The organism is Chryseobacterium formosum (assembly GCF_026460885.1).
In the GTDB taxonomy this organism is placed as follows: domain Bacteria; phylum Bacteroidota; class Bacteroidia; order Flavobacteriales; family Weeksellaceae; genus Chryseobacterium; species Chryseobacterium formosus.
In genome coordinates this window covers 288357-346027 of the sequence record NZ_JAOVZW010000013.1, presented here as the reverse complement: position 1 = coordinate 346027, position 57671 = coordinate 288357, and the positions used below count along the sequence as shown (strand labels likewise).

General features: G+C 34.6%; 65 protein-coding genes (2 of these 65 cut by a window edge). 41 read left to right on the top strand and 24 right to left on the bottom strand.

Annotated elements, in window-relative coordinates; genetic code table 11:
• Positions 1–30, top strand: the final stretch of a protein-coding gene (locus OF897_RS12190) for an HNH endonuclease (RefSeq protein WP_267265956.1). 843 nt of this gene lie to the left of the window's left edge; only the last 30 of its 873 coding nucleotides appear in the window; its start codon lies beyond the left edge, outside the window; its stop codon occupies positions 28–30.
• 349 nt (positions 31–379) lie between these two features.
• Here OF897_RS12190 and OF897_RS12185 read toward each other — a convergent pair whose 3' ends face one another.
• From OF897_RS12185 to OF897_RS12175, 3 genes are all read right to left on the bottom strand, one after another.
• The gene (locus tag OF897_RS12185) at positions 380–988 is read right to left on the bottom strand and encodes a DUF2971 domain-containing protein (RefSeq protein ID WP_267265955.1); all 609 of its coding nucleotides are present in this window, start codon (positions 986–988) and stop codon (positions 380–382) included.
• 132 nt (positions 989–1120) lie between these two features.
• The gene (locus OF897_RS12180) at positions 1121–2965 is read right to left on the bottom strand and encodes a DUF262 domain-containing protein (protein WP_267265954.1); all 1845 of its coding nucleotides are present in this window, start codon (positions 2963–2965) and stop codon (positions 1121–1123) included.
• 47 nt (positions 2966–3012) lie between these two features.
• Positions 3013–3639, bottom strand: coding sequence for a hypothetical protein (locus OF897_RS12175; RefSeq protein WP_267265953.1), 627 nt, complete (start codon positions 3637–3639; stop codon positions 3013–3015).
• A 204-nt stretch (positions 3640–3843) separates the two neighbouring features.
• Here OF897_RS12175 and OF897_RS12170 point away from each other — a divergent pair, with 204 nt between their 5' ends.
• Positions 3844–4989 (top strand): hypothetical protein, encoded by a 1146-nt coding sequence (locus tag OF897_RS12170; RefSeq protein ID WP_267265952.1) that lies wholly within the window; start codon positions 3844–3846, stop codon positions 4987–4989.
• Between the two features lie 216 nt (positions 4990–5205).
• On the opposite strand, the gene OF897_RS12165 is transcribed toward OF897_RS12170, so the two are convergent.
• The 5 genes from OF897_RS12165 to OF897_RS12145 all read right to left on the bottom strand — a co-directional run bounded on the left by OF897_RS12165 (position 5206) and on the right by OF897_RS12145 (position 16069).
• On the bottom strand, positions 5206–6663 hold the full coding sequence (locus OF897_RS12165; RefSeq protein WP_267265951.1) for a DUF3945 domain-containing protein: 1458 nt from the start codon (positions 6661–6663) through the stop codon (positions 5206–5208).
• Positions 6664–7446: 783 nt separating this feature from the next.
• On the bottom strand, positions 7447–8022 hold the full coding sequence (locus OF897_RS12160; RefSeq protein ID WP_267265950.1) for a hypothetical protein: 576 nt from the start codon (positions 8020–8022) through the stop codon (positions 7447–7449).
• Between the two features lie 79 nt (positions 8023–8101).
• Positions 8102–11056, bottom strand: coding sequence for a lectin-like domain-containing protein (locus OF897_RS12155; protein ID WP_267265949.1), 2955 nt, complete (start codon positions 11054–11056; stop codon positions 8102–8104).
• A 706-nt stretch (positions 11057–11762) separates the two neighbouring features.
• Positions 11763–13145, bottom strand: a complete 1383-nt coding sequence (locus OF897_RS12150) for a tetratricopeptide repeat protein (RefSeq protein WP_267265948.1) — start codon at positions 13143–13145, stop codon at positions 11763–11765.
• Between the two features lie 2663 nt (positions 13146–15808).
• Complete coding sequence (locus OF897_RS12145) at positions 15809–16069, bottom strand: deoxyribodipyrimidine photo-lyase (RefSeq protein WP_267265947.1); 261 nt, start codon at positions 16067–16069, stop codon at positions 15809–15811.
• Positions 16070–16186: 117 nt separating this feature from the next.
• On the opposite strand from OF897_RS12145, the gene OF897_RS12140 reads away from it, so the two are divergent.
• The 23 genes from OF897_RS12140 to OF897_RS12030 all read left to right on the top strand — a co-directional run bounded on the left by OF897_RS12140 (position 16187) and on the right by OF897_RS12030 (position 34486).
• Positions 16187–16558 (top strand): hypothetical protein, encoded by a 372-nt coding sequence (locus OF897_RS12140; RefSeq protein WP_267265946.1) that lies wholly within the window; start codon positions 16187–16189, stop codon positions 16556–16558.
• A 22-nt stretch (positions 16559–16580) separates the two neighbouring features.
• Complete coding sequence (locus OF897_RS12135) at positions 16581–17243, top strand: hypothetical protein (protein ID WP_267265945.1); 663 nt, start codon at positions 16581–16583, stop codon at positions 17241–17243.
• A gap of 420 nt (positions 17244–17663) precedes the next feature.
• Complete coding sequence (locus tag OF897_RS12130) at positions 17664–18437, top strand: SDR family NAD(P)-dependent oxidoreductase (RefSeq protein WP_267265944.1); 774 nt, start codon at positions 17664–17666, stop codon at positions 18435–18437.
• Between the two features lie 66 nt (positions 18438–18503).
• Positions 18504–19421: a helix-turn-helix domain-containing protein gene (locus OF897_RS12125; protein WP_267265943.1), complete on the top strand. Its 918-nt coding sequence runs from the start codon at positions 18504–18506 to the stop codon at positions 19419–19421.
• A 288-nt stretch (positions 19422–19709) separates the two neighbouring features.
• Positions 19710–20273, top strand: a complete 564-nt coding sequence (locus OF897_RS12120) for a Crp/Fnr family transcriptional regulator (protein WP_267265942.1) — start codon at positions 19710–19712, stop codon at positions 20271–20273.
• Between the two features lie 70 nt (positions 20274–20343).
• Entirely contained in the window at positions 20344–21273 is a 930-nt protein-coding gene (locus OF897_RS12115; protein ID WP_267265941.1) for an alpha/beta fold hydrolase, read from the top strand.
• A gap of 14 nt (positions 21274–21287) precedes the next feature.
• A complete protein-coding gene (locus tag OF897_RS12110) occupies positions 21288–22184 on the top strand; it encodes an NmrA family NAD(P)-binding protein (RefSeq protein ID WP_267265940.1) in 897 nt (298 codons plus the stop codon).
• Positions 22185–22488: 304 nt separating this feature from the next.
• Entirely contained in the window at positions 22489–23526 is a 1038-nt protein-coding gene (locus OF897_RS12105; RefSeq protein ID WP_267265939.1) for a hypothetical protein, read from the top strand.
• A 74-nt stretch (positions 23527–23600) separates the two neighbouring features.
• On the top strand, positions 23601–23861 hold the full coding sequence (locus OF897_RS12100; protein ID WP_267265938.1) for a hypothetical protein: 261 nt from the start codon (positions 23601–23603) through the stop codon (positions 23859–23861).
• 869 nt (positions 23862–24730) lie between these two features.
• Complete coding sequence (locus OF897_RS12095; protein ID WP_267265937.1) at positions 24731–25414, top strand: hypothetical protein; 684 nt, start codon at positions 24731–24733, stop codon at positions 25412–25414.
• Between the two features lie 191 nt (positions 25415–25605).
• The gene (locus OF897_RS12090) at positions 25606–26238 is read left to right on the top strand and encodes a hypothetical protein (RefSeq protein WP_267265936.1); all 633 of its coding nucleotides are present in this window, start codon (positions 25606–25608) and stop codon (positions 26236–26238) included.
• Positions 26239–26428: 190 nt separating this feature from the next.
• The gene (locus OF897_RS12085) at positions 26429–26983 is read left to right on the top strand and encodes a hypothetical protein (RefSeq protein ID WP_267265935.1); all 555 of its coding nucleotides are present in this window, start codon (positions 26429–26431) and stop codon (positions 26981–26983) included.
• Between the two features lie 154 nt (positions 26984–27137).
• Positions 27138–28139, top strand: a complete 1002-nt coding sequence (locus OF897_RS12080; RefSeq protein WP_267265934.1) for an SPFH domain-containing protein — start codon at positions 27138–27140, stop codon at positions 28137–28139.
• A gap of 10 nt (positions 28140–28149) precedes the next feature.
• On the top strand, positions 28150–28389 hold the full coding sequence (locus tag OF897_RS12075) for a hypothetical protein (protein WP_267265933.1): 240 nt from the start codon (positions 28150–28152) through the stop codon (positions 28387–28389).
• Between the two features lie 13 nt (positions 28390–28402).
• Entirely contained in the window at positions 28403–29590 is a 1188-nt protein-coding gene (locus tag OF897_RS12070) for a hypothetical protein (protein ID WP_267265932.1), read from the top strand.
• Between the two features lie 51 nt (positions 29591–29641).
• The gene (locus OF897_RS12065; RefSeq protein WP_267265931.1) at positions 29642–30007 is read left to right on the top strand and encodes a hypothetical protein; all 366 of its coding nucleotides are present in this window, start codon (positions 29642–29644) and stop codon (positions 30005–30007) included.
• 43 nt (positions 30008–30050) lie between these two features.
• Positions 30051–30605: an SMI1/KNR4 family protein gene (locus tag OF897_RS12060; RefSeq protein ID WP_267265930.1), complete on the top strand. Its 555-nt coding sequence runs from the start codon at positions 30051–30053 to the stop codon at positions 30603–30605.
• A gap of 50 nt (positions 30606–30655) precedes the next feature.
• Entirely contained in the window at positions 30656–31294 is a 639-nt protein-coding gene (locus OF897_RS12055; RefSeq protein ID WP_267265929.1) for an ankyrin repeat domain-containing protein, read from the top strand.
• Positions 31295–31325: 31 nt separating this feature from the next.
• Positions 31326–31850 carry a hypothetical protein gene (locus OF897_RS12050; RefSeq protein ID WP_267265928.1) on the top strand — a complete coding sequence of 175 codons (525 nt, stop codon included), beginning with the start codon at positions 31326–31328 and terminating at the stop codon, positions 31848–31850.
• Positions 31851–32632: 782 nt separating this feature from the next.
• The gene (locus OF897_RS12045; RefSeq protein WP_267265927.1) at positions 32633–33397 is read left to right on the top strand and encodes an SDR family NAD(P)-dependent oxidoreductase; all 765 of its coding nucleotides are present in this window, start codon (positions 32633–32635) and stop codon (positions 33395–33397) included.
• Between the two features lie 67 nt (positions 33398–33464).
• Positions 33465–33794, top strand: a complete 330-nt coding sequence (locus OF897_RS12040) for a hypothetical protein (RefSeq protein ID WP_267265926.1) — start codon at positions 33465–33467, stop codon at positions 33792–33794.
• Entirely contained in the window at positions 33757–34107 is a 351-nt protein-coding gene (locus OF897_RS12035) for an RNA polymerase sigma factor (RefSeq protein ID WP_267265925.1), read from the top strand. The genes OF897_RS12040 and OF897_RS12035 overlap by 38 nt, the downstream gene beginning before the upstream one ends.
• Positions 34094–34486, top strand: coding sequence for a hypothetical protein (locus OF897_RS12030; protein WP_267265924.1), 393 nt, complete (start codon positions 34094–34096; stop codon positions 34484–34486). The genes OF897_RS12035 and OF897_RS12030 overlap by 14 nt, the downstream gene beginning before the upstream one ends.
• Before the next feature lie 31 nt (positions 34487–34517).
• On the opposite strand, the gene OF897_RS12025 is transcribed toward OF897_RS12030, so the two are convergent.
• Complete coding sequence (locus tag OF897_RS12025) at positions 34518–34880, bottom strand: response regulator transcription factor (protein WP_267265923.1); 363 nt, start codon at positions 34878–34880, stop codon at positions 34518–34520.
• Positions 34881–35357: 477 nt separating this feature from the next.
• Here OF897_RS12025 and OF897_RS12015 point away from each other — a divergent pair, with 477 nt between their 5' ends.
• Positions 35358–37382 carry an ATP-binding protein gene (locus tag OF897_RS12015; RefSeq protein ID WP_323809054.1) on the top strand — a complete coding sequence of 675 codons (2025 nt, stop codon included), beginning with the start codon at positions 35358–35360 and terminating at the stop codon, positions 37380–37382.
• Between the two features lie 134 nt (positions 37383–37516).
• Here OF897_RS12015 and OF897_RS12010 read toward each other — a convergent pair whose 3' ends face one another.
• Positions 37517–37918, bottom strand: coding sequence for an FAD-binding domain-containing protein (locus tag OF897_RS12010; RefSeq protein ID WP_407648320.1), 402 nt, complete (start codon positions 37916–37918; stop codon positions 37517–37519).
• Between the two features lie 286 nt (positions 37919–38204).
• On the opposite strand from OF897_RS12010, the gene OF897_RS12005 reads away from it, so the two are divergent.
• From OF897_RS12005 to OF897_RS11990, 4 genes are all read left to right on the top strand, one after another.
• Entirely contained in the window at positions 38205–38702 is a 498-nt protein-coding gene (locus OF897_RS12005; protein ID WP_267265922.1) for a hypothetical protein, read from the top strand.
• Positions 38703–38775: 73 nt separating this feature from the next.
• A complete protein-coding gene (locus OF897_RS12000) occupies positions 38776–39510 on the top strand; it encodes a hypothetical protein (protein ID WP_267265921.1) in 735 nt (244 codons plus the stop codon).
• Positions 39511–39581: 71 nt separating this feature from the next.
• Positions 39582–39785, top strand: a complete 204-nt coding sequence (locus OF897_RS11995; protein ID WP_076561605.1) for a hypothetical protein — start codon at positions 39582–39584, stop codon at positions 39783–39785.
• Positions 39786–39831: 46 nt separating this feature from the next.
• Positions 39832–40131, top strand: coding sequence for a hypothetical protein (locus OF897_RS11990; RefSeq protein ID WP_267265920.1), 300 nt, complete (start codon positions 39832–39834; stop codon positions 40129–40131).
• A 478-nt stretch (positions 40132–40609) separates the two neighbouring features.
• On the opposite strand, the gene OF897_RS11985 is transcribed toward OF897_RS11990, so the two are convergent.
• The 4 genes from OF897_RS11985 to OF897_RS11970 form a co-directional block, all read right to left on the bottom strand.
• Positions 40610–41281: a hypothetical protein gene (locus tag OF897_RS11985; protein WP_267265919.1), complete on the bottom strand. Its 672-nt coding sequence runs from the start codon at positions 41279–41281 to the stop codon at positions 40610–40612.
• 166 nt (positions 41282–41447) lie between these two features.
• Positions 41448–42065: a DUF4142 domain-containing protein gene (locus OF897_RS11980; protein WP_267265918.1), complete on the bottom strand. Its 618-nt coding sequence runs from the start codon at positions 42063–42065 to the stop codon at positions 41448–41450.
• A gap of 108 nt (positions 42066–42173) precedes the next feature.
• Positions 42174–42770 (bottom strand): DUF421 domain-containing protein, encoded by a 597-nt coding sequence (locus OF897_RS11975; protein WP_267265917.1) that lies wholly within the window; start codon positions 42768–42770, stop codon positions 42174–42176.
• 125 nt (positions 42771–42895) lie between these two features.
• Positions 42896–43162: a hypothetical protein gene (locus OF897_RS11970; protein ID WP_267265916.1), complete on the bottom strand. Its 267-nt coding sequence runs from the start codon at positions 43160–43162 to the stop codon at positions 42896–42898.
• A gap of 250 nt (positions 43163–43412) precedes the next feature.
• Here OF897_RS11970 and OF897_RS11965 point away from each other — a divergent pair, with 250 nt between their 5' ends.
• Complete coding sequence (locus tag OF897_RS11965; protein WP_323809053.1) at positions 43413–43787, top strand: LLM class flavin-dependent oxidoreductase; 375 nt, start codon at positions 43413–43415, stop codon at positions 43785–43787.
• A gap of 88 nt (positions 43788–43875) precedes the next feature.
• On the opposite strand, the gene OF897_RS11960 is transcribed toward OF897_RS11965, so the two are convergent.
• The gene (locus OF897_RS11960) at positions 43876–44505 is read right to left on the bottom strand and encodes a nitroreductase family protein (RefSeq protein WP_267265915.1); all 630 of its coding nucleotides are present in this window, start codon (positions 44503–44505) and stop codon (positions 43876–43878) included.
• Between the two features lie 170 nt (positions 44506–44675).
• Here OF897_RS11960 and OF897_RS11955 point away from each other — a divergent pair, with 170 nt between their 5' ends.
• The 5 genes from OF897_RS11955 to OF897_RS11935 all read left to right on the top strand — a co-directional run bounded on the left by OF897_RS11955 (position 44676) and on the right by OF897_RS11935 (position 47936).
• Positions 44676–44978 (top strand): winged helix-turn-helix transcriptional regulator, encoded by a 303-nt coding sequence (locus OF897_RS11955; protein WP_267265914.1) that lies wholly within the window; start codon positions 44676–44678, stop codon positions 44976–44978.
• Between the two features lie 70 nt (positions 44979–45048).
• The gene (locus tag OF897_RS11950; RefSeq protein ID WP_267265913.1) at positions 45049–45942 is read left to right on the top strand and encodes a cation diffusion facilitator family transporter; all 894 of its coding nucleotides are present in this window, start codon (positions 45049–45051) and stop codon (positions 45940–45942) included.
• Positions 45943–46074: 132 nt separating this feature from the next.
• Positions 46075–46917 carry an aspartyl protease family protein gene (locus OF897_RS11945; RefSeq protein ID WP_267265912.1) on the top strand — a complete coding sequence of 281 codons (843 nt, stop codon included), beginning with the start codon at positions 46075–46077 and terminating at the stop codon, positions 46915–46917.
• 74 nt (positions 46918–46991) lie between these two features.
• Positions 46992–47534: a Crp/Fnr family transcriptional regulator gene (locus OF897_RS11940; protein WP_267265911.1), complete on the top strand. Its 543-nt coding sequence runs from the start codon at positions 46992–46994 to the stop codon at positions 47532–47534.
• A gap of 81 nt (positions 47535–47615) precedes the next feature.
• Positions 47616–47936, top strand: a complete 321-nt coding sequence (locus tag OF897_RS11935; protein ID WP_267265910.1) for a VOC family protein — start codon at positions 47616–47618, stop codon at positions 47934–47936.
• Positions 47937–47992: 56 nt separating this feature from the next.
• On the opposite strand, the gene OF897_RS11930 is transcribed toward OF897_RS11935, so the two are convergent.
• Positions 47993–48217, bottom strand: coding sequence for a winged helix-turn-helix transcriptional regulator (locus tag OF897_RS11930; protein WP_267265909.1), 225 nt, complete (start codon positions 48215–48217; stop codon positions 47993–47995).
• Between the two features lie 352 nt (positions 48218–48569).
• Here OF897_RS11930 and OF897_RS11925 point away from each other — a divergent pair, with 352 nt between their 5' ends.
• Entirely contained in the window at positions 48570–49115 is a 546-nt protein-coding gene (locus OF897_RS11925) for a peptidoglycan-binding protein LysM (RefSeq protein ID WP_267265908.1), read from the top strand.
• A 266-nt stretch (positions 49116–49381) separates the two neighbouring features.
• Here the strand turns inward: OF897_RS11925 and OF897_RS11920 are convergent, their stop codons facing one another.
• On the bottom strand, positions 49382–49954 hold the full coding sequence (locus OF897_RS11920; protein WP_267265907.1) for a transporter: 573 nt from the start codon (positions 49952–49954) through the stop codon (positions 49382–49384).
• A 128-nt stretch (positions 49955–50082) separates the two neighbouring features.
• Between OF897_RS11920 and OF897_RS11915 the strand changes: the two genes are divergently transcribed.
• From OF897_RS11915 to OF897_RS11905, 3 genes are all read left to right on the top strand, one after another.
• Positions 50083–50424 carry a hypothetical protein gene (locus OF897_RS11915; protein ID WP_267265906.1) on the top strand — a complete coding sequence of 114 codons (342 nt, stop codon included), beginning with the start codon at positions 50083–50085 and terminating at the stop codon, positions 50422–50424.
• 210 nt (positions 50425–50634) lie between these two features.
• On the top strand, positions 50635–51057 hold the full coding sequence (locus OF897_RS11910) for a hypothetical protein (protein WP_267265905.1): 423 nt from the start codon (positions 50635–50637) through the stop codon (positions 51055–51057).
• Positions 51058–51183: 126 nt separating this feature from the next.
• Positions 51184–51561, top strand: a complete 378-nt coding sequence (locus tag OF897_RS11905) for an RNA polymerase sigma factor (protein ID WP_267265904.1) — start codon at positions 51184–51186, stop codon at positions 51559–51561.
• A gap of 266 nt (positions 51562–51827) precedes the next feature.
• Here OF897_RS11905 and OF897_RS11900 read toward each other — a convergent pair whose 3' ends face one another.
• Entirely contained in the window at positions 51828–52208 is a 381-nt protein-coding gene (locus OF897_RS11900) for a winged helix-turn-helix transcriptional regulator (RefSeq protein ID WP_267265903.1), read from the bottom strand.
• Between the two features lie 118 nt (positions 52209–52326).
• Here OF897_RS11900 and OF897_RS11895 point away from each other — a divergent pair, with 118 nt between their 5' ends.
• A complete protein-coding gene (locus OF897_RS11895) occupies positions 52327–52992 on the top strand; it encodes an NAD(P)H-dependent oxidoreductase (RefSeq protein ID WP_267265902.1) in 666 nt (221 codons plus the stop codon).
• Between the two features lie 166 nt (positions 52993–53158).
• Here OF897_RS11895 and OF897_RS11890 read toward each other — a convergent pair whose 3' ends face one another.
• The 6 genes from OF897_RS11890 to OF897_RS11865 all read right to left on the bottom strand — a co-directional run.
• The gene (locus tag OF897_RS11890) at positions 53159–53335 is read right to left on the bottom strand and encodes a histone H1 (protein WP_201134300.1); all 177 of its coding nucleotides are present in this window, start codon (positions 53333–53335) and stop codon (positions 53159–53161) included.
• 62 nt (positions 53336–53397) lie between these two features.
• Positions 53398–54741 (bottom strand): exodeoxyribonuclease VII large subunit, encoded by a 1344-nt coding sequence (locus OF897_RS11885; protein WP_267265901.1) that lies wholly within the window; start codon positions 54739–54741, stop codon positions 53398–53400.
• A gap of 415 nt (positions 54742–55156) precedes the next feature.
• Positions 55157–55834 carry a type 1 glutamine amidotransferase domain-containing protein gene (locus tag OF897_RS11880; protein ID WP_267265900.1) on the bottom strand — a complete coding sequence of 226 codons (678 nt, stop codon included), beginning with the start codon at positions 55832–55834 and terminating at the stop codon, positions 55157–55159.
• 135 nt (positions 55835–55969) lie between these two features.
• Complete coding sequence (locus OF897_RS11875) at positions 55970–56182, bottom strand: hypothetical protein (protein ID WP_267265899.1); 213 nt, start codon at positions 56180–56182, stop codon at positions 55970–55972.
• A 27-nt stretch (positions 56183–56209) separates the two neighbouring features.
• Positions 56210–56821, bottom strand: a complete 612-nt coding sequence (locus OF897_RS11870) for an alpha-ketoglutarate-dependent dioxygenase AlkB family protein (protein WP_267265898.1) — start codon at positions 56819–56821, stop codon at positions 56210–56212.
• Positions 56822–56941: 120 nt separating this feature from the next.
• Positions 56942–57671: the 3' portion of an XRE family transcriptional regulator gene (locus tag OF897_RS11865; protein ID WP_267265897.1), read on the bottom strand. It continues 35 nt past the right edge of the window; the window shows 730 of its 765 coding nt (coding positions 36–765); its start codon lies off the right edge, out of view; its stop codon occupies positions 56942–56944.

Here is a 57671-nt window from a genome sequence, read left to right as displayed (position 1 = left end):
ACAGATTTGAAAAAATGGTCGAGATATTAGATATAACTAAGTCTCACACAACGATACTTTGTAATCAATAAATAGGTTTTATATTTTGTTTCAATACGTCATAAACATCAAAAAAACATCTACTGTTTGTACAAAACTCAGAACAAATCATAAAGCTTATTTAAAGATAAGTCTTTTACTATCATTTTTACTTGCAATGATAATTACCATAAATAACTTTATTTACTGTCTCTTTCCACTCCTCTCAAAAACATTTTTAACACCCTACAATTTTTCTTCGGATTATTAAACGAAAACTCTAACACCTTGTTTTCAAATAAAAACAGTATGGCTTCTAACTTTAAAATTTTATAGAATAAGAAAAGTCAGGAACAAAGATTTAAAATTTTAAATACTCAAAATCCTCGTAAGGAATTTCACTAACAATAATATTGCGATCAATTTTCAGCACCAATTTTTGTATTAGGATTTTATGTAATTCACTGATCCTTCTCCCTAAAATTATTCTTTTAATTTCTACATTGATATATTTATTTTGATCATTTTTTTGAAAAATTCTAACTTCTTTCTCATATTCCCAATGTATAAGCTTGGATGAAAGAATAGTTTTTGCAGATACATCAGCATTGTATGTTGATAAATTATTTTCATACTTGACATTAACAATATCATAATTTAAGTCTGAAACCTCCACTTCCAAAATAACACCTTTATGACTATTTGAATAATGAGACCACATTAACATGCTATCCTCATTCTCTGATAAACAGCAAATTTTAAGATCATTCTTTTCATTGTAAATCTTTTTTCTGACTGCACTTTGAATCGTACCATTTTCGAACAAAAATAAACCTTCCATAGGATCATTCATCAAGGAATATTTTGTTGCATAAAGTCTTTTATTTATTAAAATATCCAAAAATAAATCAAAATTATCTAGTGATCTGTATTTGTATAAAATCTTTCTAATACTAGTATTGTTAACCATATTTTAAAGTCTTAAATTGCATTTAGTATAATCTAATTAGGTTTTAATATTTAAGTTGTTAAGTAGATTGCTTAAAAAGTTCTAAGAAAACTCGAGACATTTTTTAAGCTTAATATTATCTTTCTCAAATCTTTAATTACGCTGAATCTCTAAAAATGTATCAAGTGAATTCCCTTGATAATATTTCATTATCAATTTCACGATTCTATCTTGATTTTCAATAATTGCGTCCTGATTCCATTCATTATTTTGCATTAAAACATAGTTCGTATTAGCTCTTGCTTCTATAGCACCTTTATACTTTGTTTTTTTTATTTCGTAGTTTTTATTGCTTAAAGAAGAATTCTTATTTCTGTCTATTAAAACTAAATTTCCTATTTTATGCAACCATTCTTTATGAAAGTCTAAATCAATAGACCATAGTGTATTTTCAATCTTTTGAGGCATTAAATGTTCAATACTTGAAGAGTTTTTATTGTACTGAATTTGATTATTTTTACTTCCCATTAAAAGATCAAGTTTTAATAACAAATACCTTGTTTTATTAACTTTTGTACCACTGAAACCTCCCCACCTATCATTTCTAAGACTATTCTCGAGATCATCTATATTAAGAGGCTTCTCAGAACTTATATTTTCATCAAAATAATCATATTTCAGACATTCATCATTGATCATCAATCTACTAGCTTCTTCTTTAGACAGCTCTTTTTTAACAACTTTATCATTGTAATATTCAATTCGTTTGATGATTGTAAATGTTCTAGTCATAGACTGTCTACGACCTAACAACCAACCTAAAGAAAATAAATTATCTATCTTCACTATAAATTCAACAATATTGTGTTCGTCAAAAGACTCTTTAAAATGCATTAAGGGTGTTAAATATTGCGAGCCATAAACACTCGATAAAATAAAATTTATATTTGAGAATAAATATGCCGAATCCTTTGTAGCAATACTTCCATTATTAACTGCTAGAAAATGGTTAATATATTTTTCAACAATATCTAAAGTTTCCGATCCTTTAACCATTAAACCTTTTTTGAACATAAAATCAAAAGCTTTTGTCAAAGTTTGATTGTCGTCACTTCGATACTTCATTTTAATAAAAACCACAGCCCATAAAAATTCATCAAATGATTTGTAAGGCAGATTTATCTTATTCTCAAAGTCTGACCATTTATTTGCGTATTCACGCCTTATCTTATCATCAAGTATCACTCGAAGATTCTGAGCTCTTAAAATATCACTGACTTGCAGTTGTAATCCTCTACTGTTAAGTACAGTAAATAGATTATAGGCATCGTCAAGATTATTGGGTGTAGCGAGATATAGTGCTAACACTTTGTTTGATAAATACGTGTAAAACTTTACTAAAAATTCTTGAAAATTTTCTGCGTCTTCTCTTTCCTTTGCATTAAACCAATTGAGAATGATACTCATACCATTTGCTAAATTTCTTACCGATGAGCTATTATCATAATTTTTTGCCAGTTGTTCAAGTATTTCTGAATTTAATTCAATTTCGTTAATTATATATCTGTCAATGAAATTTTTGTCATCTCTAATATCAAACTCAATTCTATTTCTTGCTGGCACATTATTAAATTCATCAGCTTCCTGAATTAATCGATTTTGCACATTTGTTTTTAGCTTTTCACTAGATGATAAATTTCGTAGAACGGCATGTAAGAGAAATAAAGTTAAAAATCTTTGTTGCCCATCTAAAATATCTTGAAACTTATATTTGATGCCATTAGATTCCGTTTCTCTTGTATTCCATATCATACATCCCACGAAATACTCTTTTTCTTTATTACTTTCTAGTGCATTTGTTATATCATCCAAGAAGTTTTCAATTTGATCAACTCCCCAAACATAGGGTCGTTGATATTCAGGTATATTGTAAAATTGTTCTTGATTGAAAATATCTTTAATATACTTTTTTCCAGTTAGTAAATTGTTATTATCCATTTTAATTGGTTATTGTTTAGCAAGTATTGAGTGAAAATTCTGTGCAGTTAATTATTTTTTTTTGAGGAAGCCTTAGTTAAAAAATCAATTTCAAAATTCTGCTCCTGAATTACTTCTTTATAAATATTCATAATTGTAAGATTGGAATCATAATAATCAGAAATCAATCTATTCTTAAAATGTAGTTTTCTTGTCAGTCTTGCGATATACCAAAATAATAGCACAGCCAATAGAAAAATTATTCTAACGGTCATGAGTGAATAGTCATAAACCTTAGAACTTATATTCATCTGAATATCTGCTCTGACGGGTTTTGAAATAATAGCTTCTGCCTTATGCGAATCTACCGCACTTGTTTCTAAAACAGTTACAGAACGATGAGTGCCAAAAGTATCATTAAGACCAGCGGATATAATACCTTCAAAATGTTGAGAGAATTTTTTTTTAAAAGAATTTTGATGTGTAAAAGTGCTGCTCAATAACAAAAGCGACAGTATTGCTAAAATGATGAATACCGCCCTTTTAACAATGTAGTAAAAGTTATTGTACCACTTTATAGGTTTTTCTGCTCTTAAATTATACGTAAGCGTATTAACATAGCGAAGTTCCTCTTCTATATGAGCTTTACGCTTTTTCTTAGCTTCAATAAAGGAGCTAATCTCAAGATAATTCATGGATATTTCAGGTTGTTAGTTTTTATGCTGAGAATATATCACAACACGATCTTCCAAATATATTAAAAATAATTGTTTCACAATTACGAGAACACTTAATTGACCTGCATTTTATTTTTTATATTAAAAATACCACAAAAGGGTGATATCAAAATATTAATTGATTTGTTACATTTATTATTTAAAACTACAAAACTAATTCTCATGAAAAAACTAATTACATTGATTTCTATCATCAGCTGTTGCAATTGCTACTGTCAAACAATTCCGTTTAGATTTAAAAATGAAAACATAGAAAAGTCTCGAAACCTTCTGCCTGTAGATTTTGACAGTAATCAACTTCTCAATCAATACAGTGATAGTATAGGAATATTTAAAGCTCGAGCCGAAGCTGCAAAATCTAAGAATTATTACCATAAGTTTGAAAAGGCATTATTGGATATTCACAAAGAACGAGAAGAGAAAATTACAAACTTGTTTATTATCAAAAATGAGAAGCTGTTGAATGATTTAAACAATGCTACGTCCCTAAGTGATATCGAAAAATTAAGAAATGAAATTGAGGATGCTGAAAAAGAAAAAAGGAAGGCATATAAAGACAACAATATCTTTCTTAGGTATGCACAAGAAATGAATTACAAAGCTCTAAACTTTAACAATTTTCAGCTTTTTCCAGTGAGAAATGCAGTAGGAGCACAGATGTATTATGATAATTATTTAACTGATAAAAAAAGTAAATTCTTAAAAAACACATTGGTTTCGTTAAGTTCTGAAGGAAGCAAGGCATCAATTTTCAATGAGCTGTACGCAGACTATTTTGGTCCTCTAAGAGTTGGCGTAGGTGTTTTGCTATCAAATACAAATAATGATCCTACTGATAGTGATTCTATTTCATCTCAAAAGGATGCTGTACAAAGACTATTGGGAGGCGGGGGTAACACAACATTTAGTCTTTCCTATCCTCTTTTAGGTTACACAGATTCACAAAATGCATTTTCATTTAAATTGATAACTGCACCCAAATTTGCAGTCGACATTCCAAAAATAGGTACATCTAGTGATAAGTCTTCCACTAATCTGGATTTGGGCTTTGAAGGAAGCATTTACTATTCTGGATTACTTGATATTTTAACTATATACTCAAATTTCAGGATTGGGTACGTTACAGGAAATAAATATTTTTATGAAAATTTAATAAAAACAGATAGCAAATCGTTTTTTTTCAATCAAGCTTCAATCGGCATCGCTATAAATTCTACTTTTAGAATAGGATATAATTACTTCTGGGGCAATCAATTTGTAAAAGATAATTTTCCCGCAACATTTTCTTTAACAATAGTTCCTAATTGAAACCAACATTTCTGTTAAACTTTATTTTAAAATAAAAATTTGGAAAAAACAACGATGCTCATCTAATATTTTTATTTTAGAGCTCGTTAGAAATTTTAATATAACTTCTAATATCAGAGTAGATATGAACTGTCTAAACAATTAAACGCCCAAAACATTGAATTTCGGATCAATTATAAAATATCTCAAAAAGATCATAATCTATTTTACTAATTATTATAATTTTCTACCTTTCTGCCTTATCGATGGTTTGTTTAATCCTATTTGTTTCTTCGGGTTCTTAAATGAAAACTCAAACTTTCCGATGTTTTTATCGAAACTGATGTAGCCTTGATATTTCTTTCCTTTGCTGTCGGTGAGTCCGTTAATATATGCGGTCTCCCCCGCTTTGAGTTTTTCGATCTGCCATTGGTAGATGGGTTTGCCTCTGAAGGTGTTGGGTACTTCTGCTTTGATTATGGTTTGAAGGGTTTTGTGTTGTAAGTGGTTTTGTAAATTATTGATGTTTCTGTTGAATAGGAATTCTACATATCTTTTGTCGGCATTGAACTGGACGGTGGAATTGAATAGGGTTCCTCTTTTGGAGATCATGTTTTCAATGAATAAAGGTTTGCCTTCTTTGAGGGTTTTCTTTTGTTCTTCGTTGAGGGTAACTCCGCAAATGACTAACGGGATTCTGATATGTTCTGCTCTTAAGGCGATAAGTTCATTGGTCAGTCGGTCTCTGCTGATGACGGAAGGGGTTAGTTCGTCGGTCATTGGATTAATCAGATTGACTACCCTGCCCATGTTTCCGGTATCCATCAAATTTTTCTTGTCTTCAGCGGTAAACTCATGACCAAAGAGTTTGCTGTTGAAATCGGGTTCTTTTCTGATGGCATGAATACGGATTTCCAGATATCCTACATCGTTGAGTCGTAAAGAAAGTCTGACATCCATCTTGGTTTCGATGGTTCCCTGATTAAAAGTAATGGGAATCAAGGTGGGTGTTTTATATCCTTTGAGTAATGGTTCTAAAGCGTCGAGCTGTTCCAGTTTCTCTTGATTGAGATTGAGTTTGCTCATAATATTCCAGTCAATCTGTTCGGGAAGATAACGGTATTGCTGTTCTTTAATGTGAGGATGGATACTTTTACTTTGTTGGTACTGGGTGAATTTATTTCGACGATCCAGTTGTGCTTCTACCGCATCGATAGACACCGCATAATCTTTGAGTTGGTCGATTTCTTTAACGCTTGCCTGATCGATGTAGTTTTGAAGGTCTTTGGCTGCTTCTTTGGCTTCGTATTCAGTGACTTTGAAAAAGGTGAATTCTTCCGGGTTTTTTAATTGGTGGTAGAAATCTGAATAGAATTGGATAAAACTGTCTTCTTTTGAGTCAATTTTTAAGTTGGGTTTTGAATATCCCTGGTTTGGTTCGGTATGATTGATCGTTCCGTCTGGATTGATATTTTGGACGATACCGATGGTGTTGCTGTGGTTATGGAGAACCAATAAGGTGTCGGAGGATGTTATATTTGCGTTTTGTTCTTGATCTTTACTTTTCTTTGCTTCCATAATGAGATAGATTATTTTACAGTAAAATATCAAATCCATATTTTGATAAAAACAAATATTGCGTGAAAGACACTTTTTGGCATTGACTGTCCAATTAAGATTTACGATGAGTTTCAAGTTTTGCAGCTATAACCTGAAGTTAGTCTTTTAGGTGTGTTTAACTATTTTAAAAGCTACACTAACAATAAAGAAAAATAATCGTTTGAAATTTACCTCACCCGAAAGCAACTTGCTCCGATCACAGGGTTAAGAATTGTAACCTTTATCAAAACCATTAAAAAAAAGGACGATGACGAAATTTTAAAAGTGATTGACAGTAAAATATTTTATTAAATTTGGCCGTAAATATAGATATATTCGAATTCCAAAGATTAAAAAAAGACTCCCTAAGCTTTTTGCAAAAAGACAAGCTAGATGAATTTATTTTACTGAACTTTAGAGGCACTAACTAATAAGTTTGAATTTCTTTACTCTGTAGCCCAATGACAGTAAATGTGAAATCCTGGTCATGATGATAAAAAATACTTGTAAAAGGAACACTACATATATATTCAGTGATATAAATCTCATATATCCTTTCATTTTTCAACAAAAATATAATTTCATCACCTAAAAAAAATCTCAATTTTTCTTGATGGTATACAATAATGTTTTCGCTCTCAAAATATAATATATTCAACTCTGCTACTATCTGGCTTTTGGGCATATTTAAATATTTTCTGAGATAGAAATTGATCTTTTTTAACTTTTTTGTCATTTTTAATTTGATCTCGTGTTGTACTTACTCAATTCATAAAAAGTATTAAGTCATCATAAAAACTAAAAGAGACACGAATAATCATTAGATTATTCGTGCCGAAATATTATGAAACCTGAATTATCCTGCAATATTGATCATCCTTATGGTTTCCAATAAGTCCATCCCCCACCGTTGTATACAGCCAGTCTTTTGGCTCCAGTTTTATTGATGAAAACCATCATCCCGGGCGCTGGATCCGGAATATTATTTGTATCAACGACTGTAGGAAGTATCATTGCTTTTGTTATTGATTCAAGTACTAGAATACCATCGGCAGATGAAGTATTTGCTCCGATGATTACTTTAGATCCTGCATCCTCCGTAACGGTCGACGGACTAGGTTGAAGTGTCATAGAATTTGTTATATTTGCGTCGTGACCAAAACTTAAATCTACCCATCCTGTAGCTCCTCCGGTAGTAACACCATTAAAGTATTTTACTCTTGCAGCAGCCTGATTGGTAGCATCTAAAATGATGGTTCCTTCAGCTAAACCAGTTCCTCCAGGTATAGTGCGAACATATGGTAAAATAATCCCCTTATTTTGACCCGCAGCAAATTCCAATAAAACCGATTCTTTTTGCCCTGCCGGCGCCGTTCCTATTGCATCACCCATAATCACCTGAGAACTGAAAAGTACAGAAAATAAAACTGCTGCAACTAATAATATGTTTTTCATTTTTATTTTGATTTTTATTTTATTTAATTGGTAAGTATCGATCCTATGAAAAATTTACTTTTTAGATTATTAAAATCTTTTATGGACACGCAGGAGTATTAAAACAACTCCACGAACCATCGCTGTAAATTTTAAGACATTTTGCTGTTGTATCATAAACCATCATCCCTTCCTGCGGACTTGCTATTGATGCTAACCCTGCGGTTGATATGCGTGTGATCACAAATCCTTTTGAGTTAGATTCCATTACTAAATGCCCGGATTTTCTTCCCATCGGCCAATTGTCAACTACGGACGCCCTTTTTAACAATGTTATTCCTAATTTTGTCTCTGGACCTGTTCCCGGCGTGAAAGCAGGATTGTAACAAGCACAACTAGAATATCCAGCATCTGTAGGAAGATAGTATGAAACAGTCATTTGAGTTGGACAGTTAACGATCAAAGGATCATAGAATGCATAATAAATCCCTGGCGTAACAGCAGTTACATTGACAACTTGGGTTCCAGGATCTCTTGTAATTGTTGTCCACCATTGAATACTTGTTGCACCTGGGGGAAGTGAGGAGGGTTGGGCGTTAAGTAAATTGGCAAATGTGCCTTCACAAATTTTTAAATTCTGAACGGCTGGTCCTGCTAAAGCACCACATATAGAAAGTGCTGATGTATCAGAAAAATTGTATTCGGTTGCTGTTCCATCTGTTTCTGTTCCATTTGCCATACTTCCTCGGATACTATGCCCCACATAACCAAATTTTGTGCTACATTGTTTAATAGTGAGAGTGGTATGTCCACCTGTTTCAACAGCAATCAAAGTGTCCGTAAGATTCAACTTTCCTGCGTTGTAGGAACCCGTAGTACTTCCCGGCATATAGGTTGGGTCAATGGTAGTAGCTGATCCCCCTCCTAGCATACGATTATTATTATTTCCCCATCCCCACAATTTTCCGTCTGTCGTAAGCACGTTAATAGCAGCATAGTCCCCGCCTTCATGTTCCTGTGGGCTTATCCATACAACATTTGTAAGAAAATCACCTGCTGCGGCTGATTTTTTTACTTGTACCCACTCGTTGCTGTCCGTTGTAGAAAAAATCCCTAATTGTCTGGAAACATTTTCGCCCATACTGTAAAGATTACCATTTGTTGCAAGCAAATAATAAGATTGGTATATAACATTTGTGTCAGTGGCAGACGTCATCCCAATCATTTTAGGTGTTATACCAGCTGGTTTTGACATCAATGTAGCATAGCTCCTGTTTGTAGGAGTGTCTGAAGCACCTCCCAAACGGGAACCTGTACCCCAAGTATATAATTCTCCATCAGCAGTCAATGCCATCATTGCAAGGTGAGTTCCTCTCATTGCAACAACGTTGCTTAAATTTGTATTGGCGTTGATTTTAACCCTGTGCCAAACTGCGTCGGTTGTAGTTGTGCCATCGCCGTTCTTAGCTCCCCCGTTACTTAAAACGTAAGCAGCACCTGAACAAGTTACAATTGCTAATGTATTTCTTGTTCCGAACATCATTTTAACATCTGTTGGCGAAATATTTGCAGGTAAACCATCCGCTTTGGTACCAGTTATACCAAATGTTCCAATTGAAACAGATCCAAAAGTAGTTGAATTTTTTATCGCTGTATTAATCATTGATCCTGCTGCTCCTCCCCAGATAAATAACCCAGTCGTTGTCAAAACTGCAAACTGTTGATTATTCACATTACTTCCGGCAGTAAATTTCAGAATCGTTCCTGTAAGTCCCGGGTATGTTGTACTGTTAATTTCAGTCGGTACTACGATATTCCCTATCGTTGCACCTGTTGTATTATACGCAGCACCCTGGCCCCATATCTTAATTTTACCATCTGCTTCCTTAGCCATTGAAGAATGAAATATACTTACCATATTATCATACTCTATAGTATTGGGATCATTACTGTTAACGTATGTATTACCATTACATCCTGTTGTACAAAGCCCCGTATTTAAACAGCTGTTAATAACAGAATTATAGGCACTTCCCGCTCCTTGGCCACCAGAAGCAGCAGTAGGAATACCATTTGCATCTACTGTTCCGGCAATACTCCAATCAGCATTCAACATACTTTGTGTGATATTCTTATCACCTTCAATTGCATCAGGGCATCCATCTCCATCCGAATCAACGTCTAGATAATCTTCAATACCATCACCATCCGTATCCACAAATTGAGGATAATCCGAACAGAAATCGTTGATTCTTACACTTTGAAGGTTTGTTGAACCTCCTGTTGATGCTGTATAACCATATGTTACAAGTTTATTAACTTGAGAAACAGGTATATTAAAATATGTTAAACAAAAGTTATCCAGTGTGCCACTATGAGTATAGCTACCCGCATTAATGTTGTCTACAGTATATGATAGAGTTCGCGTTGCCGCATTCCATGTTACAACAACATTATGCCAAGCATTATCTTCCAATTCGCCGACAGCAACAGCATTAGTCAGCGAAGCAATTGCCGGAACGAAAGAATCGCCACCACTCAAAACTGCTCCATCAGTATCCCAAATCATTCCATGGTCAGCAGAAATATCACCGGATGATGTATTATTTAAATAAGTATCTAATTCAAGTGCTATACCGTTTACAATTCCGGCAGCTCCAATTCCAAATCCTGATGCACCAACGGCTGAATTACCGGCTGGATCATTATGGAATACTGTTGCTATACCATCTGCACCATCAGAAGCTCCCAAATATGCTTGGTATCTGATTGTAAATGATTTAGCAAAATTAATTTTGTTCAGCGACCACATGCTTCCGCTTTGGGTTGCAATATTTTCCGTAAGCCTTACTGTATTCGCAGGAATGCCGGAACTGCCGCCGCTTACCGCAGTTCCGTTTAATTGAAACAACGTTGACATTGTTGCACCCTGCACTCGCTTTTCGATGCAATCAATAATTCCATCATTATCAGCATCTAAGTCCTGAGCCTTGATCGTGAAGGTTAATCCTATAGAAAAAAGAAGGATTAAGAGTAATTTGTTAATTTTTTTCATCTAATAATTATTTATGGTTCCTTTTTAGCGGGTTTTTTATTTAAATACGGAATTTCATAAGCATTAATGCATATTCCCTACTTGTGTCATGCCAGTTAGTATTCCAAAGGACTTTATGCTTGTGATGTATTTAACATATAACTTTAATGATTCATTATAAAAAGTTTGGCAAGCCTATTCTTACAAGCCTTGATCAAAGTATGTACTAATTGAAAATATTAAGTACCGCACATGGGTGATCATAATAATACTAGCATCCTTTGTTGAAACAGAGACTACTTTTTATACGGTATTTAATATGTTTTTTATCAGGAATTTGAAATTCACCACCCCTCAAATAGATATATTTTAAAGTATTAACAGATTTCAAACATTCCCTGTATACTACAGTGAATGAATAATTAATAGTGTAAGTTGGACGTATACATCTACATGCTATGATGATGTCATAGAAGATGCCATAAAGTGTGAAGTAAAGATGAGAAGTATGATGTAAGACCTTTTCCATTTGTGAAATAATGCTGCTCTATATAGTTGGCAATATTACGTCTGTCAGGATATTTTAACAAGAGGAAACAGGTTCATATTCCTGAAAAAGGAGTTCACAAACATCAATTTAAAACATTGATTACTATAATATTACACCATTATCTAATCAGGTTGGATTTACTAACCCTTCACAATGCCTCGATTCACAATTTAGATGTTATAATTGACTTTCTCTTAAATTATGAAGATACTGAGACGGTGAAATATGTGTAACTTTCTTAAATGCACCTGCAAATTTACTTTGTGACGAAAAACCAGCCTCCTCGGCCAAACTTGCAATTTTATATTTTTGATATTTTGGTTCGGTCTGTAGTTTTTCTAAAATGAAATTAATGCGGAGTTCATTGATGTAATTATTAAAATCCTTTCTTTTAAAATGATTAATCACATAAGAGAGGTATTTGGTATTTGTTTCACAATAGGATGCTAAAAAGGGAAGTGATATTGAATTTCGTGTATAAAGGGTCGTTTTTTCAAACTTTTCAAGTTTTGCAAGAAGTTTTTGTTCAGTTGCAGCAGTCATCATTGGTGGTTGCTCCGAATCGACTGATATAGTTTTTGTCGGTTCAGGATGATCTGATTCTTTTGGCTTTTGGTTTTGAATCTCTAGTTCTGAATGCCTCCGTTGCATTTCAACAAGCTGCTCGTTCGCAAGTTTGAGCTTTACGTGTTGTCGTTTTCTTCTTAAAGCCAGGAAGATCAACACAATTCCAAATAAAGCTGCTATACCTACTAAATAATAGTTTTTTTTTACTGCATTTTTTTCTGAAGCCCTATTTTTTTTCTCAAGCTCAGAAAATTCTTTATTGATAAAAGAAGTAGTTTTCCTATCAATTTTTTCAAGCGTTGAATCTTTTTTATGCGTTACCTCTTCAAATTTTTTAATGTTTTTAGTTTCCAGATAATACTGTTGAGACGTCGTGTAAATCTCTTTCTTCAGGTGGAGATAGTTAGACTTTTCAGAAATTTCTTCTGCTGTTTTCAAATATTGTTTTGCTTTTTCGAAATTTTGAGTAGCAATGTATACTTGTGCGATTCCATTATACACCAAACCTTTTAAAAAGTTATCTGGCATTGGGTCAAGAATAACTTTCGCCTTATCATATAGCACCGTTGCTTTTTCATAGTTGCCTAATTTAAAATAGCATTGACCTTCTAATTGAAGGTTGGTTGCTGTAAGAAAAAACTCTTTGTTATTAGCCAAATCAAAATAATTCTGTGATTTTTTTATCAGATCAATCGCCTTAGAATATTTTTTAAACTCAATTTCATGGTAAGCCTTTTCTTGCATTAACAATCCTTTCATATTGTTAATCACTTGTTGATTATCCAGTTTTCCAATAGCTTTTTCTGCTTTTTCAACATACTTTTTTGATTGGTCAAATAAACCAAGATTTCTGTATTGTGACGACAGAAAACCGTAAACCTTAGCCTGCCATAAATGCTCTTCCGAGGTAACGACAATGTCTTCTGCTTTCAAAGCATATTCAATAGACTTTTTGACTTCTCCAGACTGTTGTAGAAGAGTTGCAGATAGCATGAGACTTTTTGCCCTAAACTTTGGAGTCTCTGAAATCTGATAAAGTGAATCAGCAATTTGCAATGCCTTTTTAAAATCTTTTTGAGAAGTCTCTAAATAAGTCTTTGTGTAGATTCGGTTATAGATATCTTGATTCTGTGAATGAAAAATGTTGCTAATTAAAAAAAATATAAGGATGTATAACAATTGTACTTTCATAAGATTTTTTTAATGTATACTTTTATTCGACTCGCACGTCCATACACTGCAAATATCCGAGGTTATAAATACTAATAGTTATTTAAACATTCTTTTGATTAACAACATTCAAAAAAAACAGTTTTCAGTTCAAAAACAATTTAAAATTATCACATGATGTAGCCGTTGTATTCTTAAGTTCAAAGATAAATATTTTATTTAAAAATGCCTTCTCACTAACGAGAAGGCAAAAAACACAAATGATGAAAAAAAATAGCCTTTCAGCTAAATGATTTTATAATACTATTACTATGTTATCTTTATAAGTATCAAATATACTTTCGATTAATAAAAATAATTTTTGCAAAAGTAATGTTTTGAATAGATAGCTAAAAATTATGTTGTACCAAATTCCTGAAAACGGATCATTAAATACGATTAGACACCTACTTAAACACATTGATAATAAATGATTTATAGTTTTTTTTCAAAAAATCAAGCTTTTTTTGTTTTTAATAATTGACATGCTTGTAGTTGTTATTCTACCAAAATTTTTTTAGTAGTTTTTTTTAATGCATAATTAGTCTTCTCTGTTTTCCTGAAAATGACTGATGCTTAAATTGGATTGTATACCCTCTTGTCTTAATTTTGCCTTGGATTCACAATCTAACACAAACTCAATATATCGAAGGGTCATCAGTTTATATAAAAACTGTTGACCTTTTTAAATAACACCAGATAAGCAATTATGAAAATTACGAACAAAAAAAATGTACGGAATCTTAGATTTCTAACTCTTACATTGTCCGTCGTACTCATTACTACATCATTCTTAGTCACCCTTTTTTATTTAAAAGTTTTTTTAGTAAGTATTATTATTGGTCTTTCTTTATATTCTTTAACTGTTAATTTTCACGTCTATGAATATTCAGGCGAGTGCGTTTCCTTTATAAAATACTCATTATTTAAAAATGGTTATGTACGCCCGTATGTTGAAATACCTGTATCCTATATCCGTGATTTTAAGATTCGTAAATTTCTCCATACCTATTATTTCATCATCTTAATTAACAATGGAACTTCGGAACCTAGAAAAATTATTTTACCATTACACTGGTTTAAAGAGTTGCAGATCATGGGTATAATCAAATCATTGGAGAATATTAAAAAAAATAATACCGATCATATCAAAGATGAAATAGAAAAACTTTTCCATGCCACCTCATAAGTTTTCAGATACACCTTTTTATGATCAATTATACACCTTCAATGGACAGCACTCCTACCCTTTTCAACCAATTTGTGCAGTATATATAAATTGGCACCCGTTTTATAGCTTTTAAAATAATTATAAATAAAAAGTTTTCAAAAGATTAATAAACTACCTCGGGGCAAGCCCACGAGGTATTAGAATAACTTGAGTTGTCCAGTATAAAATTTTGTGTACTGTTTTTCCTTACCTTGATTTTCAATATATTTCTGAATAACCTCTTTATTTTCATACTGCACCACTGTATTTCCATACTGCACCACTGTATTAGCATAAAATTGCAAAAGGACTGGCCTGCCGATTTTGAGTTTACGCTTACCGAAAATCCAAAATCAAACTATAATGTCCAACAGATCAGCTGGCAGCTCGGTATTCCTGACCAGCAGCCTGTTGCAAGCGGTATGGATATCGCAATAGTTGAGAACGGAAGGATAAAAGTACTACATTTATTGTTGGCATAGCAATTTTGGACATTATAGATCAGCCATGTGATGATTCATTAAAATCCGAAATTTCAGATGTAAGGAATAGAAAGCAGGAACAACAATATTTTCCGATAAGGCACTTTAATTAAAATACAGTCATTGAGAATAGAAGATCCCAATGAAAAATTAATACTACCTCACTTGATACCTGCTTGTTTTGTATAAAAATCAGCCTGCATAGCAATTAAAAATTTAAACCCTGCGGATGCAGGGTTTAAATTTTCAACAGTGCCTGTTTCTTTGATTCTTCAACGGAAACTTTTACTGGTAATTTTGCTATAAGTCAGTTTTTGGAGTAGCTTTCGGAGTGTATCCAAATTCTTTTTTTACGCATGCGTAAAGTGCGATCAACTTTCAAAACCTAATTCTAAATAGATTAAAGAAGGATTTGTATTATTATACCTATTTGAAAATGGGGTCTCAGCAAGCCGCTTATGCTGTAACCATGTTCTAGGTGGGGAACTAAATATTTTACTGAAATCGCATTTGAAGCTTGCAAGGCTTTCCCAGTCAGTCTGACAATACTATCTAATGTTACATTGAATTTATAATTGCCGTGCATAAATTTTTCCAAATCAATTTTATGTGGTTCAGAAAAATCAAAAAGAAAAATTGAAGTTCAGATCTAAATATAGCAGAAGCTCAATTGCTTGCCTTACCTTTAGTTCGCTTAAGTATGTTATTGGTTTTAGGATTTTGGATATAAGGAATCAAAAAAGCCATTTAGATAGTCACTTTTTGGCATTTAAATAGCCTATCAACAAATGAGCGACCAATTTTTCCAAATGGTTCTGTAGATCCATAACAGGCTGTTTAAGAAATTTAAAGCGATTGATATCGCATTTTTTAAATCCCAGATCCAGTTTTCTAAAATTGTTTTTTTCTATTGCATAGCAGAATATAAGTTCATCACATTCCTCGATTGCTTCTGTCAACGCTTCATTATCGTGAAGCCTGACATCATTTTTAAACCAAACCAATCCTGTTTTCATAGGAGCTTTTTTTAATGCTAACAAATTCAAAGCCTTTTAATTTTAATTGATTCAATCATTTTGATTTTAGGTCTCATGCGGCGTAATTTTTGACAGCAGATCAGGAAATATCTTACTATGAACATCAAATCTCTATTTTACACGTCCTCCATTTTTTTGCTTGCAGGAATTACTTCAATACAATGTAGCAACAGCGATGACATTGACAACACTGCAAATCCTTCCGAATCTACAGTCTATGCCGCAGGCCGTGAGGGATACAAAGCCAAGTACTGGAAGAACGGAAACGCAGTATTATTAGGTACAGGATCTGGAAGCTCCGACGTTAAAGGGATGGCAATGGTTGGTGATGATGTACACCATGTAGGATTCGAAATAAACTCCGCCGGTAAATACGTTGCGAAGTACTGGAAAAACGGTTTAGCTACAGACCTGACAGACGGGATCCAGGGATGCTTACGCAAACGACATTTTCATCAACGGGAATGATGTCTATATTGCAGGGCAGGAAATGAAGCCGGCAGAAAACACATATGCAGCAAAATACTGGAAAAACGGGATAGCAGTTAATCTTACCGATGAAGCGCAGAATGTTATTGCCACAGGCATTGCGGTGGTTGGAAACGACGTCTATGTTATCGGGGAACGTAGAATGCAGAATTGGATTACGCCCGTTACCTGCTATTGGAAAAACGGTCAGAGAAGTGATCTGTCAGACCAGACCACAACACCCGATGACCAGGACATTACCGTGTCGGGCACCGATGTGTATATGATGTGGTCTGTTGCTTATAACAGTTCGGGACAATTGCAAACGCGGTACTCTAAAAATCTGGCAACTCCTACCCTAATTCAGGACGGAACTTCTTATGCAGGTGGAACAGCCATCGCAGTGAAAGGAAATGATGTCTACATTGCGGAAACAGGCATCTTGCCTAATAGCCAGTCTTTGGTGTCAAAATACTGGAAAAACGGTTCACCCGTTACGTTGGGTTCAGACGATTCTGCTGCATTAAGCCTCGACGTTTCCGGTAATGATATTTATATTGCAGGATATCAATCCGTTTCTGGCGGAGGTTCTGAAGCTGTTTATTGGAAAAATGGAAAAGCACAGCAGATCACAAGCGGTACAGGAAGTGGAATGATCAGGCAGATCTTTGTGAAGCAAAAATAATCTAGGCCTTTTCATAATATAGAGGTCAAAAAACGTTTGGCTGTTGATAGATGATTCAAACCTCTTGTTGTTAAGGCATTTCCGTTTAAAGAAGCTACGAAAGCACCGGTTTTGGAAGAATCTCGTGAAGAACATATCCATTCGAGACAACATTTCCATCGATTAAATCCATTTTACGTAGATAAAGGATTTAATTTACAAGACTTGTGTGTTTTTATATTCAGTAGTCATTTTTCGTCCATCAATTGATTCTATAATTCTCAATTCAATCCGAAAATAATTGGTCAGTAGTTCCTGTTTTTCCACTATACAAACAAATTGTTTTTCGGATACTCAATATGGCTTTAAATATTCTCGATTTGGATACAATCCAAACTTTTACAATGCTCAACTTTGCTACAATAAAAAACAATTACAATTATGCAAAACAACGAAAATAAAGTAGCACTGGTTTCCGGTGCCAATACAGGTGTAGGTTTTCAGATCGCAAAAGCTTTATCGAATAACGGTTATACTGTCTATGTAGGATCCCGTGATCTTCAGAAAGGAGAAGTTGCAGCCAGGGAGATTGGTGGTCAGGCAAAAGCTGTTCAGCTTGATATTACAGATGATGATTCTGTAAAATCTGCGGTAGAACTTATCGAAGGTGAATTTGGACATCTAACATTATTGGTCAATAACGCGGCCATCTCACACGCAGGAAAACCTGGACGCACAATGGAAGAAGTTTTGGGAGCGCAACGTGCCACCATCATCCCGATCAATGACTTAAAGGCTGTTTGGGAAACGAACGTCTTTGCCACACTTTCCATTACTCAGGCATTTTTACCACTGTTGCAAAAAGCGTCTGCTGCAAGAATAGTGACCGTTTCCAGCGCATTGGGATCTTTGACAATCAATGCAAACCCTGAAAATCCCTACCGCTCAGCCTTTGATGCTGCTTACGGCGCATCGAAAACGGCGCTCAATGGAATCTTCCTGTCTTTGGCGATAGATCTGGAAAACACGAATGTAAAAGTTCATTTGGTAAGTCCTGGTTTTACCGCAACTGCTCTTAATAATTTCCAGGGAACCGATACAGTAGAAGAAGGCTCTAAGGAACCCATAAGAGTGGCATTGGCAGAAGATCTTCCCAATGGAAGTTTTACCGGACCAGCTAATTTCAGCGGACCGGATAACATTCTACCCTGGTAAGATTTGACCAACTTAAAAAAACCTATGATGATCTTATTATCGTAGGTTTTTTTATAAATTTATAATATGAAAAGAAAAGACGATAAACTGATACGGTTTATTTCCATTTCGGAAAGCCATCAGGCTTTTGGACTGCCCTCACCGCAACATCCGCTGATCAGTCTGGTTCATTTTAATGAAACCAATCCTTTCGATACGGAGATGGCGCCGATCTATGATGTACTGAGTTTCTATAAAATAACTTTTATCACAAAGAACAGTGGAAAGCTGAAATATGGTCAGGATTACTATGACTACAATGAAGGTAGTATGCTGTTCTTTGCGCCCAACCAATTGGTAGGAACCACAGAATATAACAGCGAAACTTATTGTTACCTGTTGCTGATTCATCCCGATTTTCTATTAGGTCATCCTCTGGCGAAAAAGATCAGGCAGTACGGCTACTTCTCCTACTCGTCCAGTGAAGCCTTGCATCTGTCTGATAAAGAAAAAGCAATTATGCTTTCCGTTTACCAGATCATGGAACAGGAGCTGAATAATGGTGTGGATGAATTCAGTCAAGAGGTAGTCATTGCCCAGATCGAATTGATGCTTAGTTATGTGAATCGGTTTTATAAGCGCCAATTCATTACCCGAAAAGCTGTCAGTAGTGACATTCTTGAGAAAACAGAAAGTATCCTGGATGATTACCTTAATCAGAAAACGCTACATTTGGGTGTCCCCACCGTACAATATCTGTCTGATCAATTGCATATTTCGCCAGGTTATCTCAGTGATATGCTGCGCTCGCTCATTGGTAAAAACACAAAACAATACATCCACGAAAAGCTCATTGAAAAAGCCAAAGAAAAATTATCGACGACAGATCTTTCCGTTTCGGAAATTGCTTACGAGTTGGGCTTTGAACATCCGCAATCTTTCAGCAAGCTTTTCAAAATAAAGACCGATATGTCTCCTGTCGAGTTTAGAAATTCCTTTCATTAAAAAGGTTTAACATCGCTAATATGCAGATATGAAATGGGGAGATGACATATGGTTTTTCCCGCAACTACAATTAAAAATCTGTGATTGCATATTGGAGGAAACTTCGACTTTTTCTATCTTCTACCTGATTGTATCATCTGATCTTGATATATAAAAAATCTCAACTTCTTTTTTTGGTGGCATATTGTATCTTAGCTAAGCTTTTAATTGAGTCAGATTCATTGTTTAGATTGCTTTGAAATATGTTAAAAGCAAAGTTTTGAAAAGAATAAAATTTGTAACTTTTTAATGGAAAACTTCGAAAGATTTATAAAAAAAACCATTAGTATTGACGAAACCGAATTGAAAATTGTACTATCGAGATGCAGAAAAAAGTCGGTTCCGAAAGGGAAATTGGTTCTGAAAAAAGGGCAGATTGCCAATCAGTATTTTTTTATTATTTCCGGGGGTCTGCGTTTCTTTTATGAAGGCCTGACCAGTGAAAATACAACCTGGGTCGTTTTTAAAAATGAGTTTTTCACAGAAATCTCAAGCCTTAATCCGCAAAAACCAACCAGGTTCAACATCATCGCTGTAGAAGATTCAGAATTGGTTGTCATCGATAAGAAAGATATGGACTTCCTTTATGGTCACGTCCCTGTGTGGCACGAGTTCGGCAGGAAAATATGGGAAGAAACGACGGTGAGGATGATCGATCAGATTCTGAAGTTTCAAACGCTTACCGCTGAAGAAAGGTATCTGGAATTCGTCAATACACCGGAGATTCTGCAAAAAATTCCTGTCAAACAATTGGCAAGCGTCTTAGGCATCACGCCCAATGCTTTGAGCCGAATCCGAAAAAATATCAAATAAATCATTTACTACCAGATGGTAGTTTTGCCGGCAAAAAGACCATTTATCTTTGTATCAAATTAAAATTGATATGAACAAAAATTCAAATGTTATCTCTGATCAATATTCTGATAGTGAATTGATCAAGAATCTACCCGGCTTTGAAAATAAATATACAACCGTCAACGGTATCAAACTGCATTATGTTGAAGGTGGAGCTGGTAAACCATTGATCTGTCTTCCAGGATGGCCACAAACCTGGTATTCATTTCAATCCGTTGCGATGCAATTGGCAAAAGAATACCGCGTCATTATCATTGATCTGAGAGGAATGGGAACTTCGGAAAAACCCGAATCCGGATATGATAAAAAAACAATGGCTGCAGATATTCATCAGCTAGTTTTGCAGTTAGGCTTTGACAAAGTTAGTTTGATAGGACACGATATTGGTGGAATGGTTGCGATGAGTTTTGCTTTTAACTTCCCGGAATTCACTGAAAAACTGATTGTTCTGGATGGCTCACATCCAAGTGAAGGAATGTACCAAATGCCACTCATACCGTCTCCCGGAACTTTCAATGAAAAAATGGACGGCGAAATGCCTTATGCGTGGTGGATGGGATTCAATCAGGTAAAAGGTTTGCCCGAGCAATTGTTGGAAGGCAGGTTTCATTTGCTGCAAGACTGGCTTTTTAATTACGTGATGATAGACGAAAACAAAATGACAGAATTTGAAAGAGCGGTTTATGCAGCAGCTTATAATGACAAAGAAAGCATCCAATCATCCAATGCGTGGTATCAGACTTTTCATCAGGACATTGAGGATTCCAAACATTATCCACAATTGACGATGCCGGTTTTAGGAATTGGAAGCTACATCAGCTACAATTATATGAATTACGGATTGCCTTTTGTGGCTACTGACCTTAAGGTCGTTGGGATCATGGACAGCGGACATTATTTATTTGAAGAAAAACCACAGGAAGTGCTTGATGTCGTACTACCATTTTTAGCATCGTAAAAAAATAAATATTTATGGAAAAAACAATTTTAGTTGCAGGCGCAACAGGCAATTTAGGAAACAGAATTTGCAGAGAATTAGTAAAACGTGGCGCTACAGTCAAAGCTATTGTCCGTGAATCAACTGATACAGATAAAATAGAAATACTTAAAGAATTGGGTGCTGAAGTTTCGATCATTGATTTGAATGATGTGAATGCCATAGCTGCAGAATGCGCCGATGCCGACTGCGTAGTTTCTGCACTTGCAGGATTAGGAGATGTTATTATTGATCTTCAGAAAAAGATTTTAGATGGCGCTATAAAAGCAGGTATCCCAAGATTTATCCCTTCCGATTTCTGTACTGATTACAATGATTTGAAAGAAGGTGAAAACAGAAATTTTGATCTGAGAAGAACCTTTAAAAAATATATAGACCAATCACCTATTCGGGCTACATCTATTTTTAATGGATGTTTCGCGGATATTTTAAAATATAACACACCCATTCTCAACCTAAAAGATAAAAGTATTGGATATTGGGGAGACAAAGCAGATTGGATATTGGATTTCACAACAATGGATAATGCGGCATCCTTCACGGCAGAAGTTGCTTTGGACGATTCCGCACCAAGAGATCTTCAGATTGCCAGTTTTCAGGTGAGTCCGAATATGATCCTTGAGGATGTGAAACAGATTAACGGACAGGAATTCCAAATACATCAACTTGCAACATTAGAAAATTTCGCTGAATACATAAAAAAACAAAGAGCGGAAAATCCGGCTGGAGAAAATGAATTGTACGCGAAATTTCAACAAGGTCAGTATATGTACTCAATGTTTACCACACAGCACAATGATCTGGCAAATGATCGCTATGAAAGTATTGTATGGACAACAAGTATCGATTATTTAAAAACAATTTTACAGTAATAATTTCTCATAAATGATCCTTTGCCATCTGTCCGAAGATCAACGACCTGGGACAGATGGTCAAATGTTTTCATCTATTCACTAAGATAACAATGATTTACCTTTTATATTCACAACGGATCATTCACCACTATGCTGACCATTACTAATAAAGCTATTCAACATCAGAGTGCAATATGAATAAAATATGATATCATTGATGCCATATTATTTATAATCTGCAGGCTTAAAAGAGGTTGAGCTAATTCTAAGTGTTTTGTATATTTGTGAAATAACAAAATACTGAAATTAAAATAGTTATCTAATGACTAATAAACTTTTAACCACTATCCTCCTTTTTTTAACATCATTTTTATGGGGACAGAAAATCAATTTCGACATTAAATATTCTGAATCATTGGCGGTTTTTGTCTTTATGCAAAACCTTTCTGAAAATTATCCTGAAAACATTTTTAAATCAGAATTTGAAAAATCAAAATATAACAATGACGCTTACAGAAAACTGATCTCTCAATTTGACAAACTCGCCATTGATTACAGCTATCAATTTGAAGAGTTTCCCTATGCTTCAAAGACCCCGATGCAAACGAGAGACATCTTAAAAAAGAACCTCATTGAAACCAATAATCTTAATGATTTCAAGCTTCGATCCATAGGAATTTTACCAAACAATGTTTTGAATGATCTGACAACATATATTGCAGAGTTTACTCCGGTATACAATGAGCTCATCTATCAACCCAATAAAGACAAATTTGAAAAACAGTTAGCTGAAATTACAGACTATGCCAATAACCACCAATTGGAAAATTACTTTGAGACAGGATTAATATTTTATAATTCGAGCTGGGATCGATCAATTCCGTTCGAGATCGCTTTTTATCCCTTTCCTGATTCAGATTATTTTACAGCTCAGGCATTTTACAACAACTTCATCAGTGCCATTCAAACCAATTTAACAGATTACAAAGATCTATTCAGTGTAATGCTCCACGAAACCTATCATATCATTTACAACGAAGAATCACTTGAGATTAAAGTCCAAATTGATCAAGCTTTTAAGAAAAACCCGTCAAAATACAGTAACTATGCCTATCTTCTTATGAATGAAGTCTTGGCTACAGCTCTAGGTAACGGCTATGTTTATGAAACTCTGAATGGGAAATCTGATGCTAACGATTGGTATTTTCATAAACATATCCACTTGATGGCAAGGAAAATATATCCTTTGGTAAAAGAATATATTATAAAAAAAGGTCGATCGATAAGAATTTTATCGATCAGTACATTCATCTGTATGAAAGTAATTTCCCCAGTTGGATCGATGAACCTGAAAACATAATGAGTTACAGGTATGTCATTTCTGAAAATACAAATGATTTTACTACCATACGCCGAAATTTTCGCTATCGGTCTATGGAAGAAAATGAAACAGAAGTATCTCATAGCAGTATCGAAAAGATGAAAAAAACGCCGTTGACCAAACTCATCATCGTCTCAAAAAACAATCCACAAAAATTGAGTCTGATAAAAAATGAGTTTACAAAACTGAAAAATTGGAAATACGTTTCAGACAAAGAGTTTGTCCACAAAATCCTCTTAGAGGACAAAAGCCAACTGATTATTATTAACCAAAAGAAATCAACTCTTGATCAACTTTTGGCAACCATTGAATAGAATTAGTATCTATAGTTTCCTGCACTTGTTGAACAACCTACAGATTGCAGTGTGAAAGAAAACTTGACCTTCTCTATTCTTTTATTTCAATGAACTGCATTTGCATCTTGTGAGGTTTCTGACTTTTTCTATGCGGATCACCATTCAGGCAGGCACAAGGAAAACTGTAATCAATACCTTGAAAACAATAAGAAAGAACATTGATGAAAGCCTGAAATATTTTTGCGGAGGGTTTGTAATCTCCGATTACGGATACCCAAAAAGATTTTTTTCCGCAGTGACCACGGAATATATTTGCTATAGAAAATCAGGGAGCCTCATAAGGAATCATTGTCGTTGAAATAAGATCTGTTTATGAAAAGTCAATAAAAAGAATGTTGCGGAGGTTTTAAAAGTAAAGAAATTGGTTCAAGAGCTATAACTGTCAGAGAATAATAGTTGAATTCAGTACTTCATTTCAAACAATGATAAACATCTACAATGATGACGTATGTCCATTTGATTATGGTCTGAGTTAGAATGTAAATTGAATATGTAACGGGAATTAGTATTGTCGAACAAAAGTTTTTGATAAGATTAGTGAATATTTTTCCTCAGATCCATAAAATATGATCCAGACGGTAAACCTACTATCCACATAATTTAAAAAGCAGAGAGAAAAGCCTGGAAGAAATTTTTGACCCTATCATTCAACTTCACAAAAAAGTACGATGATCCAATTAAAATCATCAAACATCAGTTTTATACTGACTGTTTTTATAAGCAAAGTAACGCAAAGCCACCTAATTTAGGATCAATATGCGCTATATTATAGCGTATATAAATAGGTTATGCGCAAGCATTTCCAAGCATAATCAATAGACTGAACAATGAAAAAATTATTTAGTGTAATTAGGAAAAAAGAAATTAGCGAAGTGTCTAAAATTCTCGACAAAAGTCCAGAATTAGTAAATTGTATCGCAAAAGGAATATCCAAACGAGATGATGGAGAAATTCCTTTACAAACAGCAATTAAAACTGGAAACTATGACATAGCTAAACTATTAATTGATTGTGGAGCTAATGTAAAATTTATGGAAACAGAAATTGAAGATGAAGAATGGAGAAAACCAGTTTTACATTTTGCAGTTGAAGCAGTTATCGCCAATTCAAGAGACGAAATTTACATTCCTAAATATAGTCCCCAAAATAAATCTGGATTTTTAGGATTATTAAAAAAAGACCAATGGACAGTAAAGAGTGAACCGACAAAAAATTATCAAGAAGCATTTAAAATTATGAAATTGCTCATAGAAGAAGGTGCTGAAATTCATTCAACTAACACAACTAATAATTATAAAATCAGTGCTATCGAATTTATTTGTAATCGAATTGAATATTATAAATTTGACCATAAAAGACCATTTGTTAAAGAAACTTTAGATGATTTGTTGCCAATGTTTGAATTATTTAAGATAACGAAAATTACTGACTTTGATTTGCCTAGCATTAGTCCAAAGGGAAATACTGTTTATCAGAGCTACGAAAATATAATTGACCAAATTTTTAGCTAAAAATATGCCATCAGGTAACATAGGCTTTGCAATAGTGAGGCGAAACTCCAAAGTTCAACAGTATTTCTTCGATTGAGCTTTTGTGGAAAATTAAAGATTTGTCCTTCGATTGCCCCACCATCGCAAAGCCCCAAAACGCTACCGGTAAGCGTATCGCAACACAGAACGAAACAAAGAACATAAACTGAAAAATGATTTCAACCAAAGAACTAAATTTACCCGACAGACAAAAATTACAGACAATCTGCAAAGCAATTTCTGTTTTAGACGCAATTCTCTCACAAGAATGGGAATATCGTTATTATTCATACAACAATAAATGGGCAGACGATGAAGAATTTAGCGAAATGCGAAACGGTTCTGGCGACCAAATGCTGATTTTATTTAAACAAGGCGGTTGTGTAATAAATGGATTTGCTCACGAATATCAACAACAAGAAAAGCATAAACTAACAAAAGATTTACCTTCAATTTTTGACGAGTTTATTTTTGGCGAACCTGTAAAAACTATTGGAACAACTTTTTGTATCTGGACAACCGAAAACAAAAATTGGCAAACCGGACAAATAGAAAATCACGAAGACAATTCAAAAGAAATGTTGAATATTTTTGACGGGGATCCGCAAACTTATGTTGATTGGGCGACAGAATATTTTGACGAAAGTTTTATAGAAAATGGAATACCATTGCAAACGGTGACAGAAGTTTATAATGGAAAAACTCTGACAAAAGAAATGGTTTTGACAATCGTTGAAGAGCTTGAAGACTGGGAACAACTTGAAGACGACTTAAATGAAATTGGCTATCCGTATAATTTTAACTAAACGAAAAAAACGCTGCTGGTAACAAGGGTTTGCCAAAAGCGGAGCTGAAGTGCTTAGATTGAGCATTTGTGCAAGGTTTTTTTTTAAAAATACGCTAGAACCAGTTTGAACTATTTCAGTTTCTCACTATCTGAAAACGAGAATAAATAATGGTGAGTATAAAATCATTTGTAAATCAAATACAACAAATATGAAAAGTAAGATAATTTTAGTCCTCGTTCTTTTTTTTACCCTTATTCTAAATTCATGCGAAAAAAAGATAAAAAATGACCCAATAGCAGTTAAGGATAATTCTTTACTGCAGACCAAACTTTTAAATGAAACCAAAAAATTTAATGCACTGGCAAAAATAGACAGCAGTAATTCAAAAAAGCTTGAGGAAATCAAGCTCAGGTATAAAAAAATGGTAGATTCCATAGGATTCTGTCAAAATTGGAAAGGAAAGTTGACCTTACTTGACCTGGATGAAGTGGATACTTACTCAAGCGATACGGTTGTGATGAGAGTGGGAGTGGAGAATTTTTATGACAAAGGTTATCAGGATTATTTTTCCTTTATGCAGGTGAAGGCTATTCCTAAAAATGGAAAATTGTATGAAAAACTGAGCCGCATTAAAGAAAATAGCGAAGTCGTTTTTAGCGGTAGATTACTAAATGCAGGTTTGCACGATATGTCACCAGGTTACGAGTTCAGCAATTTTAATATTGAAACTGAATTTTCGGATATCAGAGCATTGGATCAGTAAAGGTAAAGTACTGAACAAATCAATTAATAAAAACTATAATTTTTACCAGGAAAACATAGTGTTATTCGGTTTCGGATCGAAGATCAGTTATAGCCTATAATCTTATGTTTCTTTTTGGTGAGCAAATTGATTAGAAAAATAAAATAGTAATCATATGAGTTTAGGAGATTTTTTCAGAAGCCAACTTTCACAGGTTATAGAGTGGAAAGACCAGCAACCAGATGTTTTGATCCACAAATTCCCGTCAGAAAATGATGAGATCAAAGATGCATCCAAACTTATCGTGGCGCCAGGCCACGGAGTAATATTAGTCTACGAAGGCAAAGTGACCGATCATTTGGATGAAGAAGGCATTTTTGATATTGAAAGTGACAACCATCCGTTTATTACCACTTTACTTAAACTTCGCACAAATTTTGAAAGTGAGCACAAATTAAAGATCTATTTTTATAGAACGTCTGAAGTTGTCAACCAGGGTTGGGGAACGTCGCAGGCTGTAAAATATGTGGATCCTGTTTATAGGATCCCGATAGAACTAGGGTCTAACGGAACCTTTTCTTTCAGGATTGCTGATCCTTTGTATCTTTTTTCTAATGTGGTTGGCTCACGAGACCAGTATTTGGTGGCTGAAGCACGTGAACTGTTACAGGGTAGATTTCCGCAGAGTTTGGCTTCGGTGCTGGCGCAAGGAAGTGTTTCCTATCAGAACATTGATGCACAACTACCCTCTCTGTCCAAAGACATTCAAGACCAGTTGCAGCCTGAGTTAAATAAACTTGGATTTTCATTAACTGATTTTAAACTCAATGGAACAATATTCAATCAGGCAACAACGGAAAGAATTGGTAAAATCTCTGACATTACCGCAGAGTCAATGGCAGCCAATGAAGGTGGGTTATCCTATGTTGATATGGAAAAACTGAAAGCACTCCGTGATGCCGCACGCAATGAAGGCGGACTGGCAGGTGCAGGTCTCCAACTCGGTGTCGGTATGGAATTGGGCAAAACGTTTGATGTTGCCAAAGAAAAACAATTAAATGCTGATGCGCCTGATGTTGTCACAAAATTACAGCAACTGAAACTTTTGCTTACCGAAGATATCATTACTCAGGAAGAATTTGACATCAAAAAGAAAGAGTGGTTGGATAAATTTTAAATATTGAAAAATGAAAAACATCATAGGAATTCTTATCACGCTCTTGAGTCTGGCATTAATAGCTGTCATCCTATTACGCATCTGGAATATTGATATTGTAAGCTTCGACAATATGCTTAGAAGCAGTGCTACATTGATTTTACTTGGCTTGGCAATTCTGATATTGAGCATCGTTTACAGCACTTTTTTAAGAAATAACAAACAGGCTTACAATCAAAAAACAGGTAACAAAGCTCATCCTAAACTATAATATTACACTGAATATGGCAAAGAATATTAAAGCGATCAAATGTCCTCACTGCGGCAGCATAAAAAAGACGGAAATCAAAACGGATCACTTTCGTTGTCTGAATTGTGATACCGAATATTTCCTTGACAATGATGACATCAATATCAACATTAATCATACGCCTTATCAGGCTTCAGTACAATCACCCATAGCGAAAAAAAACACGACTGCAGTTGTAATAACAGCAATATTGCTTGGACTGACACTTTTTATAGTGATCAATTATTTCACAAAAAACTCTAGCGAAGCAGCTTCAACTGAGCCTGAAAAAATAAAATATGATTATTATGGAGGACAAATCGTTTACCAAAATACGAATACAGGCAAAGCTGTCTTTTTAAGACTGGGACGTGAAGGAATAGCGGGCAAAGACAATAGCATAGATTATGTAAATACCCACGCCGTTTTCATTGATCCGGTGAGCAAAAAACAGTTCAAAGATGATTTGGTATTTGAACGTACGAGACGGCTTGAACAGTACCAGAGCACTTTCAAAGTTTTTAAGGACGGGACTATTTATATGACCTATCCCGGAGAGAAAATATTCACCGTTGATCGTAAAAATGATAAGCTTGTTGAGTTGACCCAATCTATTTTCAGCAAACATCCTGAAATGAGTTCCGGAATAGCTAAAATAAGTCTTAATGATGACTATTTTGATCTGATGGCAAACGATGGTAAGACATATTATTATGTACCTAAAGTACATTTACTGACCAATGATCGCGACGAGGCAAATAAAGCAATCTACAGCACATATCCCAAAAACTGGCTCAAGTTTGACGTGTTTTCATCTGATAACCTGATGAAAATGACGCTTGACAAAACCACTTTAAAACCAAGTGGTATAGACCTGCTACCTGATCGCAAGTTTTTCAGACCACAACTTCTTTATCAGGATGCTAAAAATTTGATTATTGCAACTTACGCCACAGCAAATACAGATGGACCTGTAATGTTGCAAAGCCTGAATGTGAATACAGGAGCAATCATATGGTCTCAGCCTGCTGTAACTTTTATTTATAGAAGTGCGGCGAAATGCAACGAGGGTTTTGCCATTGAATATGCGTCGGATGATGATCACGATTACATATCGGGAGTCTTAATTATTTCACCAGAAGGAAAAGTAGTGAGTGATTATCTAATTAAACGTGGTGAATAGAATAGCTATGAAAACACAGAAGTTAAAAAAGCATTTATAACCATAAATAAAATGAGTTACGACATTTCACTTTACAGAATCGAAACCAAACAAAAAGAAGAAGTCACAGATGATGAAAACTTTTTCGAAAACGAGGGAAATTTGGTTGCATTTACGGAACAGCAATTTCTAGAATTAAAAGAGAGGTTGTCGAGTTATGGCTATGAATTTTTAGAGGAAAATGAGTATGGTTTGTCTTTCAGCCATCAGGATGAAGATCGTGGAACTGCTTTCCTTACGAAAGAAGCCCTCTTTTTTAAAGCAAGCTGGAGCAAAAACTCAATTTTTGAAGTAGGAATGACAGCATCAGAATTTACGGATTCCGGAGAATACGCAAAATATGACTTTCAAAATGGTGAATGGGAAATCTGGGAATGATACTTAGGAACTATTAGAAAAACATAAAAAGCAAATGTAACAAATGGATGAAATTATTAAAAAATTAGATCAATATTTATTGACTTCAAGACCTGAATTTTATTTGGAACTTAACGAACCTTTGGACGACTCTCAGTTAGACAAATTACAGGAATATTATAAAATAGAAATTCCAAAAGATTTACGACTGCTGTACAAATGGAAGAACGGACAAAAACCGAATTGTTATGATGCCTTTGTAAACAACTCTACGTTTATCCCTTTACATCAGGCACTTTTTGACGCTTCTGAACTGACGTCAATGATTGGTCTTGACTTTGAAATAAAGAATTGGTGGAATGAAAACTGGATCCCGATTTTTCAGAACGGAGGTGGCGACAGTATTTGCTACGACCTACAAGGAATTTTTACTGACAATAAAGGGCAGTTAATAGAATTTTGGCACGCAGATAACTATAGAAATGTTATTGCACCGACACTTGACGCTTTTTTTGAAAAAATAATCGATTTTTATGAAACCAAACAAAAAGAAGAATTTGACGAATATTTTGAAATTGGGGAAATTGACAATTTTCCGAAAAAAATTATAGTGAAATGATATCGACTGCGGAAAAAATTTGTTATAACTAAAAATAATATTTAGAAAAAATGAAAACTCTGTTTACTGCAATCCGAAAAAGAGAGATTGAAAAAATAAAGGAACTGATAACAAAACAACCAGCTCTCGTAAATTGTATTGCTAAACAACCACCAAAAAAAGATGACGGACAGTCGCCTTTACAAATCGCCTTCAAAACAGGAAACTTTTGGGCAGTAAAGTATTTTCTGGAAAACGGGGCAGATATAAATTTCATTGATGCCACATCTGTAAATGAGTGGAAAATGCCGGTGCTTCACGATGCGGTGATGGCAACAGTAGCGCTGGCACGATTCGAATATCCTGTTGACCCGTGGAATGAAGAAAAAAAAGACGTTTATGAACTTAAAGGTGTTAAAGAACATTTTGAAAAAACCTTCTCGTTGCTGAAAATGATGGTTGACAATGGAGCTGACGTTAATTCGGTTGACAGTTATGGCAATTCGGTATTAATGCGCGCCTGTTCTGATATTCAAAATCGTTCGACAATTGAAGACCGCCCTTTAGCAAAAGAAACGGTGGAAGACTTAAGACAAATTTTCGACTTATTGATTTCTTCGGGTGCAGACCTTAATTATTCTGCAACTACCAGAAAATCTGTTGTTGAAATGAATAAAAAGCTTTTGGAACAATTAAAAATTGAGATATAGCCAAATACAATCAATCCTGCCAACTTAAATAATGACAGATAATAATTACACCGTTTTCAGACGCAATTATGAAGATCACATTTCTAAGAAATTGAGAGTGGGCAAAGAAGAATTTTATCATGACTATTACGAGACTAAGCAACCCTTTGGCTTAACCATTTTTGGATTTCTAGTACTCATATTTGCGCTTTACATTCTGATAAAAACACATACACTTTACGGAATTTCATTAATTATTACAGGTTGTTTTTTCATTTATGGTGGACTTAAAAAAAGCAAATTAGTTTTCAAAATTTCTAAAAACGGAATATGGACCGCGGAATTCGGATTTATTTACTTCCGACATATTGAGCGTTTTGAATTTTATCGGTATATAGGAAAACACAGCTCAGAACGACTGAAAATTCATATTAAGAATTATAAAATTTATAAGATGGAAATGCCATTTTTAGAACTCACAATTTCTCATCTTGACAATTATGGAGATCTGAAAAATATACTTAATAATGCCTTAATGATTGCAAATAAAAAAAACAAAAACAAAAACTATCGTTAACAAAAAATTTGTATTAACGTAGCGGTACTTATAAAAGTGGAAAAGGCAGTTTTCATAAGGGAGGAACTTACAAAAATTCCAGCACAGGGAACAAATACGGAAAACACAAATAAAAAATAATTTAATAGATTGCCGTTAGCCCCGACAATATCAGGCCTTTTTCTTCAGCAGTCCTAGTAATTGATGCTATTCTATTTTTTAAGATATTCCATAACATGCGTGGCAGTTAGGCCACGGATCAATATTGAAAAAAGGATTGTCAGAGAAATAATAGCCCATAATTCATCTTGATGATCAAATTCGAAATAGATCCAATACATCACTTTGTTGGACTTCCGGCCAGCAGATGAATAAGACACATCGTAAAACCTTTTGTCACGAAGCTGTTATAACATGCTACTCCAAAATTATTTCAACGAATGACTGGTTTTCCCGCCGTGATGGAAACCATGCGATATGTGTAACGGTAAAATAATCTCTATTCCTGCAAAGCTCATTATTTTGATTTTCCGAGAGAAGTCCGGACACAGACAGAGTTTCACCCATTCGCGGAAGAAATGGAAGATTCCATTTGATTTTGACTGACGAACTATTGTGACATCAATAGACTTTCATGATTTTTATTCGAAGTTACTACATTTAAATTTTATTGATGAAATACCTAGGACTAAAGTGTAATCACATCAATTTCTGTTTATGGCTACAAACAGATAGGATATGGCTACATCCTCGTTCCATTGTCGACATACCTTTGCTTCACATTATTATTAAAAAACAGAAGTATGTCATCTCAAAAAAAAATTGCAGTCGTTACAGGAGGAAGCCGTGGCCTAGGAAAAAATATGGCACTGAGTCTTGCTAAAAAAGGCTTGGATATCGTTTTTACGTACAACAGTCAAAACGAAGCTGCCGAAGAAGTTGTAAAACAAATTGAAGAACTGGGGCAAAAAGGAATTGCATTAAAGCTTGATGTTTCAGATTCTTCCAGTTTCGATGAATTTACAAAAACTTTAACATCAGAATTGCAGTCTCAATTAAATACAGACAGATTTGATTTTCTAGTCAACAACGCCGGATTTATCCATTATGCAGAATTTGAAGATCTTACTGAAGATCAGTTCACAGAAATGGAAAATGTGCACCTGAAAGGGCCATTTTTCCTCACCCAAAAGCTTTTGCCTCAAATCAATCCTTTCGGTGGTATCGTCAATGTTTCTTCCGGTCTTACACGTTTCGCCACACCGGGTTTTGCAGCTTATGCAGCATTAAAGGGCGCAATGGAAGTGTTGACAAAATATCAAGCAAAAGAATTGGGAAAAAGAAATATCAGGGTCAATGTTGTAGCTCCCGGCGCAATTGAAACAGATATAATGGGAGGCGCAGTTCGTGATAATGCAGAGATGAATCAATATCTGGCATCACAGACGGCTCTCGGAAGAGTGGGACTTCCTGAAGATATCGGAGGTGTAGTAGCATTTTTATGCAGCGATGCGGCAGGCTGGATCAATGCACAGCGTTTAGAGATCTCCGGAGGTTCTAATCTTTAGATCTGAAATAAGTAAAAGAATCAGATCTATAATACTTTCAAATGAAAATAATTTAAACAATTGCACAATGGAAAATGAAGCCAATGGGTCAATGGTGAAAGCTTTAACTCAAAGAGAAATAGAGACCATAACAAAATTTTACGGCGCATTTAAGCTGAAACAGCCGGAAATACTGGATGAGATCTGTATGTCTGACTGGAAAGATATTCCTCTGGCGCCTGGACAGGAGGATAGTCCTAAAGGTCTGCAGGAAATTATGAAGTATCTTTTCATAGTATGTCCAGATATTGAGATTGTCATCCACGATATTTTCGGGACGCATGAGCGTGCGGCGGTGAGAGCTTCTATGGAATTTACCCATGTTAACGACGACCTGGATCGCCAAAATCACCTATAATATTGCCATTAATTATCTGAAGAAAGAAGTCAAAAAGAAATATGATAATTTGGAGGGCAATATCGATTTCCAATTCACTTCAGAAACACCGGAATCTAAACTGATCGGAAAAGAATTTGATACCTATTTAAATAAGCTGATCCGTGAGCTTCCACTGCAATACAAAACTGTGATCACCCTTTATCATTTAGATGAACTGAATATTCAGGAGGTTCATAAGATCACAAAATTTCCGGAAGGAACTATAAAAGTGTATCTTCTGCGGGCCAGAAAATTATTAAAAGAAAAATTACAGAAAGATGGATACCCCTAGAAAAAATAGCACCGAAGAGCAAAAAGCAAATTACAATTATCAGGAAACGTCGGAATCTGATTCGGAAGTTTATGATTTTCTGGACAGTCATCTTGAGAAAGAAAACACCGATAGTTTTTCATTGGGATTTTCGCAGAACATCATCCGGAACATCGAATCAAAACAACAGCGCCGACTTAACATCAAGATCTATGGCTTAATCTCCGTGTTATCACTGATAAGCATTCCGCTGTTTATAAGTTTCATTAGTAATGAACTTATTTCAATGATATTGACCGTATTTTTACAGTACAAATTTATATTTGCTTTTTTCATCTGTGGTGTCATTCTAATTCAGTTCAGCGAAAGATTAATCTACATCAATAGAGATAAGAAATAATCGAAATATCAATTCATAAAAGAAAAAACATTTATTTATTTCCAATGATCTCATGCACTTTCAAAAGGAGTGCGTCAATGTCAAACGGTTTTGGAATAAAATCGTCAGGATCACAACTTTGACAGATATGATCTAGTGTTGCGTGAGCACTCATGATGATAATAGGAATATCTTTGTTGTCTACATCATTTTTAATTTCATCGCATAGATCGATACCAGATCCGTCAGGTAGCATCACATCAAAAATGTAAAGGTCAGGAGTTACATTGCTATCTCTCTGCGTAAATGCACTGACCGTTGAAAACGATTGTACATCATAATTTTCAGAGGACAGAACCATTTCAAGTACCTCTCTTATTGCCTGATCATCTTCAACTAAAAAAATCTTTCTCATATCTACTGTCTTTCAAAAATAAAACCATAATTGTGAAAAAATCAAAAATTTCCATCATAATTTTCACATTTTTATGACAGGTGCGAGTCATTATTTATTTTTAACTAAAAGAATGAATTCCAAATAAGAGAATCTTAAAAACTTCTAAGACACGGCGACATTTCTATCCTAATTGGTCATTAAAATGCTGGTGTAGTTTTTGTTTAGTGATTTCAGGAGGATCACGTTAAAGTCGGATACCATTATTTTTTAAAGTCAAAATATATAGGACATCATTTTTTTTGAGTTCTTGATATTGATATCTCTGAGAAAACTTAGAAAATAATGATTTATTTCATTGAACATTTTCATCAGGCAAAATCATGTTGAGGACATTGAATATCCATTCAGAAATAAAGATTGATGAAATTGTACACCTTTGCAACCCTTATAATTTAATACTCTTATTTGACCCTATTTATGGCTGAAATGAATTTTTTGAATGAACAGAAAAGGCTGGAAGCTCTTCGTTCATATCGTATTTTAGATACAGATGAAGAGGCAGACTATGATGATCTCACGGAGATAGCCGCTGCTATCTGTGACACGCCAATCGCCCTGATCAGCTTTGTTGACAAAGATCGGCAATGGTTCAAGTCTCATTATGGACTTGCTGTTGACCAAACCGACCGTTGCCATTCATTCTGCTCTCATGCCATACAAGACCCTGAAAGACTGATGCAGGTTGAGGATGCTCAATTTGATCAGCGTTTTCACGAAAATCCGCTTGTTACCGGTAGTCCTGACATTCGATTTTATGCAGGAATGCCACTTTTGGACAAAGATGGTTTTGCTTTAGGATCGCTGTGTGTAATAGATCAAAAACCAAGGCTTTTGAATCAGATCCAACAGAAAGCTCTGCGCACACTAGCTCAACAGGTAATTGACAAATTATCACTAAGAAGGAATAATAGGGAACTACTAAAAATCAATCAACAACTTACAGCAACAAATAGTAAATTAAGAGAAACAGAAGAAAGACTGAATAAAGCCAACACGGATCTTACGGAAAGCAAGGAAAGACTTCAGACTATATTGGATCTTGTAGTTGAAGGGATAGTTATTACAGATAGGGAAGGAAAGATCACTTATACCAATAGGCGTAACCGTGAAATTTTCAAAATGGATGAAAAACGAATGCTTACGTTGACCAATGTTTCTCCGGAATTCAATAACCGCACGCTTGACGGATCTCCTCTTCCTCAGGAAGAACACCCTGTCACAATAGCCCTTCAGAGGGGTGCCACCACGATCAACCGTGAATTTCTGGTGAGTGATCAGCACTCAAATTCTGTTTATCTGCGAATGAATGCCGTACCTATCAGAGATCATAATGAAATGATCACAGGAGCCATCGGCAGCTTTGCTGACATCACCGACAGTTATTTCCTTCAGCAGAAACTGAAAGAGAGAGAAGTAAGCCTGCGTGCAGCCATTTCTTCTGCAAATCTTGGAACCTGGCACATGGACTTACAGACAAAGGAACTTTTTGCATCTGCAAGGATGAAAGAATTATTCGGGTTTTACCAAGATGAACAAATATCTTATAAGAGTGTAATAGGCCAAATTGCCGAATCCCACCGGAAGAAAGTGATCGCTATAGCAGAGGCGTCCCTTAGACAAAACGAACCTTCAGAGCTGGAATACCCTATTATAGGATATCATGATAAAAAGCTACGGTGGCTCTGTGCTACCTTCTATGCATATACAGATCCGGAAAATCCAAATATTTTCTTTTTTGCAGGAACTACTGCGGATATAACCGAAAGGAAAATGGAAGAACAGCGGCGTAGTGATTTCATCGGAATGGTAAGTCATGAGCTGCGAACTCCATTAACAGCTATCAAAGCATATACAAACCTTCTTCAGAGAATTGCCGGAAAAAACAATGATAAGATGTTGGTCAGCACTATGGAAAAAGTAGATACACAGGTAAAACGAATGGAAGCTATGATCAACGGCTTTCTTGAAGTAGCCCGTCTCGGTGAAGGAAAAATACGCCTTAATATAACACGTTCTGACTTGGCATCTCTTTTTAAGATCGCAGAGGAAGATTCACTAGTTACTATCAATAGCCATAAAGTAATATTTGCACCGACAGAAACCACTCCACTAGATGTCGACCAGGACAAGATCGAGCAGGTATTGATCAACTTTATCAATAATGCGGTAAAATATTCGCCACCCGGAACCACTATTGAAGTGAGCTGCATCACTAAGAACGGAATGGCTCAGGTTTATGTTAAAGATCAGGGGATGGGTATTCCAATCGCAGATCAGCCTTTTATTTTTGACCGCTTCTTTAGGGTGGAAAGTGATGCTATGAAAGACAAAAAAGGCTTTGGAATAGGCTTGTATATATGTAAAGAGATCATAGAAAGACATCACGGAAAAATTGGAGTGGAAAGCACTGAAGGTCAAGGAAGTGTATTTTGGTTTTCGTTACCTGTATCTATTATATAATCGTTCTGCTACAAATGGAACAATTGAGCTTTTCTCCAGTGAAAAGTATGTTAAAAATTATGTATCTCCAGTGTTTTAAATAAAAAAAATGAAATTGGATAAAAGAAGAAATAAAAAATTCCTACAACATATTTTTAAACTTTGATCTTTTTGATCAAATTAATGGCTCTCTCCCATTTTGAAAAGATCTCGATCGGTTGGGGATAATCCGGAATATCAAATTCCCATGGAATCAATACTTCCATATCATTTTTGTCTTTTAACTCCGGAATCCATTCTCGTATAAAATCCTTCGCTTTATACTTATTCGACTGATGAACGGGATTGGTATAATAGATCTCAAAAGCCTGCATATGCCAATTCATCCAGTTCGAACTGACGTCATAGTCGATCAGTTTACTTTCAAAATAGGCAGCTCCCCATGTCCAGTCAATTTTCAGATCGTGCACGAAGTAACTGGCGCAATTGACACGACTGCGGTTGCTCATGTATCCTGTTTCGTTCAACTGCCTCATGTGTGCATCTACAAACGGAATTCCGGTTATCGCCTCACACCATTTTTCGAAATTCTCCTGATCATTTTCAAAGGGAATTTCTTTTTTTTATAACCTTTCGTTCTATACGTTAGTCCGAGTAGTAATAGAGTTGGAAGATAGCTCTTTCAAATATCTAAATGTAATAGAGACTTTTTCAATTGTCTTTCAAATTGGTACGCAGTTGGTAACCAGTTCACCTAAACTTATCGTAAAAAAATTGCAAGAGCAATAATCTCAATGCAGAAAAAAACTTATACTAAAGATGACTGAAAATCAGGAATCTTAAATGGAATATTTAAAATACAGAAATGTGAATATTATTTTATTTGACAAAGATGTTTCTCAGGAAACCATCAACAAAAATGCAGAAAACCTGAATATTGCTCAGCTTAATCTCTCAGATTTTAATGAAAGAATGGGTACAAACTATGATCTCGTATGCAAATTTACGAATGAGAATACCCGTTTTTTTTTAAAACAGGAATTAAGATATCCTGAAAATACAAACACCATCGCCAGCCAAATTAATTGGCTCCTAATGTGGAAAAGGGAAATCAGCGACAGAGTCTACTTTAAAATATTCTTCAACGATATTGCACGGGAATTTGAAGAAATCAATCGATATAATTCCCCATACGTCCAGAAGGATAACATGTACTATAAAATCGTTGAAGATTTTAAAAGAAAGTATACAGATTACGCTCCTTTAGGATTTTTAAGCGAAGGTGATGAAAAATACATAAAAGAAGAAATCAGCAAAAAATTCTTACAAAAAATCAATTGAAATTAAAATCTTACTTTTATTACTTTTAGTTCCATTTGCAACTTATATAAGTACTATATCATCATCTTAATTTATGACTGTAGCTAAAGAAAAATTTTCAGCATTGGAATCGGAGATCAATCTCAGAGCTACCAATTTTGCAGCTGTTTTGGTATGGATTATTGTCGCATTATTTGCTGGTCTTGCTATGATCTGGGTAGACCATTTGATACGCCCCGATTTTCTTGAATATTACAGTAACAACACTTTAGATTTTTCAGCATCAATTATCATCATATTTTTATCAGCAGCAACGAGTTTCTTTCTTGCACGTTATCTCTTAACCAAAAAGTACAATAAATATACTGTATCGGTAAATGACCAGGGAGCTTTTATATTTGATCGCTATGGTAAAATTTCAGAACAGGTTCTTTATACTGATTTACACGCCACAACAGAAAAGTATGATTCAGATATTAGTTTAGAATTCAACAGGAAATTAAACAAACAATGGCTTATCATTTATAAAAAAACAGAGTCAAATGAAGTCACAAAATACAATCTCAGGTTTCAGAAGGACTTTTATGCACTAAAAAATAATTACGAGCTTTATCAACATTTCCTGAGAGGGGTACAAGTATTTCGTCCTGATATTAAAATACATTATCATACGGCAATACACTTCAAAATAATATCACCAGGCGAACTGTCTGAAAAGCAAAAAAAGAGTGATAAAATCTTTAAAATTGTATTTAATATTGTTCTGTGTATAATCCTACTATTTTTTATTTATGTGATATGGATGTTCATTCAAATATTCTCAAAATAAAAATTCTTATCTTCTATTTTTTAAATCTTAAAAAATGACGTTACATAATTTAAAAACCTTATTTTTAAAATATGGAAAAACGAGATCTTTTAATTATTGAATACCTTTCAAAAGGATTTAAAACCACCGAAATAAGTCAAAAGTTAATGACAGAGCATTCAATTAAGGTCAGCAAGAGTCTCATTGAAAAAAGACTAAAAGCATTAAGAACAAAGTTTCAGGCAAAAACACTTTTCCAATTAGCAGTCATTCTAAAAAACGAAAACATCATCTAATACTATGATCCTAAATATAATCAGGCATCATTAAAAACAGAGGTCTATGAAAAAGCTAATTATATTTTTTGCATTCGTACCTTTTATATCAAATGCTCAAAGCCGATTTATCAAATTAGATTCAGCTCAATTGATCAAACATGTGGAAAGCTTCATCTGGTTAACCGAACGAAGAGCTGATGGGTTTGATATAGTCAGAGTCAGTGGAACTTTTGATAGACTGTTTAAAGATTTCGATAGAAAAGCTGATGCTGACACAGTTAAAAATACAGGTTTTGCAATAAATGGCCGAACAAGATTTAACAAAAATAAAGACAGTAATTACTGGAGCATCAGCAGTTTATAGGTCATTACCTTTACATACTTTATTTTTTTTGTTTTTAAAATCTTTAATTTCATCCTATACTAAACTTAATAAACTAATTGTTTCACATTCAAAGTGTATAATGCTGTCAAAAATTTCAAACTTATTCATACATGATGATTAATAAATTTCCGGAGATTTTAACAAAAGAAAAATATAATGAGAAGGACATCGAATTTCGAAATGCGTTATTCAATTTGGACAAGAACATAATCACCGATAACAATGCAGAATTCCTTACAACCATTTACCAGTCAACAAAAACATCACGACATCCAAAATAAAATATTAAAATTGTTGTATGATTTTAACTTTCCTGCCTTGCAGGAATTCTTTCTCAGCTCCTACAAAAAAGAGCGCCACAGTATGAAGCCATCAGCGAAAAAACGGAAAAAAAAGCAGCCCATAAAGCTTCCGCACTAAAAAAGATTTAAATTACCAGAAGCTAAAAGTTAAGGACTTAAGCTCTATTTGCAATTTTCTGCGTAAGATAGATATAATTAAACATACAAAATGTCGCTATTACCCCGAAAGTATGCCATAAAAAATGTGTTCCGATATTGAGCCACTCCCACTTATCAGCGATACGAAAAGTAAGCGCAAAAGCAAATGACAGTAATGCAAATCCCACCCATTTCCCGGCTGTCCATTGCGTATAAATTAAATATCGTAAAACCGAGAAGAGAACAAATGATGCCATCATTCCATAATTTAAATTGATAAAAAGAGATGTATTATCAAGCAAAATCCAGTTTCTTAAAGCAAACATGAGAATTATATATGCAAGAACTACAAAGACAGAATAAAGCAATTTGGTGCTCTTCGCTATAAAATAAAATCCTGCAGACAAGCATAGCAACATGATAGGTAGCCAATCCATCAAAATAAATACCGACCATTGTCGGAATGAGTGATAAAATGTTCCACCAATAGCACCAATGTATAATAATATCAAGCAATAAACTAAAAATGGATACTCTTTAAAATTATCTTTGATTCTAATAGTCCAAAAAATAGCAGTGATGAGAAAAAACATCGCAGTAACTGCATTCAAAGACTCAGGAAAAAGCTGACTCATATCTGTTTCCTTATAGAACATCCCTCCGTCCGGCGGCGATTGATTTATTGACATTCTTTTTATTTTTATTTCATGGTGCAATATACAAGGAGAACTCTTTCAATTAAATATGATTAAGATTAAAGACAAGTTCTGCCATTTAAATTATCATAATGTTTACAAGCAATAAAAGTAAGCTGTCAAAAATGACAGCTTACTTTTATTGTTAAATAAGTTTTAATTATTTCAGAGCAGACTTCACTTTCTCAGACTCCTTCAAATGGTTTTCCAAAGTCGGAAGTGTTTTAGTTGCAAATGCTTTTACGTTAGCATCTGTACCATCTGTTGACTCCTTTTTAAATGCTGCAATATCTTTTTTATGATCGTTAACCATCATGTCGACATAAGCCTTGTCAAATTCGGCTCCTTTCTTTGCTTTTAGATCATCATGCATCTTTTGTTGTGAAGCATCTAAGGATGCGGGTAAGGAATAATTTACGCTTCCCGCCCATTTTTTTAGTTCTTCGTTGGCAGCTTTATGATCTTTTGCAATCATTTGCCCTAAAGATTTCACAGAAGCATTGGTAGCATTTACAGCAGCAAGTTCTCCCATCATAACTTCCATCATTCCCCCTTTAGCAGCAGCATCAACAAAAGTTTTGTCTTGAGTACTTAATGCTTTTGCGTCAGGAACTGTACTTGAAACTGTAGCAGAATCATTAAGAGTCTGTGGGGAATCCATTGGAGCTGTTGAAGACATATCCGTTGAATCTACGGAACTGTTTGTAGAAACAGAATCCTTTTTGTTGCAAGATACCATGGCAGCAACTGCCAACAATGTAAGAATTGAATTTTTCATAATAATTATTTGGTTGGTTAAAATTAAAAGCATTTTTATTATCTGCTTTGTGCTACAACTAACAATTTGTCTGCCAAAGATTTTGAGGTAATAAATAGACAATCTACATCAGGTAAGTCTCAAAGTTTTAATTGCCTTAACCCACTCTTTTCTCTCACAACGTTCACAAACCTTTACAGATCTTTCCAAGTATGCGGAATAACCGCAGTAAGTACAGGCGTAAATGTCTTCCTTCTCAATGGTCGTTACTTTTTTGTTATAAATTTTTGGAAGTACAGGCAGTCCGAAATGAACTTCTTCATCCCTGTAGAAATAAAAACTGATATTGCCTGTGGTTTCCAGAATTGCAGTCTTTACCTGACCGACATGTTCAATCGATTCCTGTCTCATTTCGGCAAAGAATTCATCCTTTGCAAAAGTATGATCATTTTTGACACCTAATACAAATTGTCCATCTTCAATCACATATAGCGGTTCACCTTCAATTACATCCTCAAACTTTTCACTTTTACTTGCGAAATAAGTAATAGTTCTATAGATAATGATTATGACGGCAAATACGAGGAGTGAAGGAATAATTGGCATATCCCTGTGAAACATTGGATCTCCGGCTGCAGATCCCAATGCAATAATGATAGCAACTTCAAAAAGTGACAGCTGCCTAACTCCTTTTTTTCCTGACAATCTTAAGATAACCAATACCATAACAAACATTAGGATTGTCCTTAGAGAAATTTCCAGTACATAATTTCCATCCAGATCACCGATAAATATTTCACTCCAATTTAAGCTCATAATTTTTATATGATTAATCGATTATTTGGGAACAATTATTCTGTTGCTAAATTGCTCGCTTCATTTTGTTCAATATTTTCAGAAAAATTAACTCTCAAATTAGCAGGAAATTCCAAAGAAACGGTATATGTAAGGTCATCTTCCCTTATTTCGACATCAGCTTGCGAGAAAGATCCATCTTCGTTAACAATCTGAACCGATTCAATCTTAGTATCAATTTGCTCTTTGGGTATTTCAATCCAATATTCTTGTTGTTCCTCGTTGAAAGAAAGGTGTTCTTTTGTAAATTCAATAGAATTCATAGTAATATTTTATATGTTAATATATTTGGAAGCAATAATTGAACAAATAAAATGCCACGGGATTTTAAATTTATACATAAAGCTTGCTATTACTAATTTTCACCATACTTCTTTCGGTTATTCTTTTTAAACCCCTGATACATCCTCAATAACAATTAGAATTGAAAATCAAAAATTGACAGGATATAAAAACTATACAAATTATAATCGCTATACTTTTTATAGCGATTTTCAAGTAAATTTGTGCTACATGAAAAATATATCATATTCTATTCTTGAACTGGCTATTTTATTTCAAAACATCAGCTATAAAAAGAGTTTAAATAATTCTCTCAGACTGGCACAGGTCGCAGAAGAGCACAATTATATAAGATATTGGTTTGCTGAACATCATAATTCAGAATCTGTAGGAAGCAGTGCAACATCAGTTTTAATCGGATATGTCGCTGAGAATACCGATAAAATAATGGTTGGTTCCGGAGGAATAATACTTCCTAACCACTCAGCTCTTCTTATCTCTGAGCAGTCTGCAACTCTGGCGCAATTGTATCCAGGAAGAATTGATCTTGGATTAGGAGGTACTCCTGGCACCGTTGTTATATTCAATCATCGACAGTACAAATAAGCCCCGACAAATGTCAGGGCTTCTATTTTTAGTCAATAATTTTCAGGGGTTAGAATACTAAAATTCTTTCCAATTTCTAATATTTATCTCAATTTATTTTGGTCGAAAATTCATCGATTGGTAATCGGGCTTTCGGCACTGAAGCTAGAAAATCATTAACTTGATCTCTGTAGCCCAATGACATGATAACCGAGGCATGAAGACCCTTTTCTGACAAGCCTAACACTTCATCAAACAATTTCGGATCAAACCCTTCCATAGGCGTTGAGTCCACTTTAAGTTCTGCCGCCGCAATCAAAGCTGTTCCCAAACCGATATAAGCTTGTTTGTCCGACCAGATCCCATTTTGTTCGGGCGTCTTGGTAGAGAAATAGCTTATCAATGTATCTTCCAGCATTTTCAACCCTCCTTTTTTTAAATCTCTTTGTTGTTCCATCATCGCAACATATTCTGTGATGTAATCAGCGGTTATTTCATTGAATCCTGCAAAAATCAATAAATGTGAAGAAGCATGGATCTGGGCATTGAATGATCCTTCTCCCAATCTTTGTCTTACCTTAGGATCGGTAATGACAAACAGTCGGTAAGGTTGTATTCCGCAGGACGAGGCGGTGAGATTGATGGCTTCGATAATCCGGTCTATTTTGTCTTCGCTAACTGATTCGCCTGAGTATTTCTTGACCGCATAACGCCATTGTAAATTTTTGATTAGGTCCATTTTTTTGTTATTTATAAATTAGATCGGCAAAGTTATATTTTCAATATGTACCTTTGTAACTAAGTGACAAAAAGTTATAGTGACAAACGGGTAACCAGGTGAACGGTATGGAACAAGAATTTGATTTAGTTAAGGATTGCAGCCAAAAAATATTGGCAATTAGTGATACAATGGAAATTTTAAACGGAAAATGGAAAATGTCCATTATTGCGTGTCTGTGCTACAAGCCAATGCGCTATTCTGAATTGCTGAAAGAGGTGAAAGGTATTTCCGGAAAGATGCTCAGTCGTGAATTAAAGGATCTTGAAATAAATGAATTAATCAATCGTCATGTCCTGAACACAGCACCTGTTGCAGTGGAATACCAGATAACAGACTACGGAAAATCACTGAAACAACTAACCAATACGATTGCAGATTGGGGATTTATCCATAGACAGCGTATTATTTCCAGAATGAAGTTAAAAACTTAAAAGCAAATTATAAAATGATTTGTACACAAGCCGAACTATTAAAATAATCTTCTACGTACTTCTATAATAAATGGCCAACAATCATAAGTCAATTTACAGTGCACTTGCAGCCAATCTCTTAATAGCACTCACTAAATTCATCGCAGGAGCATTTACAAACAGCTCCTCCATGATCTCTGAAGGTATTCATTCGACAGTTGATACAACCAATCAGCTGTTATTATTATATGGATTGAAAAGGAGCAAGAAACCGGCAGACGAATCCCATCCTTTCGGCTATGGCAAGGAACTCTATTTCTGGTCTTTTGTTGTTTCTATTTTGATATTTGGTCTGGGTGGTGCCCTGTCTATTTACCAAGGAATTTCTCACATCATAGAACCTGAAGTGATGAAAGATCCGTTCTGGAACTACATCGTTTTAGTGCTTTCCCTAATTTTTGAAGGAACTTCCCTCTTTATAGCCGTCAAAGAATTTAATAAGACCCGTAACGGTATGAAATGGTGGGATGCCATTATCAAAAGTAAAGATCCTGCAAGCTTTCTCGTCGTTTTCGAAGATGGTGCGGCAGTGGCCGGTTTGATCGTGGTGATGATATTGATGGGGATTAGCCACTCATTTCAGATTCCGGAATTGGATGGGCTTGCATCAATCATTGTAGGATTGATCCTGGTATTTGTCTCTTTCATTCTTGCCAGGGAAAGCAGAAGCTTATTGATGGGTGAAGGGATAGCCCCCGAAACAAGGGAAAAGATAGCAAAGCTGGCTGAAAAAGATGGTGCTGTGGTCAGAACAAAAAATATACTCTCCACTTATCAGTCTCCTGAGGAAGTCGTATTGATGCTCATCATCGATTTTGAAGAGCATCTTGATACAGAAGAGATCACCGAGGCCATACAACGCATTCGTGGACATATAAAAGATGAATTTCCTTTAGTGCGGTTTGTCATTATTCAGCCGGAATAAATAATACATCTGAGATCATCAGAAATTTAAATTTTAAATCTCTGATGATAACTTTCCACAAAGAAATTAGTATAAAAAGATAAAACAACCAAAGTTGTATCTTGCAGTTTATCACAACCATAAAATTAATTCATGAAAAGATCAATATTCACAACAAGCATTTTTCTTATATTTTTAGTATTTTCCTTAAAAACAAATGCACAGATTCCATTTGAACTCAATAATAACGGACACATTATCATCAAAGCAGAGATCAATGGCGTAGAAGGAAAATTCATTCTTGATACCGGAGCGGGTCTGAATGCTATTTTCACTAAATTTTCCAATAAAATTAAAAATGAAAAGACCAACAATTTTTTTGTCGGGCACAGAGCAACCGGTGAAGAATTGAACGTAGACCTCTATAACGCCAAAAGTATGGAGATCAACAATAGAGGATTTAGTGATCAGCAATACACAATTGTAGATCTGGAATTTGGAGATATTGACGGGATGATCTCATTGCAGCCCTTCAGAAATACACCTATCACGATTGACTATAACAACAAAAAAATCCTTTTCGGTCGAACTACAAAAGGTGAAAAAAGCATTGATATCCAGATAGCAGATTATGCAGGGAAAGCCATCGATATTTTTACGTATGTCGAATTAAATGACCATTTAAAGATTCAAACCTTATTGGACAGTGGTGCCGGAAAAAATTCATTTTGGTTCAGTTCAAAATTGATGGAACCTTTGAAATTGAACAAAGCAGATTTTAAAGCAGTTCCTATTAAAAGTGATTTTAAGAAAGAAAATAATTATTATATTGGAAAACTGTCAACAATAAATACAACAAATAAACTACGAAAAGTGGAAAACTTAGACGCCGCCTTTATTGTCGGACTGATCTATGAAGGAAAAACCAGCATTGACTGGCTGGGTCATATTCTGACCATTGATATTGCCAAGAAGAAAATATTTATCGCTGATTAAAAGCGTCTGACGTTATGAGCTACTGAAAGATTTGAAATCTTTTATATATTTGGTCATATTAAAACCATCCAACCATGCTGGCAGAATTTGCTGATTTTTCTGATGCTGAAGTACAGTTATTCAATAAAAATATCTCTAAAAGATGCCTGGATAAAAATGCGGTTCTATGCAAAGAAGGTGATGTTTTAAAATCCATATTTTTCATTGTTAAAGGCTCATTTTACCAATCTTACTATAATCCTATTCGTGAAGAGGACATCATCACAGATCTTCATCTCGAGAATGAATGGGTTTTCAATCCGGAAAGCCTCGTCAATCAGAAGCCTGCAAAAACGACGATTAAGGCATTTGAAAGTTCCGAAGTGATTGAGCTGACCCTTGAAAGTCTTCACAAACTTATTGTTATTTCCAATAAATTTCTGCAGTTCAACAAGCTTCTTATTTCGAATCCAAAACTGAGTTTCTACGATGAAAATATGACTCCGACAGAGAAGTATAATTATATCCTTAAAACAAGACCTCAGCTGATTCAGACATTTCCACTCTCGATGATCGCATCCTATCTCAAAATAAGACCGGAAACCATAAGCCGAATAAGAGCGAATGTCTCTTTTTGATTTCGATCAAGTGTGGTTTCAGAGTATTATCATCATTTTTGAAGAAAAAATAAGATGACAGCAATTATTCCAAAACTACCGATGCGAAATAAGGAAAATACCAGAACCTTTTATAATAAATTAGGTTTTACGTCCAATAAAAATGATTTTAAAGGTTATCTGATGTTGGAAAAAGATCATTTAGAGATCCATTTTTTTGAATTTAAAGATCTCATTCCTACTGATAACTATGGTCAGATCTATATACGATGTTCAGATATTAATGAGATTTATCAAACGTGTCTCAAAAAAAATATTGAGATCCATCCGGCAGGCGATCTGGATGATAGACCGTGGGGTCAGAAAGAGTTCTCATTACTGGATCCGGACAGTAACCTGATTACATTTGGGCAGGCGTTATAAAATGATGGCAGCAGAAAAATAATTAGGACTTAATTAAAAGTTTTAATTATTTTAAACTATTTCTCTGACTTGCCGAATGACATTTCAGCCTTCACTTTCTCACGGTGTTGCATTCCCCATTTTGTCATCGCAGCGACCACTTCTTCCAAAGTGCAGCTATAAGGAAGCAGTTCATACTCTATTGTTACCGGATATCCATTTTCTACTTTTTTGATGATAATAATTCCGAGCATGTGTTCAAATCCCCGCTTCTTGTGTTCAAAAACTTTCTTGTACTGCAAAGTAAATAGTTGTAATGATATCACCATTCTTATTAAACAACAGGGAATTCACGCCCTTAATGCTGTAAATGAATAATGAATTTCAATTAATTTTAACCATTAACTGACCTGGGTTTCCAATAATGGTAATTTATATTGAGACAGCTTTATAATAGCAATAACTGCAATTTAAATAAGCCCTCAACACTTAGCCAATGTTGGGGGGCTTTCTATTTAAGTTAAATAAACCGTGTAGTTATTTTATTACATGAACTTCCATTTTCAACTACAAAGAAAACTTTATTGCCGCTGTAGATTTGTAGTGTTCAAAACAGAACAATTAAACAAGAATAGAAATAAAATCCATACGATCATGACAAAACAAATAGCAATCGCAATGTTAACTATCGGAGCGACCATATTAGGAACTAACAACGTTCAAGCTCAAAATACAACCGCTACAACAACCGTAAACATTACCCTGAACGATGTGATCTCCATCGATGCCGGAAGTACAGCAATCGGTAATACGGTTGACTTTAACTATGCGACTGCAGCAGACTATAACTCTGATCAAACCATTACTAAAGCCAACTCTTTGAAAGTTACTTCAACGAAGAACTTTAACGTTAAAGTAAAAGCAGGGGGTACTAATTTTATGAATGGAACCAACTTAATCCCAGTAAATGTTTTGACGATCAAAGCAGCATCAGCTTCCGGAACAATGGGTGGAACAAAAAACGCGGTTGTTTTATCTGCAACGGATCAAAATTTAGTAACAAATGCTCCACTGGGAAGCGCATTAACCCTGAATTTGGATTACATGATTCCTGCAGTGAAATCATCTTCTTCAGACATCTTAGGTAAACCAGCGGGAACGTATACGCAAACAGTTATTTATACTGCAACAGCTTTATAGTAAATTTTTTCATATTAATATTTTGTGATTTGGTGTTTCGAAGGCTTCCTACAGGAGGTCTTTGATTTTGTATGTATTGATCCAATATAGAGAAAATTCAAAATCCGGGAATAAGTATTCTTAAATAAAGAAATCAAATGATCTTCATTTATATGATATTTTCACACAGAAAAAATAGAACAGTTAATAAAAGATAATGAGTTTAAAAAGATGCCGGAATTTTGACAGCCTTACTGTATTTATAACAAATCGATAAAAAAATTACTTTAGAAGTATATCTTGCTCCTCCATTCCTCGGGAAGCTTGTACTTCATAGGAATAATCAGTCCACCTTCAAATCTGCTATCTTCATAGTTTGAGGTAGCAAATTTAATATAAGGCAGTACTGCCATTACAAATTTACCACTATCGCTACCTATCAGGTTTTGCTTGATCCTTAGTGTAAGATCACCGTTACCGTGTTTTATTATTTTTTCATCGGAATCAATTTTTCGCTCGCTTTGTCTTCCATAAGTTTGAAAACCTATTTGAACTGCTGTAGAATTGGTTAGTCCCACTTTTACGTTCATTTGATTGATAAGTAATGTATTGATCTGATGAGATTCTGATTTTTCTCTCATTATTCTTCCAAGATCATTCTCAACTTGAAAATGCCCTGCATCAATAGTATAGGGTGATTCTGTTACACCAGGACGATCAGTCTCCATTTCTCTCAGTTGAGAACTTGGAACAGGATTTAACAAAGAGAATTTTTTAATTGAGTCTTTCTGACCATAACTTTTTATAGGAAGTAAAAGTCCGCAAAAAAACAGTATCAAAAAATTGTTATTTTTACTCATATCAAATTATTATATCACTTAATTTTTATTAAAGCAGATAAAGTTATGCTGTTTTTGATTTTACTAAATTTATTTTTTCACTTTATATTTATATAGACATCGTAATTGTAAATTGGCATTAAAATAGTATGAAGGGTAAAAACCTTAAACCATCAATTATGTTACAATATCCACAAAATAAAAAGTTTCTCGATGCCGTAAAAAAACTTTCTGTCAGGCATAATATAGATCTTTCAGAAATCCTTTCAATTGCTCAGAATACCGAATCAAAAAATAGAATGGATGTAAATGACTTGAATCACCTCCAAAACAACATCGGCATTCCTCTGGGTATATACCTTTCCAAAAAGGAAGTTTGTAAAGGTTTGGTAAATAATACTGTTTTTCAAAACAGTTTGATATCCATTGCAAACAGTAATTACTCATTTCAAAAGTTAGATCACTATCCTAATTTTATATGGTCGTATTAGCAGTCACCAATCTTTAATTTTAAGTATTATCTGAACAATTAATTTTGTGCTAATAATATACATCTGAATAGTTACCATTTGTATAATCTGGACCTATATAAAATCTTTATTATGATAGATTTTGTACTGATGAAAATATCAATGTTAAAAATTGGGAGAAACTCACTTGTGCACAACTGAAAGATTCCTTAAATTAAATTATTAATATTTGTGGATAAAAATATTGTAAAACTGAAAAAGTTGGTTGAGAAACATCTTCATCAGTCAAAAGATGAGATCAGTTCATTTTTTGGTCAACCTTTAAGAAAATCTGATGACTTTATTTGGTTCTTCCGTGTATATAAATTTAATATTTTCCATGAGGAAATTATCTTTATTTTTGAAGAAGATAAAGTTGTAGACATTGTACTGGTTATCTATTTTCTTTGGTTTAAAGTCAAAAGCATTTACTATTTCGAAAATCAAAATCCGGAATATAAAGTACTAAATTTTAGATACATCCTTAAAAAAAATACTGTAATACTTATTTCAATTTCTAAAATTGAAATATTTCAGTCATTATTTGAAGGGAATAAAAAATTTCTGGTAATGGCATTAGATTCTCTTCCGAAACTTAATTTCATTATCTATTAGAGCTTTAAACTTAGTTAATTAAATTTTAGCACAGCATTTGCTATGTGAACCGTAACAGCAAGAATTTAGTGATTGAAAAGAGGGGTCTGTAAATATTAGCAAAGTTAAAACACTCTTCTTTGAGTCATGAAAATCAAGCAACTACAATATTCCGAAACCGAACTATTTCTGTTACTTAAAACAGGACAAACTACAGAATTCAATTATATATATGATTTTTACAGTCCTATTTTATATGGATTTTTACTGAATTCAGGTCTGTCAGAAAAATATTCAACAGATATTTTGGAAAAAACCTTTACCAAAATCTGGAATAATTCCCGGCAATTACCTATCCATAATAACTTCCTAATATGGATGCTACAAATCACAACCGAAAACATCAGAGATTATTTACAAAATCATCATAGAAAATTTACCATTGAAGTTAAAAACTGCGCAGCAATTTCGATCAAATTTACAGATGTCATAGAACCGGCTCTCCCTAATCAATCCATTGCGTAATGTTAACATGACCAAACAAATAGTAGAATCTGAGCCGACGAAAATGATGCTACAAAAAAGAAGCAACTCTAGGATTAAACTTGAAAAAACAATTAGATTGTTTTTTCAAGTTTAATCAATTTATTACAAATTAACTTAAACAATTGAGTTTCAATTAGGCTTTAAAAATTTGCAATTGCAACCCGAAAATATGTTTAGCTAATGACTTTCCTGCATCAGCATTGGTTAAAAATAGGGATATTGCATATACCAAAGTATGCAATAACTTAGCCTGCACCATTGGTCAAAAACTCACCCTTTTCGCTCACGACCTGATTACCCCATTGGGTAATTGCCTCCAGGACAGGAACAAAACTCTTCCCAAAATCTGTTAAGCTGTATACTACTTTTACAGGTGGCTTTTTACCATATACTTTTCTTGATACAAGTCCGTCCTTCTCTAGTTGTTTTAACTGCAGGCTTAAGGTCATCTCCGTAATGGACGGTATTTCCTTACGCAATTCGCTATACCTTTTAACTTCATCCTTTAAATGGTACAGGATGACGGCTTTCCATTTCCCGCCAACCAGATCCATTGTGAGACTCACCGTGCAAGGATAAGACTTATCTTTCAATTTCACATGATCGCCAATACATTCTGTTTTCATTCCACTGCTGTTTAGACCTATCTGTTTGGATAGTTATTGCAAATATAAATTACTAAAATTAGTTTTGCAACTATAATTATGATAGTTCAAAATTAACATATCTAAATAAATAAAGGCAATGAAAATTTTAATTGTGATCGCACATCCGGAACCTCAAAGTTTTAATGCTGCCATGTATCAGGAAGCTATAAAAACACTGGAAGAAAATGGACACGAAGTACAAATGTCCGACCTATACAGAATGAATTTCAATCCTGTTTCTGACAGAGAAAATTTCACGACTGTAAAAAATACAGCCTATTTCAGTCAGCAGGCTGAAGAACGTTTTGCTTACGAAAACAATGGTTTTACGGAGGATATCTTAGCAGAACAAGATAAAGTACTGTGGTGCGATCTGATGATCTGGCAATTTCCGTTATGGTGGTTTTCTGTTCCTGCGATACTGAAAGGTTGGGTCGATAAGGTTTTTGCAATAGGAAAATTCTATGACAACGGTAGAATTTATAACAACGGTTTGCTCAAAGGTAAAAAAGCCCTGTTATCGATTACCACAGGCGGTCCAGATAAGAATTACATAACAGCCAAATATGGCAGCACCGATCAGATTTTACATCCTATTCAGACAGGAATTCTCGAATTTGTCGGCTTTTCTGTTTTACCGTCTGAAATATATTTTTCCATTGAACGCATTAAAGATGATGAACGGAAAGAGATTTTAAAAAGATGGAGCAACCGTCTGAAATATATTTTTACAGAACCTTCGATAACTGACGATAAATATTAAATTAAGAAACGTTTCAAAATATTTTAACAGTCTTCGGTCTTCGGTATAAATTTTAATTACTTACCTCCCATCCTGTCATTTGCGCTCTTTTGCATATCATGCTAAAGTGTTAAACAAATAAACTAAACCCCGCTTTAAAGCGGGGTTTAGTTTATTTGTTTAAATCTTATTTCTTCGACTCCTCTACAGAAACTTTTCTGAAGTCTTTAAATAGTTTACTCAGTTCAAGTGCTGCTTTTCTTGCTCTTGTACCAGCAGCCTTGTTCCCTTTTTCAGATTGTTGGCTGGCTTCAGTTGAAAATGTCTCAAACTCAGCATTGATCTTTTCGATTAGTTCTTTCATAGTATGATAAATTTAAATTGGAGACAAATATAATGGTTTATACCAATTGATACTTTTTTCCATTATATAAGTTTTGCTAAGATAAACCCAATGATCAATGCCACCAGAAATGCGATTAAGATCTTGACATAATTGGTTTTGCTGCCTTGGATTTCCTGATTTAGCCTGGCATTTTCCTGTTTCAAAGTTTCCAGATCAACTTTAAGGGAAGCTGTCCTTTCATTGATGGCGGACTGGACATTCTTCTCGTGCAAAACAGCGATCTCCTTTTTGTAGCTTTCCATTTCTGTCTGGCGTTGTTTCTGCTGCTCCTGGAAATTCTTCTGAAGATCTTGCAGTTGTTTGCCAGAACTCACCTGAAGCTTTTGGAATTCTTCATTTCTCACCTTTAGCTGTTCTGCAAAGGTTTTGTTATGGTTCTCTACCTGTTCTTTATAAGTTTTCTGGGCTTCAGTAAACTCCTCATTTTTCTTCTTCAGCTGTTTTTCCAAGGTTTCCACCTGTTCTGAAAACTGCTTCGTCACATCTTTTTTCACCTCATCAATGAGCAGAGCCCTTGAATTCGACCTTTCGTGTGATAATTTTTCAGCAATGGTATGCAATCCAGCGCCATAATCGTGAGGTAAATGAAAACGCTTGTCGGCCAGTTTATCCAATAATGTTTCATCTACCGTGTGACCGATAGCCGTAACAGTAATTGGTTTCATTGTTATGAATATTTCGGATAAGCTCAGGTCATTGAAGGTTTCCATACTCTGTCGGTCACCTCCTCCCCTGACCAGGGCAACAATGTCATAATCCAAAGCTGAAATTTCTTTCAGTTTGGAAATGATCGCTGTTGACGAAGTGATATTGCAACTGTGATCTGAAATATCAAAATACTTTCTTGAAACATCCAGTCCTTCGAAAAAATCCTTCTGGACAATCGCATTATTTCCATAAATGTTAGCGACCCTGACCTTTTCATCTTTGAGCATCTTATCCCTGATCAAGGTCTCAAGGTCTTTTGATCCTGTCTCCAGTTTTTTCTGGATCAGCCCATACCTTTCCAGTTCTTCTTCGGAGATGGATTTTTCTTCCTGCTGAATGATCTCATCAACCACAAAACGAAGCTCTATCGAAGAATTTTTAATGTTTTTCTCAATGAACCCCCTGAGTGTGTAGATCTCATTATTCGTGATTTTACTCCTGAGCAAAGAAGAAATACGAATCCCTATCGAAGTGTGATCACCTTCTGAGAACAGAAGGTCATAATAGTAATTCCCATAGGATTTACCACCACCAAAAGCATATCTGCCTTTCAGATAGATCAGATTGACCGTAGCATTGAGCTTCAAGGCATTACTGAAGATTCCAATAACTGAGGCTGGCGAATAGATCGGATATGTGACTTCTTGATCGTCCATGTGATTGACTGTCGTTTTAAAAAAGCTTGATAAGCAAAGGTATTGCTAATTGAATTTAAATAAAATAGAAGTGTTACAATACTGAAAAAGTTGGTTTTAAAACTGAATGCAACAATTACCTATACTTTAAAAGAATATAGAACGCCTGTCACTTTCTAATTTTTGACTTCAACTACTACAACATTTTAATTGCTATAGAAATAAAAAAATCCCCAAATTATATGGGGATAAAAACTAATAACCATGAAAACCTTTATAAAAGTATTTCCTTTGCAAAATCATGAAAACTAAATACATTTGAAGGTGAATGGTGGGGTTAATTGTATTTTAAAAAAGACCTGATTATCCCAATTTTCCTAAAAAGAATAGAATTATTTTACAGTCGAACTTCCAGGTCTGATCCTTTGGAAAAAAACTAAATCAGCTTCAAAAGTTCCTCAGCCACCTTTTCAGAAGAAGCAGGATTTTGTCCCGTAATCAATCTTCCGTCAACTATAGCATAGGGACTCCAATCTTCGATTTTACTGTACACTCCACCATTCTTCTTCAGCATATCTTCTACCAGAAAAGGAACAACATCAGTTAACTGCACCCCCTCTTCCTCTGTATTGGTGAATCCAGTCACATTTTTATCCTTTACCAGATACTCACCGTCTATTTTCACATCTTTCAAAACCCCGGGAGCGTGACACACAAATGCTATAGGTTTATCATTGGTATAGAAATCAACTATAAGCTGCTGCGAAACTTTATCTTCCGCCAGATCCCACAAAGGACCATGTCCGCCCGGATAAAATACCGCATCAAAGTCTTCACTTTTTACTTCCGATAACTGATGTGTATTTTTTAATTTGTCCTTTAATACCTGATCATCATCCATTCTTCGTGTTGCATCGGTCTGGGCTGAGGGATCTTCACTTTTCGGATCAATGGGTGGCTGACCGCCCTTTGGAGATGCCAGTGTAATTTCTACGCCTTTATCAGACAATGCATAGTAGGGTGCAGCCAATTCTTCAGTCCAGAACCCTGTCTTTAAACCTGTATTTCCTAATTCATCGTGACTCGTAAGTACGAATAAAACTTTTTTGCTCATTTTTATATCTATTTAATTTAGTATTACAAAGTTGGAATTTATCTGTGTTTTAAGCACAGGATCTAAATCACTATTTTCATGTGATCCGGATCACACTTTTTCTGATATGCAGACAAATTAAAATTACTTTATTTGTCATAGAGTTCCTTTATTCTGAAAGACGCTTAGACTTTCTATCTTGTTATTGATAGTCTTATATACAATCTCAACTGAAAAACTTGACAGTTCATACAGTACAAACTTTAGTCCATCCTTAGAAGTTTCACTGATGACCTTTCCTTTGGCCAAAGCCAATTCGCATTGAGATTGCATGGGTAGATTTTTAAAATCGTAGTACGAAATAGACATTTAACTATTATTTTATTTTTTATGATATTACAGTTCACTCACTAAGCGAAAAGTCAAATTAATTCGCTCTTTCATATACAAAGCAGACTTCGCGATACGATGCTCCCAGTTTTCCTGCAGGTCACCTTTCATCAAAAGCAAAGAACCATGTGGAAGTGGAATGCTGTATCTGCTTTGATGATGATTCAGTTTTCTAAAGTCAAACTTTCGGGTCTGTCCCAAGCTGAGTGATGCAATGACCGGTCTGTCACCGTATCTGCTTTCCTTGTCCCTGTGCCATGCCACAGAATCATTGTGATCCCTATATAAATTGAGTAAGACTGAATTAAATTCATGACCAAAAACTTCTTCAATTTTTTTCTTTAAAGACAATAATTCAGGCGTCCAGGCATTTACCTCGAATTCACTTCCTCCTAATTTGTAGGACTTTTCACTGTCACCATACCATGCTGTCAGACGTGGAGTCAATACTTTCTTATCATACATAGTCTGAGTTTTCTGTTTCCAAGGAGTATGTTCCAAAAGTTGAGAAAAAAGTCGATCCGATTCTTCTGCCGTCAAAAAATGCTCTCTGAATTCCAACAAATCTTTTGGAAAATCATAAAATTCTTCTGCGCTAAATAAACTGAGTTGACCCATTGTTTTATTAACTATTTTTATTACTTTTGACTATCCCACAATGGGAATTTTTTCATCATTTGTGTTTTTAAGCTTTCCCAACAGGAAAGCTTTTTTCATATGTACTATAAAATACATCTCTTATTGAATATTTTTATTAGAACTTCTAATCTCCGATCGGAGCTCTTCAAACATACTTCTGATTTCCTGATATTCTAGGTTTTCAATGCGCAGTTCCTGAGTATTAATACTGCATGCAAATTCCCAGATTTCATAGACTTCTGACCATTTGATTTCATAAGGTTCATAGAAAGAATTGTCAGAACTAACAAAACTTCCCGAATCATTCTGCTTGGAATATCTTTTGTAAACAATACCGTCTTTCGTGATAAAGATGTAGGTTTTTCCTTTTTTCAGATCCTTTTTATCCTCAAGATATTTTCCTACAATATAAGTTCCGTCATTATAAGGTGGCATGGAATCGCCATCTGCAGGAAACGCACGGAACTTTCCGTTTCTTAAAAAAGGGAGTGAAAGGTGTTGTAGTCCCTCCACAAATTCAGGATCATTATACCCGCTGAGGTATCCCATACTTGCTTTTTGAGGAACGATTTCAATTCTGTTTTCTCCTGTATGATCAACTTTCATGGGCAACAAAATTCTGTTGTTGGGAAGGTTGACTACATCATCCAGCGGATACTTTCGTAAATCAACGGTCAGCAGCAAATCAATGCTCACTTTATAGTATTTGGAAAGCTTAACCAACAATTCAATAGGCGGTTCCGACCTCCCATCTTCATATGTTGCATACCTTCCTCGAGTGATCGAAATTTCATCACCCACCTTTTGTTGGGATGCTTTCATTTTGTCT

What these genes read in the sequence shown, in the direction of transcription:
- OF897_RS12185 (WP_267265955.1), bottom strand. Translation starts at nt 988, where the DNA reads ATGGTTAACAATACTAGTATTAGAAAGATTTTATACAAATACAGATCA.
- OF897_RS12180 (WP_267265954.1), bottom strand. Translation starts at nt 2,965, where the DNA reads ATGGATAATAACAATTTACTAACTGGAAAAAAGTATATTAAAGATATT.
- OF897_RS12175 (WP_267265953.1), bottom strand. Translation starts at nt 3,639, where the DNA reads ATGAATTATCTTGAGATTAGCTCCTTTATTGAAGCTAAGAAAAAGCGT.
- OF897_RS12170 (WP_267265952.1), top strand. Translation starts at nt 3,844, where the DNA reads ATGAAAAAACTAATTACATTGATTTCTATCATCAGCTGTTGCAATTGC.
- OF897_RS12160 (WP_267265950.1), bottom strand. Translation starts at nt 8,022, where the DNA reads ATGAAAAACATATTATTAGTTGCAGCAGTTTTATTTTCTGTACTTTTC.
- OF897_RS12155 (WP_267265949.1), bottom strand. Translation starts at nt 11,056, where the DNA reads ATGAAAAAAATTAACAAATTACTCTTAATCCTTCTTTTTTCTATAGGA.
- OF897_RS12150 (WP_267265948.1), bottom strand. Translation starts at nt 13,145, where the DNA reads ATGCTATCTGCAACTCTTCTACAACAGTCTGGAGAAGTCAAAAAGTCT.
- OF897_RS12145 (WP_267265947.1), bottom strand. Translation starts at nt 16,069, where the DNA reads ATGAAAACAGGATTGGTTTGGTTTAAAAATGATGTCAGGCTTCACGAT.
- OF897_RS12140 (WP_267265946.1), top strand. Translation starts at nt 16,187, where the DNA reads ATGAACATCAAATCTCTATTTTACACGTCCTCCATTTTTTTGCTTGCA.
- OF897_RS12135 (WP_267265945.1), top strand. Translation starts at nt 16,581, where the DNA reads ATGAAGCCGGCAGAAAACACATATGCAGCAAAATACTGGAAAAACGGG.
- OF897_RS12130 (WP_267265944.1), top strand. Translation starts at nt 17,664, where the DNA reads ATGCAAAACAACGAAAATAAAGTAGCACTGGTTTCCGGTGCCAATACA.
- OF897_RS12125 (WP_267265943.1), top strand. Translation starts at nt 18,504, where the DNA reads ATGAAAAGAAAAGACGATAAACTGATACGGTTTATTTCCATTTCGGAA.
- OF897_RS12120 (WP_267265942.1), top strand. Translation starts at nt 19,710, where the DNA reads ATGGAAAACTTCGAAAGATTTATAAAAAAAACCATTAGTATTGACGAA.
- OF897_RS12115 (WP_267265941.1), top strand. Translation starts at nt 20,344, where the DNA reads ATGAACAAAAATTCAAATGTTATCTCTGATCAATATTCTGATAGTGAA.
- OF897_RS12110 (WP_267265940.1), top strand. Translation starts at nt 21,288, where the DNA reads ATGGAAAAAACAATTTTAGTTGCAGGCGCAACAGGCAATTTAGGAAAC.
- OF897_RS12105 (WP_267265939.1), top strand. Translation starts at nt 22,489, where the DNA reads ATGACTAATAAACTTTTAACCACTATCCTCCTTTTTTTAACATCATTT.
- OF897_RS12100 (WP_267265938.1), top strand. Translation starts at nt 23,601, where the DNA reads ATGGAAGAAAATGAAACAGAAGTATCTCATAGCAGTATCGAAAAGATG.
- OF897_RS12095 (WP_267265937.1), top strand. Translation starts at nt 24,731, where the DNA reads ATGAAAAAATTATTTAGTGTAATTAGGAAAAAAGAAATTAGCGAAGTG.
- OF897_RS12090 (WP_267265936.1), top strand. Translation starts at nt 25,606, where the DNA reads ATGATTTCAACCAAAGAACTAAATTTACCCGACAGACAAAAATTACAG.
- OF897_RS12085 (WP_267265935.1), top strand. Translation starts at nt 26,429, where the DNA reads ATGAAAAGTAAGATAATTTTAGTCCTCGTTCTTTTTTTTACCCTTATT.
- OF897_RS12080 (WP_267265934.1), top strand. Translation starts at nt 27,138, where the DNA reads ATGAGTTTAGGAGATTTTTTCAGAAGCCAACTTTCACAGGTTATAGAG.
- OF897_RS12075 (WP_267265933.1), top strand. Translation starts at nt 28,150, where the DNA reads ATGAAAAACATCATAGGAATTCTTATCACGCTCTTGAGTCTGGCATTA.
- OF897_RS12070 (WP_267265932.1), top strand. Translation starts at nt 28,403, where the DNA reads ATGGCAAAGAATATTAAAGCGATCAAATGTCCTCACTGCGGCAGCATA.
- OF897_RS12065 (WP_267265931.1), top strand. Translation starts at nt 29,642, where the DNA reads ATGAGTTACGACATTTCACTTTACAGAATCGAAACCAAACAAAAAGAA.
- OF897_RS12060 (WP_267265930.1), top strand. Translation starts at nt 30,051, where the DNA reads ATGGATGAAATTATTAAAAAATTAGATCAATATTTATTGACTTCAAGA.
- OF897_RS12055 (WP_267265929.1), top strand. Translation starts at nt 30,656, where the DNA reads ATGAAAACTCTGTTTACTGCAATCCGAAAAAGAGAGATTGAAAAAATA.
- OF897_RS12050 (WP_267265928.1), top strand. Translation starts at nt 31,326, where the DNA reads ATGACAGATAATAATTACACCGTTTTCAGACGCAATTATGAAGATCAC.
- OF897_RS12045 (WP_267265927.1), top strand. Translation starts at nt 32,633, where the DNA reads ATGTCATCTCAAAAAAAAATTGCAGTCGTTACAGGAGGAAGCCGTGGC.
- OF897_RS12040 (WP_267265926.1), top strand. Translation starts at nt 33,465, where the DNA reads ATGGAAAATGAAGCCAATGGGTCAATGGTGAAAGCTTTAACTCAAAGA.
- OF897_RS12035 (WP_267265925.1), top strand. Translation starts at nt 33,757, where the DNA reads ATGTTAACGACGACCTGGATCGCCAAAATCACCTATAATATTGCCATT.
- OF897_RS12030 (WP_267265924.1), top strand. Translation starts at nt 34,094, where the DNA reads ATGGATACCCCTAGAAAAAATAGCACCGAAGAGCAAAAAGCAAATTAC.
- OF897_RS12025 (WP_267265923.1), bottom strand. Translation starts at nt 34,880, where the DNA reads ATGAGAAAGATTTTTTTAGTTGAAGATGATCAGGCAATAAGAGAGGTA.
- OF897_RS12005 (WP_267265922.1), top strand. Translation starts at nt 38,205, where the DNA reads ATGGAATATTTAAAATACAGAAATGTGAATATTATTTTATTTGACAAA.
- OF897_RS12000 (WP_267265921.1), top strand. Translation starts at nt 38,776, where the DNA reads ATGACTGTAGCTAAAGAAAAATTTTCAGCATTGGAATCGGAGATCAAT.
- OF897_RS11995 (WP_076561605.1), top strand. Translation starts at nt 39,582, where the DNA reads ATGGAAAAACGAGATCTTTTAATTATTGAATACCTTTCAAAAGGATTT.
- OF897_RS11990 (WP_267265920.1), top strand. Translation starts at nt 39,832, where the DNA reads ATGAAAAAGCTAATTATATTTTTTGCATTCGTACCTTTTATATCAAAT.
- OF897_RS11985 (WP_267265919.1), bottom strand. Translation starts at nt 41,281, where the DNA reads ATGTCAATAAATCAATCGCCGCCGGACGGAGGGATGTTCTATAAGGAA.
- OF897_RS11980 (WP_267265918.1), bottom strand. Translation starts at nt 42,065, where the DNA reads ATGAAAAATTCAATTCTTACATTGTTGGCAGTTGCTGCCATGGTATCT.
- OF897_RS11975 (WP_267265917.1), bottom strand. Translation starts at nt 42,770, where the DNA reads ATGGTATTGGTTATCTTAAGATTGTCAGGAAAAAAAGGAGTTAGGCAG.
- OF897_RS11970 (WP_267265916.1), bottom strand. Translation starts at nt 43,162, where the DNA reads ATGAATTCTATTGAATTTACAAAAGAACACCTTTCTTTCAACGAGGAA.
- OF897_RS11965 (WP_323809053.1), top strand. Translation starts at nt 43,413, where the DNA reads ATGAAAAATATATCATATTCTATTCTTGAACTGGCTATTTTATTTCAA.
- OF897_RS11960 (WP_267265915.1), bottom strand. Translation starts at nt 44,505, where the DNA reads ATGGACCTAATCAAAAATTTACAATGGCGTTATGCGGTCAAGAAATAC.
- OF897_RS11955 (WP_267265914.1), top strand. Translation starts at nt 44,676, where the DNA reads ATGGAAATTTTAAACGGAAAATGGAAAATGTCCATTATTGCGTGTCTG.
- OF897_RS11950 (WP_267265913.1), top strand. Translation starts at nt 45,049, where the DNA reads ATGGCCAACAATCATAAGTCAATTTACAGTGCACTTGCAGCCAATCTC.
- OF897_RS11945 (WP_267265912.1), top strand. Translation starts at nt 46,075, where the DNA reads ATGAAAAGATCAATATTCACAACAAGCATTTTTCTTATATTTTTAGTA.
- OF897_RS11940 (WP_267265911.1), top strand. Translation starts at nt 46,992, where the DNA reads ATGCTGGCAGAATTTGCTGATTTTTCTGATGCTGAAGTACAGTTATTC.
- OF897_RS11935 (WP_267265910.1), top strand. Translation starts at nt 47,616, where the DNA reads ATGCGAAATAAGGAAAATACCAGAACCTTTTATAATAAATTAGGTTTT.
- OF897_RS11925 (WP_267265908.1), top strand. Translation starts at nt 48,570, where the DNA reads ATGACAAAACAAATAGCAATCGCAATGTTAACTATCGGAGCGACCATA.
- OF897_RS11920 (WP_267265907.1), bottom strand. Translation starts at nt 49,954, where the DNA reads ATGAGTAAAAATAACAATTTTTTGATACTGTTTTTTTGCGGACTTTTA.
- OF897_RS11915 (WP_267265906.1), top strand. Translation starts at nt 50,083, where the DNA reads ATGAAGGGTAAAAACCTTAAACCATCAATTATGTTACAATATCCACAA.
- OF897_RS11905 (WP_267265904.1), top strand. Translation starts at nt 51,184, where the DNA reads ATGAAAATCAAGCAACTACAATATTCCGAAACCGAACTATTTCTGTTA.
- OF897_RS11900 (WP_267265903.1), bottom strand. Translation starts at nt 52,208, where the DNA reads ATGAAAACAGAATGTATTGGCGATCATGTGAAATTGAAAGATAAGTCT.
- OF897_RS11895 (WP_267265902.1), top strand. Translation starts at nt 52,327, where the DNA reads ATGAAAATTTTAATTGTGATCGCACATCCGGAACCTCAAAGTTTTAAT.
- OF897_RS11890 (WP_201134300.1), bottom strand. Translation starts at nt 53,335, where the DNA reads ATGAAAGAACTAATCGAAAAGATCAATGCTGAGTTTGAGACATTTTCA.
- OF897_RS11885 (WP_267265901.1), bottom strand. Translation starts at nt 54,741, where the DNA reads ATGGACGATCAAGAAGTCACATATCCGATCTATTCGCCAGCCTCAGTT.
- OF897_RS11880 (WP_267265900.1), bottom strand. Translation starts at nt 55,834, where the DNA reads ATGAGCAAAAAAGTTTTATTCGTACTTACGAGTCACGATGAATTAGGA.
- OF897_RS11875 (WP_267265899.1), bottom strand. Translation starts at nt 56,182, where the DNA reads ATGTCTATTTCGTACTACGATTTTAAAAATCTACCCATGCAATCTCAA.
- OF897_RS11870 (WP_267265898.1), bottom strand. Translation starts at nt 56,821, where the DNA reads ATGGGTCAACTCAGTTTATTTAGCGCAGAAGAATTTTATGATTTTCCA.